Origin of the sequence: Streptacidiphilus alkalitolerans (assembly GCF_042511045.1) — a bacterium.
GTDB lineage: Bacteria > Actinomycetota > Actinomycetes > Streptomycetales > Streptomycetaceae > Streptacidiphilus > Streptacidiphilus alkalitolerans.
This window is the reverse complement of record NZ_JBHEZX010000013.1, coordinates 170833-224853: the sequence shown is the minus strand read 5'-3', so window position 1 is coordinate 224853 and position 54021 is coordinate 170833. Positions and strand designations below refer to the sequence as shown.

General features: G+C 71.3%; 56 protein-coding genes, 1 tRNA gene, 1 pseudogene and 1 riboswitch (1 of these 59 only partly in view). Of the genes and pseudogenes, 32 read left to right on the top strand and 26 right to left on the bottom strand.

Annotation, left to right across the window (positions count from 1 at the left end; translation table 11 throughout):
- The first annotated feature begins 117 nt into the window (after positions 1-117).
- The 9 genes from ACEZDG_RS27055 (at position 118) to ACEZDG_RS27015 (ending at position 9224) form a co-directional block, all read left to right on the top strand.
- Complete coding sequence (locus tag ACEZDG_RS27055) at positions 118-1056, top strand: winged helix-turn-helix domain-containing protein (RefSeq protein ID WP_380514078.1); 939 nt, start codon at positions 118-120, stop codon at positions 1054-1056.
- A gap of 27 nt (positions 1057-1083) precedes the next feature.
- Complete coding sequence (locus ACEZDG_RS27050) at positions 1084-1818, top strand: HAD family hydrolase (RefSeq protein WP_380514076.1); 735 nt, start codon at positions 1084-1086, stop codon at positions 1816-1818.
- Positions 1819-1884: 66 nt separating this feature from the next.
- Positions 1885-3087 (top strand): phosphotransferase family protein, encoded by a 1203-nt coding sequence (locus ACEZDG_RS27045; RefSeq protein ID WP_380514074.1) that lies wholly within the window; start codon positions 1885-1887, stop codon positions 3085-3087.
- A 122-nt stretch (positions 3088-3209) separates the two neighbouring features.
- Positions 3210-3361: riboswitch (cyclic di-AMP (ydaO/yuaA leader) on the top strand.
- Positions 3362-3364: 3 nt separating this feature from the next.
- A complete protein-coding gene (locus ACEZDG_RS27040; RefSeq protein WP_380514072.1) occupies positions 3365-4102 on the top strand; it encodes a transglycosylase family protein in 738 nt (245 codons plus the stop codon).
- A gap of 175 nt (positions 4103-4277) precedes the next feature.
- Positions 4278-5567, top strand: a complete 1290-nt coding sequence (gene eno / locus ACEZDG_RS27035; RefSeq protein WP_380514070.1) for a phosphopyruvate hydratase — start codon at positions 4278-4280, stop codon at positions 5565-5567.
- Positions 5568-5669: 102 nt separating this feature from the next.
- Positions 5670-6089 (top strand): FtsB family cell division protein, encoded by a 420-nt coding sequence (locus tag ACEZDG_RS27030; RefSeq protein ID WP_380514068.1) that lies wholly within the window; start codon positions 5670-5672, stop codon positions 6087-6089.
- A gap of 14 nt (positions 6090-6103) precedes the next feature.
- Complete coding sequence (locus tag ACEZDG_RS27025) at positions 6104-6667, top strand: DUF501 domain-containing protein (protein ID WP_380514066.1); 564 nt, start codon at positions 6104-6106, stop codon at positions 6665-6667.
- A gap of 2 nt (positions 6668-6669) precedes the next feature.
- Positions 6670-7602: a Ppx/GppA phosphatase family protein gene (locus tag ACEZDG_RS27020; protein WP_380514108.1), complete on the top strand. Its 933-nt coding sequence runs from the start codon at positions 6670-6672 to the stop codon at positions 7600-7602.
- Positions 7603-7850: 248 nt separating this feature from the next.
- Positions 7851-9224 (top strand): NAD(P)/FAD-dependent oxidoreductase, encoded by a 1374-nt coding sequence (locus tag ACEZDG_RS27015; RefSeq protein ID WP_380514064.1) that lies wholly within the window; start codon positions 7851-7853, stop codon positions 9222-9224.
- A 132-nt stretch (positions 9225-9356) separates the two neighbouring features.
- Here ACEZDG_RS27015 and ACEZDG_RS27010 read toward each other — a convergent pair whose 3' ends face one another.
- Together ACEZDG_RS27010 and ACEZDG_RS27005 are read right to left on the bottom strand one after the other, a co-directional pair.
- Positions 9357-11906 carry an ABC transporter permease gene (locus ACEZDG_RS27010; protein WP_380514062.1) on the bottom strand — a complete coding sequence of 850 codons (2550 nt, stop codon included), beginning with the start codon at positions 11904-11906 and terminating at the stop codon, positions 9357-9359.
- Between the two features lie 17 nt (positions 11907-11923).
- On the bottom strand, positions 11924-12679 hold the full coding sequence (locus ACEZDG_RS27005) for an ABC transporter ATP-binding protein (RefSeq protein ID WP_380514060.1): 756 nt from the start codon (positions 12677-12679) through the stop codon (positions 11924-11926).
- A 320-nt stretch (positions 12680-12999) separates the two neighbouring features.
- On the opposite strand from ACEZDG_RS27005, the gene ACEZDG_RS27000 reads away from it, so the two are divergent.
- Positions 13000-13081, top strand: a tRNA-Leu gene (locus ACEZDG_RS27000).
- Positions 13082-13091: 10 nt separating this feature from the next.
- On the opposite strand, the gene ACEZDG_RS26995 is transcribed toward ACEZDG_RS27000, so the two are convergent.
- Positions 13092-13325, bottom strand: coding sequence for a DUF4287 domain-containing protein (locus ACEZDG_RS26995; protein WP_380514058.1), 234 nt, complete (start codon positions 13323-13325; stop codon positions 13092-13094).
- Between the two features lie 93 nt (positions 13326-13418).
- Between ACEZDG_RS26995 and ACEZDG_RS26990 the strand changes: the two genes are divergently transcribed.
- Positions 13419-13808, top strand: a complete 390-nt coding sequence (locus tag ACEZDG_RS26990) for a hypothetical protein (protein ID WP_380514056.1) — start codon at positions 13419-13421, stop codon at positions 13806-13808.
- On the opposite strand, the gene ACEZDG_RS26985 is transcribed toward ACEZDG_RS26990, so the two are convergent.
- The 3 genes from ACEZDG_RS26985 to ACEZDG_RS26975 form a co-directional block, all read right to left on the bottom strand.
- Complete coding sequence (locus ACEZDG_RS26985) at positions 13772-14545, bottom strand: hypothetical protein (RefSeq protein WP_380514055.1); 774 nt, start codon at positions 14543-14545, stop codon at positions 13772-13774. The two genes, ACEZDG_RS26990 and ACEZDG_RS26985, sit on opposite strands and share 37 nt — an antisense overlap.
- Positions 14546-14816: 271 nt before the next feature.
- Positions 14817-16040, bottom strand: coding sequence for an acetyl-CoA C-acetyltransferase (locus tag ACEZDG_RS26980; RefSeq protein ID WP_380514053.1), 1224 nt, complete (start codon positions 16038-16040; stop codon positions 14817-14819).
- Between the two features lie 48 nt (positions 16041-16088).
- Positions 16089-17201 (bottom strand): SGNH/GDSL hydrolase family protein, encoded by a 1113-nt coding sequence (locus ACEZDG_RS26975; protein WP_380514052.1) that lies wholly within the window; start codon positions 17199-17201, stop codon positions 16089-16091.
- Positions 17202-17322: 121 nt separating this feature from the next.
- On the opposite strand from ACEZDG_RS26975, the gene ACEZDG_RS26970 reads away from it, so the two are divergent.
- Positions 17323-18741 carry a cystathionine beta-synthase gene (locus ACEZDG_RS26970; protein ID WP_380514050.1) on the top strand — a complete coding sequence of 473 codons (1419 nt, stop codon included), beginning with the start codon at positions 17323-17325 and terminating at the stop codon, positions 18739-18741.
- A 363-nt stretch (positions 18742-19104) separates the two neighbouring features.
- On the opposite strand, the gene ACEZDG_RS26965 is transcribed toward ACEZDG_RS26970, so the two are convergent.
- Entirely contained in the window at positions 19105-19392 is a 288-nt protein-coding gene (locus tag ACEZDG_RS26965; RefSeq protein WP_380514048.1) for an LPXTG cell wall anchor domain-containing protein, read from the bottom strand.
- 72 nt (positions 19393-19464) lie between these two features.
- Here ACEZDG_RS26965 and ACEZDG_RS26960 point away from each other — a divergent pair, with 72 nt between their 5' ends.
- The 3 genes from ACEZDG_RS26960 (at position 19465) to ACEZDG_RS26950 (ending at position 21864) form a co-directional block, all read left to right on the top strand.
- The gene (locus ACEZDG_RS26960) at positions 19465-19800 is read left to right on the top strand and encodes a hypothetical protein (protein ID WP_380514046.1); all 336 of its coding nucleotides are present in this window, start codon (positions 19465-19467) and stop codon (positions 19798-19800) included.
- 256 nt (positions 19801-20056) lie between these two features.
- Positions 20057-21238, top strand: coding sequence for a L,D-transpeptidase (locus ACEZDG_RS26955; protein WP_380514106.1), 1182 nt, complete (start codon positions 20057-20059; stop codon positions 21236-21238).
- Positions 21239-21318: 80 nt separating this feature from the next.
- Positions 21319-21864: an FHA domain-containing protein gene (locus ACEZDG_RS26950; RefSeq protein ID WP_380514045.1), complete on the top strand. Its 546-nt coding sequence runs from the start codon at positions 21319-21321 to the stop codon at positions 21862-21864.
- 48 nt (positions 21865-21912) lie between these two features.
- On the opposite strand, the gene ACEZDG_RS26945 is transcribed toward ACEZDG_RS26950, so the two are convergent.
- The 3 genes from ACEZDG_RS26945 to msrA form a co-directional block, all read right to left on the bottom strand.
- On the bottom strand, positions 21913-22314 hold the full coding sequence (locus tag ACEZDG_RS26945) for a hypothetical protein (protein WP_380514043.1): 402 nt from the start codon (positions 22312-22314) through the stop codon (positions 21913-21915).
- Between the two features lie 96 nt (positions 22315-22410).
- Positions 22411-23001: a DUF3885 domain-containing protein gene (locus ACEZDG_RS26940; RefSeq protein WP_380514041.1), complete on the bottom strand. Its 591-nt coding sequence runs from the start codon at positions 22999-23001 to the stop codon at positions 22411-22413.
- Positions 23001-23660, bottom strand: coding sequence for a peptide-methionine (S)-S-oxide reductase MsrA (gene msrA / locus ACEZDG_RS26935; protein ID WP_380514039.1), 660 nt, complete (start codon positions 23658-23660; stop codon positions 23001-23003). Before msrA ends, ACEZDG_RS26940 begins: the two co-directional genes overlap by 1 nt.
- 184 nt (positions 23661-23844) lie before the next feature.
- Between msrA and ACEZDG_RS26930 the strand changes: the two genes are divergently transcribed.
- On the top strand, positions 23845-25008 hold the full coding sequence (locus tag ACEZDG_RS26930) for a cystathionine gamma-synthase (protein ID WP_380514037.1): 1164 nt from the start codon (positions 23845-23847) through the stop codon (positions 25006-25008).
- 20 nt (positions 25009-25028) lie between these two features.
- Here the strand turns inward: ACEZDG_RS26930 and ACEZDG_RS26925 are convergent, their stop codons facing one another.
- Complete coding sequence (locus ACEZDG_RS26925) at positions 25029-25592, bottom strand: MarR family winged helix-turn-helix transcriptional regulator (RefSeq protein ID WP_380514035.1); 564 nt, start codon at positions 25590-25592, stop codon at positions 25029-25031.
- A 69-nt stretch (positions 25593-25661) separates the two neighbouring features.
- On the opposite strand from ACEZDG_RS26925, the gene ilvA reads away from it, so the two are divergent.
- The 3 genes from ilvA to ACEZDG_RS26910 all read left to right on the top strand — a co-directional run bounded on the left by ilvA (position 25662) and on the right by ACEZDG_RS26910 (position 28807).
- Positions 25662-26879, top strand: a complete 1218-nt coding sequence (gene ilvA, locus ACEZDG_RS26920) for a threonine ammonia-lyase (RefSeq protein ID WP_380514033.1) — start codon at positions 25662-25664, stop codon at positions 26877-26879.
- 63 nt (positions 26880-26942) lie between these two features.
- Positions 26943-27947, top strand: a complete 1005-nt coding sequence (locus ACEZDG_RS26915; protein ID WP_380514031.1) for an ATP-binding cassette domain-containing protein — start codon at positions 26943-26945, stop codon at positions 27945-27947.
- Positions 27947-28807 (top strand): ABC transporter permease, encoded by an 861-nt coding sequence (locus tag ACEZDG_RS26910; protein WP_380514029.1) that lies wholly within the window; start codon positions 27947-27949, stop codon positions 28805-28807. Before ACEZDG_RS26915 ends, ACEZDG_RS26910 begins: the two co-directional genes overlap by 1 nt.
- Before the next feature lie 33 nt (positions 28808-28840).
- Here ACEZDG_RS26910 and greA read toward each other — a convergent pair whose 3' ends face one another.
- Together greA and ACEZDG_RS26900 are read right to left on the bottom strand one after the other, a co-directional pair.
- Positions 28841-29338 carry a transcription elongation factor GreA gene (gene greA, locus ACEZDG_RS26905; RefSeq protein ID WP_380514027.1) on the bottom strand — a complete coding sequence of 166 codons (498 nt, stop codon included), beginning with the start codon at positions 29336-29338 and terminating at the stop codon, positions 28841-28843.
- A 134-nt stretch (positions 29339-29472) separates the two neighbouring features.
- Complete coding sequence (locus ACEZDG_RS26900; protein ID WP_380514026.1) at positions 29473-29865, bottom strand: DUF4307 domain-containing protein; 393 nt, start codon at positions 29863-29865, stop codon at positions 29473-29475.
- 108 nt (positions 29866-29973) lie between these two features.
- Here ACEZDG_RS26900 and mca point away from each other — a divergent pair, with 108 nt between their 5' ends.
- The 3 genes from mca (at position 29974) to ACEZDG_RS26885 (ending at position 32351) form a co-directional block, all read left to right on the top strand.
- Entirely contained in the window at positions 29974-30858 is an 885-nt protein-coding gene (mca, locus tag ACEZDG_RS26895) for a mycothiol conjugate amidase Mca (protein WP_380514024.1), read from the top strand.
- Between the two features lie 69 nt (positions 30859-30927).
- Positions 30928-31155: a hypothetical protein gene (locus ACEZDG_RS26890; protein WP_380514022.1), complete on the top strand. Its 228-nt coding sequence runs from the start codon at positions 30928-30930 to the stop codon at positions 31153-31155.
- A 101-nt stretch (positions 31156-31256) separates the two neighbouring features.
- A complete protein-coding gene (locus ACEZDG_RS26885; RefSeq protein WP_380514020.1) occupies positions 31257-32351 on the top strand; it encodes a HoxN/HupN/NixA family nickel/cobalt transporter in 1095 nt (364 codons plus the stop codon).
- A gap of 45 nt (positions 32352-32396) precedes the next feature.
- Here the strand turns inward: ACEZDG_RS26885 and ACEZDG_RS26880 are convergent, their stop codons facing one another.
- The 4 genes from ACEZDG_RS26880 to ACEZDG_RS26865 all read right to left on the bottom strand — a co-directional run bounded on the left by ACEZDG_RS26880 (position 32397) and on the right by ACEZDG_RS26865 (position 37204).
- Entirely contained in the window at positions 32397-33107 is a 711-nt protein-coding gene (locus ACEZDG_RS26880; protein ID WP_380514018.1) for a PspA/IM30 family protein, read from the bottom strand.
- Positions 33108-33156: 49 nt separating this feature from the next.
- Complete coding sequence (locus ACEZDG_RS26875) at positions 33157-35214, bottom strand: TPM domain-containing protein (protein ID WP_380514016.1); 2058 nt, start codon at positions 35212-35214, stop codon at positions 33157-33159.
- 116 nt (positions 35215-35330) lie between these two features.
- Positions 35331-36026, bottom strand: coding sequence for a response regulator (locus ACEZDG_RS26870; protein WP_380514014.1), 696 nt, complete (start codon positions 36024-36026; stop codon positions 35331-35333).
- Positions 36023-37204 (bottom strand): sensor histidine kinase, encoded by a 1182-nt coding sequence (locus tag ACEZDG_RS26865; protein WP_380514012.1) that lies wholly within the window; start codon positions 37202-37204, stop codon positions 36023-36025. Before ACEZDG_RS26865 ends, ACEZDG_RS26870 begins: the two co-directional genes overlap by 4 nt.
- Before the next feature lie 168 nt (positions 37205-37372).
- Here ACEZDG_RS26865 and ACEZDG_RS26860 point away from each other — a divergent pair, with 168 nt between their 5' ends.
- The 3 genes from ACEZDG_RS26860 to ACEZDG_RS26850 are packed head-to-tail and all read left to right on the top strand — an operon-like array spanning position 37373 to position 40631.
- Positions 37373-38317, top strand: a complete 945-nt coding sequence (locus ACEZDG_RS26860; RefSeq protein WP_380514010.1) for an ATP-binding cassette domain-containing protein — start codon at positions 37373-37375, stop codon at positions 38315-38317.
- Positions 38314-39843, top strand: coding sequence for an ABC transporter permease subunit (locus ACEZDG_RS26855; protein ID WP_380514008.1), 1530 nt, complete (start codon positions 38314-38316; stop codon positions 39841-39843). Before ACEZDG_RS26860 ends, ACEZDG_RS26855 begins: the two co-directional genes overlap by 4 nt.
- On the top strand, positions 39840-40631 hold the full coding sequence (locus ACEZDG_RS26850; RefSeq protein ID WP_380514006.1) for an ABC transporter permease: 792 nt from the start codon (positions 39840-39842) through the stop codon (positions 40629-40631). The genes ACEZDG_RS26855 and ACEZDG_RS26850 overlap by 4 nt, the downstream gene beginning before the upstream one ends.
- Before the next feature lie 31 nt (positions 40632-40662).
- Here ACEZDG_RS26850 and ACEZDG_RS26845 read toward each other — a convergent pair whose 3' ends face one another.
- Both ACEZDG_RS26845 and ACEZDG_RS26840 read right to left on the bottom strand, forming a co-directional pair.
- The gene (locus ACEZDG_RS26845) at positions 40663-41940 is read right to left on the bottom strand and encodes an RNA polymerase sigma factor (RefSeq protein WP_380514004.1); all 1278 of its coding nucleotides are present in this window, start codon (positions 41938-41940) and stop codon (positions 40663-40665) included.
- Between the two features lie 73 nt (positions 41941-42013).
- On the bottom strand, positions 42014-42364 hold the full coding sequence (locus ACEZDG_RS26840; RefSeq protein ID WP_380514002.1) for a YciI family protein: 351 nt from the start codon (positions 42362-42364) through the stop codon (positions 42014-42016).
- A gap of 166 nt (positions 42365-42530) precedes the next feature.
- On the opposite strand from ACEZDG_RS26840, the gene ACEZDG_RS26835 reads away from it, so the two are divergent.
- Genes ACEZDG_RS26835 through ACEZDG_RS26820 form a run of 4 tightly spaced genes read left to right on the top strand, consistent with a single transcriptional unit; the run spans position 42531 to position 45467 of the window.
- Complete coding sequence (locus ACEZDG_RS26835) at positions 42531-43481, top strand: ABC transporter ATP-binding protein (protein WP_380514000.1); 951 nt, start codon at positions 42531-42533, stop codon at positions 43479-43481.
- Positions 43481-44272 carry an ABC transporter permease subunit gene (locus ACEZDG_RS26830; RefSeq protein ID WP_380513998.1) on the top strand — a complete coding sequence of 264 codons (792 nt, stop codon included), beginning with the start codon at positions 43481-43483 and terminating at the stop codon, positions 44270-44272. The genes ACEZDG_RS26835 and ACEZDG_RS26830 overlap by 1 nt, the downstream gene beginning before the upstream one ends.
- 10 nt (positions 44273-44282) lie before the next feature.
- Positions 44283-45176, top strand: a complete 894-nt coding sequence (locus ACEZDG_RS26825; protein WP_380513996.1) for an SPFH domain-containing protein — start codon at positions 44283-44285, stop codon at positions 45174-45176.
- A 9-nt stretch (positions 45177-45185) separates the two neighbouring features.
- Positions 45186-45467, top strand: a complete 282-nt coding sequence (locus ACEZDG_RS26820; protein WP_380513995.1) for a hypothetical protein — start codon at positions 45186-45188, stop codon at positions 45465-45467.
- A gap of 28 nt (positions 45468-45495) precedes the next feature.
- Here the strand turns inward: ACEZDG_RS26820 and ACEZDG_RS26815 are convergent, their stop codons facing one another.
- From ACEZDG_RS26815 to ACEZDG_RS26805, 3 genes and pseudogenes are all read right to left on the bottom strand, one after another.
- Positions 45496-45957 (bottom strand): hemerythrin domain-containing protein, encoded by a 462-nt coding sequence (locus ACEZDG_RS26815; RefSeq protein ID WP_380513993.1) that lies wholly within the window; start codon positions 45955-45957, stop codon positions 45496-45498.
- An 87-nt stretch (positions 45958-46044) separates the two neighbouring features.
- On the bottom strand, positions 46045-46962 hold the full coding sequence (locus ACEZDG_RS26810; protein WP_380513991.1) for a geranyl diphosphate 2-C-methyltransferase: 918 nt from the start codon (positions 46960-46962) through the stop codon (positions 46045-46047).
- Positions 46963-46981: 19 nt separating this feature from the next.
- Positions 46982-48073, bottom strand: a pseudogene (locus ACEZDG_RS26805) (family 2 encapsulin nanocompartment cargo protein terpene cyclase); the annotation flags it as partial.
- Positions 48074-48352: 279 nt separating this feature from the next.
- Here ACEZDG_RS26805 and ACEZDG_RS26800 point away from each other — a divergent pair.
- Entirely contained in the window at positions 48353-49735 is a 1383-nt protein-coding gene (locus ACEZDG_RS26800; protein WP_380513989.1) for a family 2B encapsulin nanocompartment shell protein, read from the top strand.
- Positions 49736-49787: 52 nt separating this feature from the next.
- Here the strand turns inward: ACEZDG_RS26800 and ACEZDG_RS26795 are convergent, their stop codons facing one another.
- A complete protein-coding gene (locus ACEZDG_RS26795; RefSeq protein ID WP_380513987.1) occupies positions 49788-50354 on the bottom strand; it encodes a Uma2 family endonuclease in 567 nt (188 codons plus the stop codon).
- A 143-nt stretch (positions 50355-50497) separates the two neighbouring features.
- Here ACEZDG_RS26795 and ACEZDG_RS26790 point away from each other — a divergent pair, with 143 nt between their 5' ends.
- Positions 50498-51433 carry a hypothetical protein gene (locus ACEZDG_RS26790; protein WP_380513985.1) on the top strand — a complete coding sequence of 312 codons (936 nt, stop codon included), beginning with the start codon at positions 50498-50500 and terminating at the stop codon, positions 51431-51433.
- A gap of 8 nt (positions 51434-51441) precedes the next feature.
- On the opposite strand, the gene ACEZDG_RS26785 is transcribed toward ACEZDG_RS26790, so the two are convergent.
- Positions 51442-52107 (bottom strand): nuclear transport factor 2 family protein, encoded by a 666-nt coding sequence (locus ACEZDG_RS26785; RefSeq protein ID WP_380513983.1) that lies wholly within the window; start codon positions 52105-52107, stop codon positions 51442-51444.
- A gap of 169 nt (positions 52108-52276) precedes the next feature.
- On the opposite strand from ACEZDG_RS26785, the gene ACEZDG_RS26780 reads away from it, so the two are divergent.
- Positions 52277-52906, top strand: coding sequence for a TetR/AcrR family transcriptional regulator (locus ACEZDG_RS26780; RefSeq protein ID WP_380513981.1), 630 nt, complete (start codon positions 52277-52279; stop codon positions 52904-52906).
- 42 nt (positions 52907-52948) lie between these two features.
- On the opposite strand, the gene ACEZDG_RS26775 is transcribed toward ACEZDG_RS26780, so the two are convergent.
- Positions 52949-53455, bottom strand: coding sequence for a GNAT family N-acetyltransferase (locus ACEZDG_RS26775; protein WP_380513979.1), 507 nt, complete (start codon positions 53453-53455; stop codon positions 52949-52951).
- Positions 53456-53561: 106 nt separating this feature from the next.
- Positions 53562-54021, bottom strand: partial view of a hemerythrin domain-containing protein gene (locus ACEZDG_RS26770; protein WP_380513977.1) — the 3' portion only. 191 nt of this gene lie beyond the right edge of the window; only the last 460 of its 651 coding nucleotides appear in the window; its start codon lies beyond the right edge, outside the window; it ends in the stop codon at positions 53562-53564.

Below are 54021 nucleotides of genomic sequence, written 5' to 3'. Positions count from 1 at the left end.
GCGGTGGCTGCCCGAGAGGCCGAGTTCTCCGGTTGACTGGTTCGCCAGCTGGTAAGTAATCAATTGTCCCAGGACTGACCAGTCATGTCCGAAAGTTGTAGGCTCGAAGGGGAGGTCATGGAGGCAGTTGTGAACAGTGCGCCGCGCTCGTCACCGCAGAAGCTTCAGCATGTCTACGACAGGCTTCGCGAGGAGATCGCACGCCTGGGCCCCAAGGCCAGACTGCCGTCGCAGAACGAGCTGGTGAAGCAGCTCAATGTCTCCCGCGACACGGTGCAGCGGGCACTGAAGTGGCTGCAGGAGGAGGGGCTCGTCCACTCGGTCCAGGGCCGGGGGACCTTCGTGGCGGAGCTGACGGCGGTTGGGGCCGATGCCGTGGAGGGGGGCGGCCCTGTGGCCGAAAGAGCCGACAGGCTGAAACCGGCCTTCAAGGGTCTGGGCGACTACCTGAAGGGGGCGTTCAAGGAGAAGGACGTCACCATCGACTTCTTCGGCTTCACGGCGGAGACCCTCTCCATGGTCCTCAAGGAGCGTCTCTTCGAACTGCGTCTCGCCGACAGCGGCAGCCAACCCGCGTCGCTCACCATTCGGCTGCTCCTGCCGGCGATGGGCACTCACCTCGCCCTGCCGCGATCGATCGAGGACCCGGCCGACGAGCGCCCGTTGGACCGGCTCCGGGAGTTGACTGCCCGACTCGTCGGAGACCTCAGGGTCTCCCTGCGCGACGCTGCCGGCCGTCAGCTGATCGAGAAGGCCGACCTTCAGGTGCGCACCGTGCGGATGACCCCGCAGGTGAAGCTGTACATCATCAACAGGACTGTGGCGTTGATGAGTTGGTACGAGATCCAGCGGAACACGGTGGATGTTCCGGCATCGGACGACAGTGGTGCGGTCGAGCACCTGCCCATCCACGACCTGATGGGAGTCGACGCTCTCCTCATCCCGCAGCTGCCGGCCGCCGTGCCCCTGGCCCAGCAGTGGTTCGACTCCCAGTGGGACGCCTCGCCGGATGATTCGGCGCCGGACGGCGCCGGCGGCGGGGACGCACTGGCCTGAAGCCGGAGTTGCGCGGACACTCGTGAGGTGACTCCCGGCCCTGCTTCCGAGCTGTTCCAAGGCGCGACCCATGTGCTGTTCGACTTCGACGGTCCCTTGGTGGACCTCTTCGCCGGGCACGGGGCCCCTGGAATAGCCGCCACCCTGCTTGAGAAGATCAGGGCCGAGGTGGAGCTCGCGGGGACGGAGTTCCCCGATGCCACCGACCCCCATCGCATCGTGGCCGAGTTGCACGGCGTTCTGACCCGTTGCCTCCTGCTCTCCGACGAGCAGGCGTCGCGACTTGTCGACATCGCCCAGCGCGCACTCGTCGCGGAGGAGCGGATCGCCGCCAAGTCCGCCGCGGTCACCGCGGGCGCGGCGGCTCTGGTCGACGAACTCCGGCGGCTCGGCTGCGGCCTGGCCATTACCAGCAACAACTCCGCCGAAGCCATCCATGACTTTCTGGCGGGGCGGTCCGGAGACGGATTCAGAGAGGCATTCGGACGTCATGTCTACGGGCGAGCCCCCGAGCCGTACCTCATGAAGCCGCATCCGTCCTGCGTGCGCCTCGCGCTGGCGGGTCTGGGCTGCACGGCAGAGAGCCGGATTCTGATGATCGGCGACTCGGCGTCCGACTTCAAGGCGGCCACAGCGGCGGAGTTGGGCATTCAGTTTGTCGGCTATGCCCCCAATCGCCGAAAAATAGATCTGCTGCGCGCCTCCGGAGTCGACCATCTGGTCGAAAGCCTGCATGACTTGCTGCGGGGTAGGAGTTTCTGAGAGAGGCGACTTTTTCGGATAAAGGAACCGTGACCATGTGTCACCGCCCGGCGTTTCCCCACTAGTGTGTTTTCAAACCTGGTCGGAGCCGCGCAGGGGAGAAACGGTCGTCCACATGCCTCGGGAGTCGCCATCAACAGGACGAGTGAATCCGCCCAGCCGGTAGCTGCCGCATATCAGCAGCTGGTCGACTCCGTGCGCTTCCGGGTCGTCTCCACAGGCGGTTTCCACAACGACAACTACCGTGTGCACCTGACCGAACAGCAGGCGCGACCGCTCGGACTCGATGCCGACACCACCCTCCTGGTGCGGGTCAGGCGCCGGAAGCCGGAGCTGGTTCGGCGGTTCTGGCCGGACGAGGCCGTGCTGCTCCGGCAGCTGGCCGCGGTGCGGGACGATCCGACGGACCAGCGCGAGATCGACGGGCCGGAGGTGCTGCACAGCAGTGAGGACGGCGCGTCCGTGCACCTCTACGTCAACGGTGCGGAGTTGGCGCAGGGCTGTCCCGACGGCGAAGCCGTCCCTGAGCACTATGTGGAGCAGATCGCCCGGTTCTTCGGCCGTCTTGTGCGCTTCGGGGAGAAGGACCTCCCGCGCCTGCCCAAGGGGTGTCCGGACAACGGGGACTCCACCGGATTCCTGCGGAGCCTGGTGGCGTTCGCCCAGGAGGAGCTCTGCGAGGGCAACCAGAAGGAGTTCGGCGAGCTGTTCAGCGCGTTGGGGGTGCCGGACGATGCCATGGCCGGCTTCGGACGCGGTCTGCCGCCGCTGGTGAGTCGGCCGTTCGCGCTGCTGCACACCGATGTCCACCGGCGGAACATCATCGTCGACGAGCACGACCAGTTGCGGTTCGTGGACTGGGAGCTGGCGGCCTTCGGTGATCCACTGCTCGATCTCAGCACGCACCTGCGCCGGATGCGCTACCCCGCCTGGCAGGAGGCGCAGGTGGTCGACGCCTGGCGGCGGGCGGTCGGCGAGGTGTCCCCCGCCCATACCGCCGGCCTCGCCCACGACCTGCCGATCTATCTGGCGTACGAGCGGGCGCAGTCCGTCTACCCCGATGTGATCCGCGCGGCGCTCAGTCTCGGCGCGCTGGCGGAGGAGCCGGCGCTGGACCGGGCCGTGTCCCGTACCCGGGCCGCGCTGCTGGCGGCGGCGGGTCCGCTCGGCCTGGCGGAGGTTCCGGACGCGGAGGGGATCCGGGGACCGCTGCTCAAATGGCACCACTCCCGCTGGTTCGAGCGTTCACTGGAACGCCGGGCCCGCTGACCGGCCTTCAGCGACCGGAGGGACTTGTGGTCATGGAGTGCCTGTGTCTAGCCTGCCGGGAACGTCCGCACGCGCGGGCGACCGCCTCGCGGGACGCCGAGTCCTGTCCAACCGGGGGGCGGAACCCACACTCGTCAGTTGGGCAGGAGCGGGGGACCCAGGTAAGTCGCCGCAGCTCACAAGGCCGCGGCTTGGGGTGAAGACGCATCAGCGTCCGGGCTACCTACCGGCCCGAACCCGACAGCTCACCTCGCAGGCGTCGGAGAGGGAAGCTGCCATGCTCTTCACCACTGCTGTCGCCGGCCGCCATCGCAAGCCGCGTACCAGCAATACCGCCCGGATCGTGGCGACCGCGGGCCTCGGCACCGCCGGGATAGCACTGCCGCTGATAGGCGCGACCAGCGCCTCCGCCGCGTCCGTGTCCACCTGGGACAAGGTCGCCAGTTGCGAGAGCGGGGGCGACTGGTCCATCAACACCGGCAACGGCTACTACGGCGGACTGCAGTTCTCCGCCTCCACCTGGGCCGGCTACGGCGGCACCTCGTACGCGTCCACCGCCGACCAGGCCAGCAAGGGCCAGCAGATCACCATCGCCGAGAAGGTGCTGGCCTCGCAGGGCCCCGGCGCCTGGCCGGTCTGCGGGCCGAGGGCGGGACTGTCCCAGGGCGGCGCGCCGGCGTCCGTCGACACCACGTCGTCCAGCAAGCCGACGGCCGCGGCCACGGCCAAGCCGAAGCACAGCAGCGGCAGCAGCACGACCACCGCGCACACCGCGAAGAAGAAGACCGCCTCCGCGCCGAAGCACGCCGCGCCCGCACCCGCGGTGCGGCAGGCGGCGGCCACGCACAAGATCGGCCACGGCGACTACACGGTCAAGCCGGGCGACACCCTGTCCGGCATCGCCGCCTCCGCGCACCTCAGCGGCGGCTGGACGGCGCTGTACCGGGAGAACAGGACCACCGTCGGCGCCAACCCGGACCTGATCTTCCCGGGTCAGCGGCTCGAAGTCGGCTGACCTGAATCCGGTCTCGGACCGCGGCCCCTGCTCGCCGGGTGAACTACTGGTGAGTAGGGGCTCCGTCAGGTGAGACAGCCGCGAGGTGCGCGCGGCCCGGCCGCCCGCTGCGGCTAGGCTCTTGGGGTAAGCACCCCGCGCGTGAGAAGTTCACCGCCTCCCCAAGGAGATGCCTGTGCCGTCCATCGACGTCGTCGTAGCCCGGGAGATCCTCGACTCACGAGGGAACCCCACGGTCGAGGTCGAGGTCGGCCTCGACGACGGCAGCACCGGGCGTGCCGCCGTTCCGTCCGGCGCCTCGACCGGTGCCTTCGAGGCCCTCGAGCTGCGTGACGGTGACAAGTCCCGTTACTTCGGCAAGGGCGTCGAGAAGGCCGTCCTCGCCGTGATCGAGCAGATCGGCCCGGAGCTGATCGGCTACGACGCGACCGAGCAGCGCCTGATCGACCAGGCCATGCTCGACCTGGACGCGACCCCGGACAAGTCCTCGCTCGGCGCCAACGCCATCCTCGGTGTCTCGCTCGCGGTGGCGCACGCCGCCTCCGAGGCCAGCGACCTGCCGCTGTTCCGCTACCTGGGCGGCCCGAACGCGCACGTCCTGCCGGTCCCGATGATGAACATCCTCAACGGCGGCTCGCACGCGGACTCCAACGTCGACATCCAGGAGTTCATGATCGCTCCGATCGGCGCGGCCTCCTTCACCGAGGCCGTCCGCTGGGGCGTCGAGGTCTACCACACCCTGAAGGGTGTGCTGAAGGAGCGCGGCCTCTCCACCGGCCTGGGCGACGAGGGCGGCTTCGCCCCGAACCTGGACAGCAACCGCGAGGCGCTCGACCTCATCGTCGAGGCCATCAAGAAGGCCGGCTACACCCCCGGCAAGGACGTCGCGCTGGCGCTGGACGTCGCCGCGTCCGAGTTCTACAAGGACGGCGCGTACGAGTTCGAGGGCAAGTCGGTCTCCGCCGCCGAGCTCACCGACTACTACGCCGAGCTGGTCGCCGCGTACCCGCTGGTCTCCATCGAGGACCCGCTGTTCGAGGACGACTGGGAGGGCTGGAAGGCGCTCACCGCCAAGCTGGGCGACAAGGTGCAGATCGTCGGTGACGACCTGTTCGTCACCAACCCGGTCCGCCTCGCCCGCGGCATCAAGGAGGGCGCGGCCAACGCGCTGCTGGTGAAGGTCAACCAGATCGGCTCGCTGACCGAGACCCTGGACGCGGTCGAGCTGGCCCAGCGCAACGGCTTCCGCTGCATGATGTCGCACCGTTCCGGTGAGACCGAGGACGTCACCATCGCCGACCTCGCCGTGGCCACCAACTGCGGCCAGATCAAGACCGGCGCCCCGGCCCGCTCCGAGCGCGTGGCCAAGTACAACCAGCTGCTGCGCATCGAGGAGATCCTCGACGAGGCCGCCGAGTACGCCGGCCGCGGCGCGTTCCCGCGCTTCCAGCCCGCCGCCGACTGACGACGCGTCGTGCTGCACCGGTGCCCCGCTGCGAACACCCTCTAGGGTGGGGCGGCGGGGCACCGGCACATCCGACCCGGCACATCAACGGGAGGCGAGTACGTGAGCAAGGCAAGCGGCAGTCGCAGGCCGCGCTTCACCGGCCGCGCCGCGGTGCTCGCGCTGGTGCTCTGCTCGCTGATCGCCGCGCTGGCGTACCCCACCCGGCAGTTCATCGCCCAGCGGGCCCAGATCGCCCAGCAGCGCGCCGCGGCGGAGCAGGCCCAGGCCCAGGTGGACGAGCTGCGCCGGGAGCGGGCCCGCTGGCAGGACCCGGCGTATGTGACGGCCCAGGCCCGCGAGCGGCTGCACTACGGCTTCCCCGGCGAGACCCCGTTCACCTCGGTGGACCCCAGCCCGAGCGTCTCCGCCTCCGCCTCGGCGCAGTCGAAGGGCCAGGCCCAGGCAGGCGCGGCGAGCCAGCCCTGGTACGACAACCTGTTCGAGTCGCTGGACGCCTCGGACGCCGCCCCCACGCACTGAAGAAAGCCCAGGACATGACCTCGCACAACTCGGCCTCCGGCGTGTCCGACGCCGACAAGGCCGCCATCGCGGCCCAGCTCGGCCGGATGCCGCGCGGCCTGCGGGCCGTCGCCCACCGCTGTCCCTGCGGCCTCCCCGACGTGGTGGAGACCTCGCCGCGACTGGAGGACGGCTCGCCGTTCCCGACGCTGTACTACCTGACCTGCCCGCGGGCCGCGTCCGCGATCGGCACGCTGGAGGCCGACGGGCTGATGAAGGAGCAGACGGCGCGGCTCGCCGAGGATCCCGAGCTGGCCGCCGGGTACCGGCGCGCCCACGAGGACTACATCGCCAAGCGGGACGCCATCGAGGTGCTGGAGGGCTTCCCCAGCGCCGGCGGCATGCCGGACCGGGTGAAGTGCCTGCACGTCCTGGTGGGCCACTCGCTGGCCGCGGGGCCCGGGGTGAACCCGCTGGGCGACGAGGCCCTGGCGAAGCTGCCGGAGTGGTGGCGCAAGGGCCCCTGCGTCTGCGCGGGCACCGAAGCCACCGCCACCGCCGACACCGACATCGACGAGGACAAGGACGACGACCAGTGAGCCTGCAGCGCGTCGCCGCGATCGACTGCGGCACCAACTCGATCCGCCTCCTGGTCGCCGACCTCGACCCGGAGACCGGTGAACTGCACGACCTGGACCGGCGGATGACCATCGTCCGGCTCGGCCAGGGCGTGGACCGGACCGGGCGGCTCGCGCCCGAGGCGCTGGAGCGCACCTTCGCCGCCTGCCGCGAGTACGCCGCCGTCATCGCCGGGCACGGCGGCGCGGAGCACGTCCGCTTCGTCGCCACCAGCGCCTCCCGGGACGCCGAGAACCGGGACGAGTTCACGGCCGGGGTCCGCGAGATCCTGGGCGTCGAGCCCGAGGTGATCAGCGGCGACGAGGAGGCCCAACTGTCCTTCACCGGGGCCACCAAGGAGCTGGGCGCGGCCGACGGCCTGACTCCTCCCTACCTGGTGTTCGACCTCGGCGGCGGCTCCACCGAGTTCGTCCTCGGCGCGGACCGGGTCGAGGCGGCGCGCTCGGTGGACATCGGCTGCGTCCGGTTGACGGAGCGTCACGGCGAGGACACCCTCTCCATGCGCGCCGACATCAAGGAGGCGCTGGACCTGGCCGCGGAGACGGTCCCGCTGACCACCGCGGCCACCCTGGTCGGCCTGGCCGGCACGGTCACCACCGTGGCGGCCGTCGCGCTGGAGCTGCCCGCCTACGACCCGGTGGCGATCCACCACTCCAGGATCCCGCTGGCCCGGGTCCGCGAGGTCACCGAGCTGCTGCTCGGCAGCACCGCGGAAGAGCGCGCGGCCATCCCGGTGATGCACCCAGGACGGGTGGACGTGATCGGCGCGGGGGCCCTGGTGCTGCTTGCGATCATGGAGCGCAGCGGTGCCCAGGAGCTGGTCGTGAGCGAGCACGACATCCTCGACGGCATCGCCTGGAGCGCCGCGCGGGACCGCCGTTCGGAAAGTTTGTGAATTTCTTCACGTGAGGTTCCCGGATCTTCTGCCGTCCTTGTGGAGGGTTCGTCCGGATTTCGGGACCGGCTGCCCTGTCCGGCTCCTGGCGCGGTGCCACGGGTGCGGCGGCGAGCTGCGGTTATGCCCGTCGAGGGGCGGGCGTGGGCCGGGGGCGACACGTGGGCGCGCAGTGTAGCAGGGGCTGTCCAGTGCCTGGCGAGTAGGCCCGCTACATGTGGTCCCCAGGGTGCTGGATACTTTCGGATATGAGCACCACGGAGCGTCCTCGCATTCTTATCGTCGGCGGTGGATACGTCGGCCTGTATGCCGCGATGCGCATCCTCAAGAAGATGCGCTATGGGGAGGCGACCGTCACGGTCGTCGACCCGCGGTCGTACATGACCTATCTGCCCTTCCTCCCCGAGGCGGCGGCCGGCAACGTCGCGCCTCGCAACCTCGTCGCCCCCCTGCGCAGCATCCTGAAGACCGCGGAGGTCCTCACGGGCCACGTCACCTCCGTGGACCAGGCGCGCAAGGTGGCCACCATCCACCCGGCCGCAGGCGACCCCTACGAGCTGCCCTTCGACTACATGGTCGTGGCGATGGGCTCGGTCTCCCGCACCTTCCCGATCCCCGGCCTGGCCGAGCACGGCATCGGGATGAAGTCGGTCGAGGAGGCCATCAGCCTCCGGAACCACGTCATCGCCCAGCTCGACAAGGCGGAGTCCACCACCGACGAGAAGGTGCGCAAGCAGGCGCTCACCTTCGTCGTCGTCGGCGGCGGCTTCGCCGGTGTGGAGACCATCGCCGAGGTCGAGGACATGGCCCGGGACGCGGCGAAGCTCTACCACAACGTCAAGCGGGAGGACATGCGCTTCCTGCTGGTCGAGGCGGCCAACCGGATCCTCCCCGAGATGGGCCCGGACCTCGGTCTGTGGACCAAGGAGAAGCTGGAAGAGCGCGGCATCGAGATCTACATCGAGACCTCGATGGACTCCTGCCTCGACAAGCACGTGGTGCTGAAGAACGGCGTCGAGGTCGACGCCTCCACCATCGTCTGGACGGCCGGCGTCAAGCCGAACCCGGCGCTGGCGAACTTCGGCCTGCCGCTCGGCCCGCGCGGCCACGTCGACACCGCCCCGACCCTCCAGGTCCAGGGCTTCGACAACGTCTGGTCCGCCGGCGACAACGCCCAGGTCCCCGACCTGGCCGTGGGCGAGGGCGCCTGGTGCCCCCCGAACGCCCAGCACGCGGTGCGCCAGGCGATCGTCCTCGGCGACAACGTCATCTCCGGGATGCGGGGCTTCCCGCAGGCCGAGTACAAGCACAAGAACCTCGGCGCGGTCGCCGGGCTGGGCCTCCACAAGGGCGTGGCGATCCTCTTCGGCAAGTACAAGCTGAAGGGCCGTCCGGCCTGGTGGTTCCACCGCCTGTACCACGGCAGCCGGGTCCCCACGATGAACCGCAAGGTCCGCGTGTTCGCCGACTGGACCCTGGCCGTGTTCCTGAAGCGCGAGACGGTCTCCCTGGTGGAGATGGAGCGTCCCCGTGAGACCTTCGTCGAGGCGGCGGCCCCCGCCCCGAAGCCGGTCGCGGCAGCACCCGCTGCCGACAAGGCATCCGAGAAGGTCCCCGCGTAGCACGTAGTGCGCTGTACCCCTCATGCCCGGCAGCGTCGCCGGACCACACCCGTGGTGCTCATACCGGCACCGCTGCCGTAAGTGCCCCGGTCCTGTTCCTCAGGACCGGGGCACTGGCGCGTTCCGGGGCTGTCAGCTGGTCTTGATGCTGCCCAGGATGTCGAGCTTCGACGCCCGCCGGGCCGGCCACATCGCGGCCAGCAGGCCGATCAGCGCCGCACCGAGGACATAGCCGCCGAGCTGCCCGTACGGGGGCGCGGTGGTCAGGCCGACCAGGCTGCTCTTCAGCAGCTGCACCGCCGACCAGGCCAGGAAGCAGCCGATGGCCACGCCCATCACCGCGCCGAAGGCGGCGATCACCACCGACTCCAGCCGGACCATCCGCTTCACCGCGTAGCGGTCCAGGCCGATCGCCCGCAGCATCCCGATCTCGCGCTTGCGCTCGAACACCGACATCGCCAGGGTGTTGATCACCCCGAGGATGGCGATCACCACGGCCATGCCGAGCAGCCCGTACATGATGTTCAGCATGGTGCTGATCAGCGAGTTGAACTGGTCCCTGATCTCCTGCTGGGTCTTCACGGTGACCAGCGGGTTGCGGCCGGTGGAGTCCTTCAGCGCCTGCTGCAGCGTCGCTGACGCCCCGTTCGTCCCCTTGACCAGCACATCGCTGTAGTACGGCGCGGTGGTGTGCGGGGCGAGCACCGACTCGCTCATCAGCACCGGGCCGAGCATGTCGCTGACCTGGTAGATGCCGCCGATCCTGACCGTGCCCGCCTTGCTGTCCGGGTAGGTCACCGGCACGGCGGAGCCGACCGTCCAGCCGTGCGACGCGGCCACCTCGCGGTCCACCAGCATCGCGCCCTGTTGCAGCGAGGAGGTCGCGCCGGAGAGCATCACCGGGGCGATCAGCTGGTCGAAGGACGCCGCGTCCACGCCGCTGACCGAGTGGCTCCGGCCGCCGAAGCCGACGTACTGGGAGTCGATCACGCTGGAGGCGGCCACCCCGGGGGTCGCGGCGATCTTCGGCACCAGGGCGGGGGAGACCGGCTGACCCAGCATCACCGAGACGTCGTAGTCCGCCTTCATGTTCTGGGTGACCTGCTTGTCCACCGCCTGGCTGACCGAGGCGCCGATCACCGTCAGCGCGCTGATCAGGGTGAGCCCGATGGTCAGCGCGGAGGCCGTGGCGGCGGTGCGGCGCGGGTTGCGCACCGCGTTCTGCTGGGCCAGCTTGCCGGGGGTGCCGAACAGCCGCCGCAGCAGCGGGCCGACCAGGGCGATCACCGGCCGGGACAGCAGCGGGGTCAGCACGAACACGCCGATCAGGATCAGCCCCGCGCCCAGCCCCACCGGCAGCCGCCCGGAGGAGCCGCCCAGCGAGGCGCCGTAGAGCACCGAGGCCAGGCCCAGGCCGAAGAAGGCGGCGCCGATCGAGTTGCGGACCACCAGGCTCTTCTGGGTGGCCGGCTGGTCGTTGCTGCTCATCGCCGTCACCGGGGCGACCCGGGAGGCCCGCAGACTGGGCAGCAGGGCGGCCAGCACGGTCACCACGACGCCGGTCAGCAGGGTGGCCACCACCGTGGTCCCGGAGAGCACGAGGCCGCCCTGGGGGACGCCGCTGCCGCTCATCAGGCTCTTCAGCAGCGCCCCGATGCCGATGCCCGCGGCGAGCCCGCCGACCGAGGCCACCACGCCCACGAACAGCGCCTCCAGCAGCACCGAGTTGGTGATCTGACGGCGGCTCGCCCCGAGGGCGCGCATCAGCGCCAGCTCCCGGGTGCGCTGGGCGATCAGCATGGTGAAGGTGTTGGTGATCAGGAAGATGCCGACGAACAGGGCGATCGCGGCGAAGGCCAGCAGCGCGGTACGCAGCCCCGACATCGACGAGGTGACCTGGGCGGTCTCGTCGGCGGTGAGCTGGACGCCGGTCTTGACCACGACGTTGCCGCTGTGCGGCACCAGCGGGAGGACCTGGTCCCGCAGCTGCGCCTGGCTGACCCCCGGCTTGGCCTGCACCTCGATCGAGTTGTACTGGCCGGGCTTGAGGTAGGTCCGCTGGGCGGTGGCGTTGTCGAAGAGGACCAGGGAGCCGCCGGCCTTGACCTGCGGGTCGTCGGTGCCGAAGATCCCGGTGACCTTGACCTGCATCACCGGTCCGTTGACCGCGAGCCGGACCGTGTCGCCGACCTTGAAGCCGTTGTCCGCGGCCGTCTTCCGGTCGACGGCGATGCCCTGGGCGTCGGTCGGCCCGGCGCCCTGGAGCATCGGGTAGCGCGCGTCCTGGCCGTCGTCGCCGGGCTGCCAGTTGCTGCCGTGGGTGTCGCCCTGGCTGCCGATCAGGTTCCCGCCCGGGTCGGAGAGTCCGGCGAAGCCGGTGACGGTGCCCGCGGCGGCGGCGGTGCCGGGCAGCGCGGCGATCCGCTGCCGCAGCTGCTCGGTGAGCGGCTTCTCCTTGCTGGTGTTGCCCGCGGCGCTGCCGTAGAGCCCGCTGCCGTCGTCCCTGACCTCGACCGAGACCTTGGCGTAGTCGCTGGAGACGCTGTCCTTGAAGGCCTGGCCGACCGAGTCGGAGAAGACCATGGTCCCGGCCACGAAGGCGGTGCCGAGCAGCACGGCCAGCATGGTCATCAGCAGTCGGCCCTTGTGGGCTATGACATTGCGAAGTGCGGTGCGGTACATAATTCGCTGACCCCCTTTCAGCTGGTCCGGCCGGCGCCGTCGAAACGGCGCATCCGGTCCAGGACGCCGTCGGCGGTCGGGTTCTGCATCTCGTCGACGATCCGGCCGTCGGCCAGGAACACCACCCGGTCCGCGTAGGAGGCGGCGACCGGGTCGTGGGTGACCATCACCACGGTCTGGCCCAGCTCGCGGACGGAGTTGCGCAGGAAGCCGAGGATCTCCGCGCCGGAACGGGAGTCCAGGTTGCCGGTCGGCTCGTCCGCGAAGATGATCTCCGGACGGGAGGCCAGCGCGCGGGCGCAGGCCACCCGCTGCTGCTGGCCGCCGGACAGCTGGGACGGCCGGTGCCCGAGCCGGTCGGCCAGGCCGACGGTCCGCACCACCTGCTGCAGCCAGGCCTGGTCCGGCTTCCGGCCGGCGATGTCCATCGGCAGGGTGATGTTCTCCAGCGCGGTCAGCGTCGGCAGCAGGTTGAACGACTGGAACACAAAGCCGATCTGGTCCCGGCGCAGCTTGGTGAGCTGCTTGTCCTTGAGGCCGACCAGCTCGGTGTCGCCGATCCTGGCCGAGCCGGAGCTGACCGTGTCGAGCCCGGCCATGCAGTGCATCAGGGTCGACTTCCCGGAGCCCGAAGGGCCCATGATCGCGGTGTACTGGCCGCGCAGGAAGTCGACGGAGACGTTGTCCAGCGCGGTGACGCGGGTGTCGCCTTCGCCGTAGACCTTGCTGAGGCCGACGGCACGGGCCGCGGCGGTGAGCAGGGTGGTCGTCACGGGGCAACTCCAGGGAGTGAGGTGATGGGAGGCTCCCATCCTCTCCCGTTGATCACACCCTGTAGTCGCTCGCCGGAACGGTTGCTCCCACCGCCTCGCGTCGTACGGGTCGTCCCGGACTCTCCTCCGATGGGATGACCCGTCCCCTAGGCTCCGCGCGGGCGCCCCTCGGTTCAGTCGTTCGAGGGCCCGCAAGAAATACCGGACGGAATGTGAGAACTGCGCCGACGAAGCGTCAAGTCGCAGTTAAATGAGACAACTTCCTATCAACCGGGCAGCAAGCAGGGGCAGCCTGCGGCTAGGCTCGGGAGTGCGGAAGGGCCCGGATGGTGGAACGCAGACACGGCGAGCTTAAACCTCGCTGGCCTCCAGGCCGTGCCGGTTCAAATCCGGCTCCGGGCACCTCTCGCAGCTACTTTGACATGCGCGCGGCGGCGCGGCGCAGGTCGTACTCGTGCACCAGTGCCTTGGCGTAACCATAGGAGAGGCCGTACTCGCGGCGCAGCCAGTCGATCTTCTCCTGGCAGCGGATCAGGCCGGGGCCGTCGTCGACGGCCTTGAGCCAGTCGTCCAGCGGGCGGCCGGTCACGGCCGGGATCCGGGAGAGCAGGTTCTGGTGGGTTTCCTCGGAGAACATGAGGGACACGCGGCGCCTCCAGAGACAGACAGAACGGGTCCTTGTCGACTCTGCCTGAGCCCGTACCCCTTGGCAATGCTGCTCGGGGATACGCTTCGATCCATGTCCGATCCCAGCGCCCTCCTCGCCGCCGCCGACCGGCTCGCGGACCGTTTCCGGTCGATGCCGCAGAGCAGGCTGACCGAGCTGGCCCCCGGCGGTCTGGCGCTGGCACGGCAGCTGGCGCGGCGGGCGGAGCAACTGGAGGGCGGGGTGCGGCGGCCCGAGCTGCCGGAGGCCGGGATCTTCGTGGTGGGGGACCAGATCGCGCTGGCCGCCCACGACCTGGCGGCGGCCCTGACCGAAGGGGCGCGCGCCGGGGGCCCCGGAGGGCCGGGAGAGGCCGTGGGAGCGGACGAGCCGGACGAGGAGCCAGGCCGGCTCCTCGCCGAGTCGCTGGCCGAGCTGGAGGCCGCCTACAGGCTGGCCACCACCCGGTCCGCGAGGATGTAGACGGTCTCCTCGTCACTGCCCAGCGCGAAGGTCAGCGCATGGGCGCCGGACAGCCGCGAGTTGCCCAGCAGTCGGACCTCGGTGCCGCCGTCCACGGCCGCGCGCAGCTTGGCGCCGGCCGCCGGGTCGCCGGGGGCGATGCAGAGCGTGGTCTCGTCCTCGAACACATAGACGTCCAGGGTGCCCATCGGGCCCGGGCGCACGTCGCGGAGCAGCACGCCGACGTCGACCAGCTCGTTCAGCCGCAGGTCGGTCCACTCCGGGGTGGGCGTGGGCTGCGGGATGAAGCCGACCACGGACGGGTGCGCGGGGGGCGTGCCGGGGGCCGCCGGAGCGGCGGGGGCGGCCGGCGCGGGGTGTCCGGCCGCGCCGGTGCCCTCGGAGATCATCTCCTCCAGCACCGAGCGCAGTGCGTCGGCGAACTCCGGGTCCATGTCGCCCTCGTCGTCGACATAGCCGCGCGGCGCGGGCAACAGCACCAGGTTCTCGCTGTCGAAGACCGATTCGCCCTCGAACGCGTCCTCGGCGGCACGGGCCTCCTGCTCCGCCCAGAAGGCGCGGGCCTCGACCATCTCCCGCTCGCGGTCCTCGGCGAGGGCGGCGACGACCGCTTCCCGCACGGCGGCGTCGAAGCGCCGGGTGAGGGCCCGCAGCGAGAGCAGCGTGACGACGGCCACGGCGGCGGTGACGGTCAGGGCGACGGTGAGCAGGATCAGGACGGTGGTGACGACGGTCATGGGAGGCACCCCTAGCGAAGGGTCGAACAGGCGGTCAACCCCACAGTGCCCCACGGCGACGGCCGATGGGAGTGCGTCATGGTCTTCTCATGTGTGACGTTCGGCGGGGCCGGGACGACAAAGGGCCCGATTGTCAACGCGGTGCGGTCGCCGAATCACGTTCCGTCGATATTTCGCGTCCTTCAATCACCGAAAAAGGCCCGGATCGCACCAGAGTGTGATCCGGGCCTTACCCACCTGGCGCAGGGCCAAACGGGTTATTGTGAAGATTCTATGAGAGCCGCTCGATGACCATGGCCATGCCCTGGCCGCCGCCGACGCACATGGTCTCCAGGCCGAACTGCTTGTCGTGCCACTGGAGCGAATTGATCAGCGTGGTGGTGATCCGGGCGCCGGTCATCCCGAACGGGTGGCCGACCGCGATGCCGCCGCCGTTGACGTTCAGCCGGTCCAGGTCCACCCCCAGGTCCCGGTAGGACGGGATGACCTGGGCGGCGAAGGCCTCGTTGATCTCGACCAGGTCGATGTCGCCGATGCCGAGCCCGGCCCGCTTCAGCGCCTGCTTGGACGCCTCGACCGGCCCGTAGCCCATGATCTCGGGGGAGAGGCCGGAGACGCCGGTGGAGACGATCCGGGCCAGCGGGGTCAGGCCCAGCTCCCGGGCCTTGGTGTCGGACATGATCACCAGGGCCGCCGCGCCGTCGTTCAGCGGGCAGCAGTTGCCGGCGTTGACGGTGCCGTCCGGGCGGAACACCGGTTTCAGACCGGCGACCGCCTCCAGGGTGACGCCGGCGCGGGGGCCGTCGTCGGCGCTCACCACGGTGCCGTCGGGGGTGGTCACCGGGGTGATCTCGCGGGCCCAGAAGCCGTCCGCGATGGCTTTTTCAGCCAGATTCTGTGAGCGCACGCCGAACTCGTCCTGCTCCTGCCGGGAGATGCCCTTGAGCTTGGCGAGGTTCTCCGCGGTCTGGCCCATGGCGATGTAGACGTCCGGCACCAGGCCGTCGCCGCGGGGGTCCTCCCAGACCGGGGCGCCGGTCTGCTGCGCGGTGGCCAGGGTGCGTGCCTCGGCGTCGGCGAACAGCGGGTTCTTGGTGTCCGGCAGGCCGTCCGAGGAGCCCTTCACGCTGCGTGACACGGTCTCCACGCCGGCCGAGATGAAGACGTCGCCCTCGCCCGCCTTGATCGCGTGCAGCGCCATCCGGCTGGTCTGCAGCGAGGAGGAGCAGTAGCGGGTGACCGTACAGCCGGGCAGGTGGTCCATGCCCAGCTGGACCGCGACCACGCGGCCCAGGTTGTAGCCCTGCTCGCCGCCGGGCAGGCCGCAGCCCAGCATCAGGTCGTCGATGTCGCGCGGGTCGAGGCCGGGGACCTTGGCCAGCGCGGCCTGGATGACGTGCGCGGTCAGGTCGTCCGGGCGGACGTCCTTGAGCGAGCCCTTGAACGCCCGGCCGATCGGCGAGCGGGCGGTGCTGACGATGACGGCTTCGGGCATGGGGGTCTCCAGGGGTGGACTGGGCAGCAGCGACAGTTCCGGCTCAAGTTACTCTCTGGTACAAGCGGAGTCAGCGCCGACGGCGTGTGAATTACCTGACCTTGCGCCGCCGCGGCCCCCGCCGTCGCTTTCGCCGCCGTTGTCGACGTCGCCGTCGGCCTCGGCGACCAGCTGGTCCGGCAGCACCCGGCGGCGGCGGTGCATGAGCTGCGCCCAGCGGCCCCTGGGGCCGGACTCGGCGCCCAGCACGGCCGCCGCGGCCACCTCGGTGCCGCCGCGTCCGGCCGCCTCGGCCGCCGCCTGGGCGACCGGGAGCACACCCTCGCCGCGGAAGGCGTCCGGGCGCTCCTCGGCCTCCCCGCCGGGCCACAGGTCCAGCACCGCGCACATCGACGGCAGCAGCGCCATCGCCGCGGTGGCGTAGCCCCGGGCGGACGGGTGGTAGCGGTCGGAGGCGAACATCTCCGGACGGCCGCGGAACTCGGGCCCGAGCAGGTCGCCCAGCGACACGCTGCGCCCCCCGGCCTCGACCACGGCGATGGTCTGCGCGGCGGCGAGTTGGCGGCTGGCCCGCCGGGCCAGCCAGCGCAGCGGCGGCCGTACCGGCTCGATGGTGCCCAGGTCCGGGCAGGTGCCGACGACCACCCGGATCCCGGCGGACTCCATCCGCCGGACCGCGTCGCCGAGCATCCGCACCGCGTGGGTCACCCTGACCCGCCGGGTGACGTCATTGGCGCCGATCATCACCAGCACCACGTCCGGCCGCTCCGGCAGGATCAGGCCGACCTGGCGTTCCAGGTCCTCCGAGGTGGCGCCGTTGACGGCGGCCACCGACAGCCGCACCGGTCGCTCGGCCACCGAGGCGACCCCGCCCGCGAGCAGCGCCCCCAGCGTCTCCCGGCCGCGGTCGACCCCGAACCCGGCGGCGGTGGAGTCACCGACCACGCCGAGCACCAGCGGCACCGCGTCCCCCTCGGCGACGTCCCTGCCGTAGACGCCGTCGGCCCGCGGCGGCTCGCCCTGAAGTGTGTTCAGCGTGTGTTCGGCCAACTTCGCCTCGGTCAGCAGCACCCCGGCGAATCCCACACCGACGAGACCGAGCCCGCCGCCGCCGTAGGCCGCGGCGGCCGCGATCCGCCGCGCCACCCGAGCTCTGGACATGGGCGACCCCCAGCTCCTTCTGCACCGTCCTTACTCAGGCAGTCTGCCCCACTACGCTGATCCCAACAGGGCGACAATCCGTGCGTCCAGGAGAATTCAGACGAACCGCGGAGGAGATCCCGTGCGGTACCACGAATCGATCATCGACCTGGTCGGTAACACCCCCCTGGTCCGGCTCAACCGGGTCGCCGAGGGGATCAGTGCCACCGTCCTGGCCAAGGTCGAGTACTTCAACCCGGGCGGGTCGGTGAAGGACCGCATCGCGATGCGGATGATCGAGGCCGCGGAGGCGTCGGGCGCGCTCAAGCCGGGCGGCACCATCGTCGAGCCGACCTCGGGCAACACCGGTGTGGGCCTGGCCATCGTGGCGCAGCAGAAGGGCTACCACTGCATCTTCGTCTGCCCCGACAAGGTCTCCAGCGACAAGATCAACGTACTGCGCGCCTACGGGGCCGAGGTCGTGGTCTGCCCCACCGCCGTCGCCCCCGAGCACCCGGACTCGTACTACAACGTCAGCGACCGCCTGGTCCGGGAGACCCCCGGCGCGTGGAAGCCGGACCAGTACTCCAACCCGGAGAACCCGGCCAGCCACTACCACTCCACCGGGCCCGAGCTGTGGGCCCAGACCGAGGGCCGGATCACCCACTTCGTGGCCGGCGTGGGCACCGGCGGGACGATCTCCGGCACCGGCCGCTACCTCAAGGACGCCTCGGACGGCGCGGTGCGGGTCATCGGCGCGGACCCGGAGGGCTCGGTGTACTCCGGCGGCAGCGGCCGCCCCTACCTGGTCGAGGGCGTCGGCGAGGACTTCTGGCCGACCGCCTACGACCGCTCGGTCGCGGACGAGATCGTCGCGGTCTCCGACAAGGACTCGTTCCAGATGACCCGCCGGCTCGCCAAGGAGGAGGGCCTGCTGGTCGGCGGCTCCTGCGGGATGGCGGTGGTGGCGGCGCTGCGGGTGGCCGAGCGGCTCGGCCCGGACGACGTGGTGGTGGTGCTGCTGCCGGACTCCGGCCGCGGCTACCTCTCCAAGATCTTCAACGACGACTGGATGCAGGACTACGGCTTCCTGGACGAGGGCGGTCCGGAAGCGGTCGCGGCCGACGTCCTCGCCCGCAAGGACGCGCTGGAGCACGGCGGCATTCCCCAGTTCGTGCACATTCACCCGAACGAGTCGGTGGGTGAGGCCGTGCACATTCTGCGTGAGTACGGGGTCTCGCAGATGCCGGTGGTCTCGCCCGGCGCGGGCCACCCGGACGTGATGGCGGGCGAGGTGATCGGCTCCATCGTGGAGCGCGATCTCCTTGACGGTCTGTTTGCCAAGCGGTTCCAGCTGGACGAGCCGATCGGCAGTCACATGTCCTCCCCGCTGCCGGTGGTGGGCTCGGGCGAATCGGTGACCCGCCTGATGGGAGTGCTGGAGAAGGCGGACGCCGCGGTCGTCCTGGTCGACGGCAAGCCGCAGGGCATCGTCACCCGTCAGGACCTGCTCGCCTTTATGACCGCCCACGCCGTCCACGGCGGGCACGCCGCACACTGACCTTCACTGAAATCCACCCGGACTGGTACACCGGCGACATGTACCGGCAGCACGCGGTTAACAACGGTCGTGCATCGTTGTCATCACGGCAAGAAGCCGAGCGTGGTGGCAGCGAAGGTCCGGAGCGGCTCCCGGACCCGCAGTCACCTCAGGACGCGTCGGACGGCCCTGACCCGGCCGGCCGCGTCCCGCCCGCGGGGACCGCCGTCGTCCCGCCCCTGTCGGTCCCGACCGATCAACAGGGTGCGGCGGTCCCTGCGGCACCAGGCTCCGCGTTCCCGGGTGGGGGACACAGCGGAGACAGTAGGGCCGGTCCTTCGCGGACCGGCCCTTACTGGTGCGCCCGAGGCGCGTGACGCGCCGTCAGTGCGCGAAGCGTCGGCTCGCGAAGACCATGCCGACCCCGGCGACCAGGAATCCGGCTCCGCCCAGGGCGTACGGCATGGTGTCCACGCCGGTGTCCGCGAGCGCCAGGGACTGGTCCTTGCCGCTGTCCGTCTGCGACGCCGGGACCGAGGCCGCGACGGGGTGCACATCGCGCTGCCCCGCCTGCGTGGTGGCGGCGGATGCGATCGGGCCCAGTGCCAGCGCGGCGACCGTGCCGAGGCCTGCGGCGATCGCGGTGGTGGTGAGTGGGCGGAGGGTGCTCAATGTCGCTCCCCATTGCGGTGTGTGGTCCGGACGATGCTAATGAGCCGGAGCTCTCTTGGATAGGGTCAATCCATGACAAGTGAAACCAGCGGGACCCAGAGCGCCGAGACCGAGTCTCGCTATGTCCGCCTGCAGATCGAGCTCATCGTCGAGATCGTGGACGAGAAGGCGCTGCAGGTGGCGGCTCTGGAGCAGGTCCGCCAGGACGAGTTCCTGGAGGACGAGGAGCGGGCCGAGGCCGTCGCCGCGATCGAGATCGACCCGGCCGGCGCCATCGCCCACTTCGTGGATCCGGTGGCCCTGCTGGGGGACGTCCCCGGGGTGGAACTGGCGGAGGCCACCTGGGAGTCGCAGCCGGTGGACTACGACCCCGAGAACGAGGACTGGGATCTCTACGACACGGAGTAGCAGTCCCGGTGGGACCTGGATCGCCGGGCAGGCGTCCCCGTGGGTCACGGGGGCTCCTGCCCTTCTTTGTGGATTCTTTGGATTGGATTAACCCACTTGTCTGGGTTTAGGTTCATATCACCACCAGTGCGAGAGGAAGCGTGCCGACGTGACAGGACCGGACCAGCAGACTCCAGGCCGGCAGGGCAGCAGCGGTGACAACCACGGCAGCGCCGGTGGCGCCGGTGGCGGCGGTCGGGCCTGGGGGCGCCGCTCGGTGGTGGCCGGGCTGGCGGCGGCCCCGGTGCTGGTGGTGGCCGCCTGCAGCGGGTCTGGCTCGGGGTCAGGATCCGGCTCCGACTCGGGCTCGGGGACGCCGAAGACCTCCAAGGCGGTGGTCACCGTCACCCCGGCGAACGGCGCGAAGCGGGTCGACTTCACCGTCCCGGTCAAGGTCGCCGTCAGCGGCGGCACGCTCAGCGAGGTCGCCCTCACCGGCGCCGACGGCAAGCCGGTGGCCGGGACCCTGTCCGCGGACAGACTCAGTTGGACCAGCACCGGCCCGCTCAGCTCCGGCACCGGCTACCGGCTCACCGCCACCGCCGCCGACTCCGACAAGGTCACGGTGGTCAAGCAGAGCGCCTTCGCCACCATGACCCCCGCCAAGACCTTCATAGGGGTCTTCACCCCCGACGACGGCACCACCGTGGGTGTCGGGATGCCGGTCTCGATCAACTTCAACAAGCCGGTCAGCGACCGGGCGACGGTCCTGAAGGGCATCACCGTCACCGCCTCGCCCGCGGTGGAGGTGGTCGGCCACTGGTTCAGCGACACCCGGCTGGACTTCCGCCCCGAGGCCTACTGGGCGCCCGGCACCAAGGTCACCCTCAGCCTGCGGCTCAAGGACGTCCAGGGGTCGCCCGGCGTCTACGGCACCCAGTCCAAGGACGTCCGCTTCACGATCGGACGCAGCCAGACGAGTGTCGCCGACCTGGCGGCCAAGAGGATGACCGTCACCAGGGACGGCGTGGTGACCCAGACCTGGCCGATATCCGGCGGCAGCCCGGAGCACACCACCTGGGCCGGGAAGATGGTGATCTCCGAGAAGCTGCTGCAGACCCGGATGAACTCGCAGACCGTGAACCTCGGCGGGGAGTACGACATCGCCGACGTCCCGCACGCCCAGCGGCTCACCACCTCGGGGACCTTCGTCCACGGCAACTACTGGTCCGACAGCGCCATCTTCGGCAGCGTCAACAACAGCCACGGCTGCGTCGGCATGCACGACGTCCAGGGCGCGGGCGACCCCGGTACACCGGCCGCCAAGTTCTACAACAGCTCCATCACCGGGGACGTGGTCGAGGTGGTCAACTCGGGTGACAGGACCGTCGATCCGGCCAACGGGCTGAACGGCTGGAACATGGACTGGGCCAGCTGGAAGGCCGGCGGCACCGCCTGACGGACAGTCAGGCACGGGGTCCTGACCAGCTGCCGGGAACGCCTCTGGACGTGTCCGAAGCGAAGCCCGACAATCACAGCATGACGACTCCCGAGCCCCTGACGCACGTGTTGCGGCTCTCGGACGCCGAGCGCGACCAGGCGATCGAGGTGCTGCGCGACCACGCGGCGCAGGGCCGGCTGTCGCCCGACACCTTTATGCGCCGGATCGAGATCGCCCTCACCGCACGGGAGCGCGGCGAACTGGACGAACTCACCGCGGACCTGCCGGCCCGCGGCCGGTTCTCCCAGCTGGCGGTGCGGATGGTCGGCACGGTCTCGTCCCTCGGCGTACGGCTGCGCGACGCCTGGCGCAACCCGTGGCTCCCGGCCCTGGTGCTGCCCGCCGCCGGCAGCCCAACCCTGCGGATCGGCCGGCTGCCGGGCTCCGACCTCAAGCTCACCCATGACTCGGTCTCCCGCGCCCACGCCGAACTCCGCCGCGACGGAGCCGCCTGGACCCTGCTAGACCTGGGCTCCACCAACGGCACCCACGTCAACGGCTCCCGCATCATCGGCGCCGTCACCGTCCGCCCCGGCGACCGCGTCGCCTTCGGTCACACCGTCTTCCGCCTCAGCGCCCGCTGACGGCGAACCGGGGCAGGTCGGCGCGAACTCCCCCGCCCCCGTGCGTTCTCACTCGGACCGGGCCGAGTGTTCGGCGATGGCGGGCAGCGAGCGTCCGAACGAGGCGAGGCTCTTGAAGTCCTCGCCGTTCAGGACCCGGTGGGCGATGCCGAACGGGAACCCGGTCAGCCCCAGCACGGACACGGCAGGCGCGCCCGGAGCCGAGTCATGGGTGATCCACTGCCCTCCGTACACCCGGACGACCACCTCTCCGGTGTACGCCCCGATCAGCTTCCACCACAGATTCAAACGCGCCTCGCCGAGAGGGCCGTCGGCCAGCAACTCCCCGCAGACCGCGTCGAGTTCCGCCAGGCTCTCGACGCTCCAGTCCAAGTGGCGGTCGAACTCGGTCGCGACCAGTGCGACGCATTCGGCGGCAATGAATTCCAGGCTGACGGATTCGGGGCTCATGGCACAGATCGTCCCCCCGCGAAGTCGGCCGCGGCCAGTGGTTTTCACCGCACCCCCAGTCCCGGATCAGCCGTCAGTCGACGCGGTCTCCGTCGGTCAGAGCCCTGACGGGTGCGTGGACAGCCAGTCGCGGTGGCGCTCCCGGAGGGCGTCCCGGTCAGTAGTGCTGGCGAGGAGGGCGTCAGCGCCGCCGTCGTAGGGGTGGTAGAGCTGCTTCAGGGCGGTGTCCGCGATGATGACCCCCGCTGACTCGTAGTCTGCGACTGAACGCAGCAGCGGGTCCAATGAGCCGATCCGCCATGGGGTGCGGCGTACTCGCAGGTGTGTGTAGACGCGGAACTCCGGATCAGGGTCGTCGGCCGTGAGGATGGTCGTCCAGGGTTCGCTTCCCGGGCTCAGCCGCCGGCTGAGTTCGCCTTCGGGGTTCGGCGTGTCCGTCTCGGACCAGTCGGCTGTGAACACGTAGACGTCCTCGCCGGCGAAGAGTTCGTTGATCACGGTGTTGTGGCGGTCCAGGAGCGTGGCGTACTCCGCGTCGTCCTCCGCGTAGCGCTTCGACCCGGGGAGGCTGTGAAAGCGTACCCACCGGTCGGGGTGGATGACATGGAGCTCGTGCCCGATCGGCGGACAGGGCGACCATTGCGCGGCCCAGCGGTGCAGGAGACCGCTGGGCCCTTCGGGCGGCATCAGCCGTTGGTCTTGGCCACGCCGACCGGGCAGGACTGCCCGGTGCCGCCGAGGCCGCAGTAGCCGTCCGGGTTCTTGTCCAGGTACTGCTGGTGGTAGGGCTCGGCCGGGTAGAAGGGGCCGGCCGGGAGGATCTCGGTGGTGATCGGCGGATAGCCGACACGGCTGAGGACGGACTGGAAGGAGTCCCGGGTCGCGGTGGCCGCAGCGAGCTGCGCGGGGGAGTGGGTGTAGACGGCGGAGCGGTACTGGCTGCCGCGGTCATTGCCCTGGGCGAAGCCCTGGGTGGGGTCGTGCGCCTCCCAGAAGACCTTCAGCAGGTCCTCGTAGCTGAGCAGCGCCGGGTCGAAGACCACGCGGACGGCCTCGGTGTGGCCGGTCCGCCCGCTGCAGACCTCCTCGTACGTCGGGTTGGGGGTGTGGCCGCCCTGGTAGCCGACCAGGGTGGTCCACACGCCCGGCACCGTCCAGAAGGCGCGCTCGGCGCCCCAGAAGCAGCCCAGCCCGAAGTCCGCGACCTCCAGGTCGGCCGGGTAGGGCCCGCTGAGCGGCTTGCCCAGGACGGTGTGCTGCAGCGGCAGGCTGAAGGCGGGCGCGACGCGGCCCTGCAGGGCTTCTTCCGCGGTGGGGAGTCGGTTCTTGAAGCTCTGGAACATCATGTCCGGACAAACGCACGGGGGCGGGCGGGAATTCCTCCGGGACCCCGCCCGCAGCCGGTCCGGGCGGTCAGGACGGTCCGGGCGGCGGCCAGGTCGGCGTGGGCGGCGAACAGCGCCGCGGGGCCGGATCGCATCGGTCGGCCCTCCACGCCCGACAGGAGGTTTCGGACTACGCTCGGGGCTCATGAGCACTGAGCACCCTCACGAGCACGACTACGCCTTCGAGACCCTGGCCATCCACGCCGGACAGGAGGCCGACCCGCAGACCGGGGCAGTGGTCACCCCGATCTACCAGGTCTCCACCTACAAGCAGGACGGCGTCGGCGGCCTCCGCGGCGGCTACGAGTACAGCCGCTCCGCGAACCCGACCAGGACCGCGCTGGAGCAGAACCTGGCCGCGCTGGACGGCGGACGCCGCGGCCTGGCCTTCGCCTCCGGCCTCGCCGCCGAGGACTGCCTGCTGCGCACGGTCACCAAGCCGGGCGACCACATCGTCATCCCCAACGACGCCTACGGCGGCACCTTCCGGCTGTTCGACAAGGTGCTGTCGCGCTGGGGCGTGGAGTGGTCGGTCGCCGACACCCACCACCCGGAGTCGGTCCGGGCCGCGATCCGTCCGAACACCAAGGTGATCTGGGTCGAGACGCCCAGCAACCCGCTGCTCGGCATCACCGACATCGCCGCGGTCGCGCACATCGCGCAGGAGGCCGGCGCCACCTTCGTGGTCGACAACACCTTCGCCAGCCCCTACCTGCAGCAGCCGTTGGCGCTGGGCGCGGACGTGGTCGTCTACTCCACCACCAAGTACATGGGCGGCCACTCGGACGTGGTCGGCGGCGCGCTGGTGACCGACGACGCGGCGCTGGGCGACGAACTGGCGTACCACCAGAACGCGATGGGTGCGATCGCCGGACCCTTCGACGCCTGGCTGGTGCTGCGCGGGATCAAGACCCTGGGCGTGCGGATGGACCGGCACAGCGAGAACGCCGCCCGGGTGGCCGCGTTCCTGGCCGAGCACCCCAAGGTGTCCCAGGTGCTCTACCCGGGGCTGCCCTCGCACGCGGGCCACGACATCGCGGTCAAGCAGATGAAGGCGTTCGGCGGCATGGTGTCGTTCCGGCACCGGGACGGCGAGGAGGCGGCGGTCGAGGTCTGCAACCGGGCCGCCCTGTTCACCCTGGGCGAGTCGCTCGGCGGCGTGGAGTCGCTGATCGAGCACCCGGGGCGGATGACCCACGCCTCGGTGGCGGGCTCCGCGCTGGAGGTCCCGGCCGACCTGGTCCGGCTGTCGGTGGGCATCGAGTCCGCGGACGACCTGCTCGCCGACCTGTCCGACGCCCTCCGCTAGCGGCCGGCGGCCACCGGCGGTCAGCTGCCGCTGCCGCCGCAGTCGCCGCTCGGCGCGGCGTCGATCGGGCGGTAGGTCTGCATCGCCTCGTTGAACCGGGTCAGCAGCGCGCAGAACTGCTCCTGGTCCGGCTGCGGCCAGTCGGCGACCAGCCTGCGCATCAGCAGCTGCCGGGAGGCACGTACCTCCTCGAGCCGTACCCGTCCGCGCGGGGACAGTTCGAGGAGCACCGCCCGTCCGTCGTCCGGGTTGGGCACCCGGTCCACCAGGCCGGTCTCCACCAGCGGCGCCACCTGCCTGGTGACCGTGGACGAGTCGATGCCCATCGCCGTGGCCAGCGCCTTCACCCCCACCGCGCCGGTGCGGTCGAGCCGGTGCAGCAGCAGGAAGGCGGCCCGGTCCATCGAGTTCCGCTGGTCGCCCACCCCGCCGATGCGCACCTGCTCCACCCGGCGCGCCAGGATCGCGACCTGGTACTGGAGCCGGTCGAACAGCACGGCTCCGTCGTCCTCGGTCGCGCGGTCGGTCGCACGGTCGGACGCACCGGCGGGCGCACGGTCGGGCGTGGTCTCAGATGTGGTCATCGTCGTCGCGATCTGTCGTCGTGCTGAGCGGTTTCCGAGACTATCGGTGCAACGCCCTAGGCTGAACCCATGAACACCTGGCCGATCACGCTCGACGACATCCGCGGGGCCCACAAGATGCTCTCGGGGGTGGCCCGGGTGACCCCGATGGAGGGCAGCCGCCACCTCACCGCGCTGATCGGCTCCCCGGTCCACCTCAAGTGCGAGAACCTGCAGCGCACCGGTTCGTTCAAGCTGCGCGGCGCGTACGTGCGGATCGCCGGACTGAACCCGGTCGAGCGCGCGGCCGGGGTGGTCGCCGCCAGCGCCGGGAACCACGCCCAGGGCGTCGCCCTCGCCGCCACCACCCTCGGCGTCCGCTCCACCGTGTTCATGCCGGTCGCGGCCCCGCTGCCCAAGGTCGCCGCCACCCGGGACTACGGCGCCCAGGTCCGGCTGCACGGGGAGAACTTCGACGCCACCCTGGCCGCCGCGCTGGAGTACGCGGACACCACCGGGGCCGTGGTCATCCACCCCTTCGACCACCAGGACGTGGTGGCCGGGCAGGGCACGGTCGGCCTGGAGATCCTGGAGCAGTGCCCGGAGGTCCGCACCATCCTGGTCGGCGTCGGCGGCGGCGGCCTGCTGGCCGGGATCGCCACCGCGGTCAAGCAGCTGCGGCCGGACGTGCGGGTGATCGGGGTGCAGGCGGCGGGCGCGGCGGCGTACCCGCCCTCGCTGCGGGCCGGCCACCCGGTCACCCTGGACGGCTTCTCCACCATGGCCGACGGCATCCAGGTGGGCCGTCCCGGCGACATCCCGTTCGAGATCATCAACAAGCTCGCCGACGGGGTGCTGACGGTCAGTGAGGACGCCCTGGCCCGGGCCCTGCTGATCTGCCTGGAGCGCTGCAAGCTGGTGGTCGAACCGGCCGGCGCCAGCACCGTGGCCGCCCTGCTGGAGCACGGTGACGAGCTGGAGGGCCCGGTGGTCGCGGTGCTCTCCGGCGGCAACGTCGACCCGCTGCTGATGCAGCGGGTGCTGCGGCACGGCATGGTCGCCGCCGGGCGCTACCTCTCGCTGCGGCTGCGCATCACCGACCGCCCCGGCGCGCTGGCCTCGCTGCTGGGCGCGCTCACCCGGGTGGACGCCAATGTGGTGGACGTCGCGCACGTCAGGACCGATCCCAAACTGGACCTGGGCGAGGCCGAAGTCGATCTGCACCTGGAAACCAAGGGCCCCGAGCACTGCGACGCCGTAGTGTCTGAGCTTCGAGAAGCGGGTTACACCATCCTCCAGCAGAGCTGACGCCGGGTCGCGGACCGCCGTGATCCCGTCCAGGCTGGTGGGAGTGGCTACGGGAGGAGCAGCATGGCGGGAGCCATCGAGGCCGAGGGCCTGGTGAAGACCTTCGGGGACGTCCGCGCCCTGGACGGGGTGAGTCTGGACGTCCCCGAAGGTACGGTGCTGGGGCTGCTCGGCCCCAACGGGGCCGGGAAGACCACCACCGTCCGGGTGCTGACCACGCTGCTGAAGCCCGACGCGGGCCGGGCCGTCGTCGCCGGGGTGGACGTGCTCAAGCACCCCAACAAGGTGCGCAGCCTGATCGGCCTCTCCGGCCAGTACGCGGCCGTGGACGAGTACCTGACCGGCCGTGAGAACCTGCAGATGGTCGGCGAGCTTTACCAGATGAGCGCCCGCGACGCCAAGGCCAGGGCGCTGGAGCTGCTGGAGTGGTTCAACCTCTCCGAGGCCGCCAACCGCACCGCCAAGACCTACTCAGGCGGTATGCGCCGCCGGCTCGACCTCGCCGCCGCGCTGGTGGTCCGGCCGCCGGTGATGTTCCTGGACGAGCCCACCACCGGTCTCGACCCGCGGAACCGGATGGCGCTGTGGGAGGTCATCGAGACCCTGGTGGAGCAGGGCACCACGCTGCTGCTCACCACCCAGTACCTGGAGGAGGCGGACCGGCTGGCGCACGACATCGCCGTGGTCGACCACGGCAAGGTCATCGCCCGCGGCACCGCCGACCAGCTCAAGGCCCAGATCGGCGGCGAGCGGATCGAGGTGGTGCTGCAGGACGCGGTGGCCCTCCCCGAGGCGCTGGCCGCACTCGCCCCCTACGCCAAGGGCGAGCCTGCCGTGGAGCAGCACACCCGCCGGATCACCGTGCCGGTCAGCGGCGGCGCCAGGGTGCTGGCCGACGTGATCAGGGAGCTGGACGGGCGGGACATCGTGATCAACGACATCGGACTGCGCCGCCCCACCCTGGACGACGTGTTCCTCTCGCTCACCGGCCACGCGACCCTGGGCGACGACGACGAGAACGGTGCGGACACCGGCACCGAGAAGACCGAGAAGAAGGGGGAGGTCTGATGGCGACTCTGACCGGAGGCGCGATCGGCGGTTCGGTGCCGGTCCAGCGCGGCGGCGCGGTGCAGACCCTGCGCGACTCCTGGGTCGTCGCCAAGCGCAATCTGCGGCGGATGACCCGGATCCCCGAGATCGTCGTGTTCGGGATGCTGCAGCCGGTGATGTTCGTGCTGCTGTTCACCTATGTGATGGGCGGCGCGATCTCCGTCCCCGGCACCCAGGGCGATCCCAACGCCTACAAGCAGTACCTGATGGCCGGCATCTTCGCGCAGACGGTGACCTTCGCGGTGGCCGGCGCGTCGGCCGGTATCGCCGAGGACATGAACAAGGGCCTGGTGGACCGGTTCCGGTCGCTGCCGATGGCCCGCTCCGCGGTGCTGGTCGGCCGGACCCTGGCCGACCTGGTGCAGACCGCGCTGACGCTGGTGGTGCTCGCCCTGGTGGCGTTCCTGATCGGCTGGCGGATCCACAAGGGGGTGCTGGAGGCGCTGGGCGGGTTCGGGCTGCTGCTCCTGCTGGGCTACGCCTTCTCCTGGATCGGCGCGCTGATCGGCCTGTCGGTGCGCAGCCCGGAGGCGGCGACCTCGGCCGGGCTGGTCTGGCTGTTCCCGCTGACCTTCGTCTCCAACGCCTTCGTCCCGGTCAGCAGCATGCCGGGCTGGCTGCAGGCGGTGGCCTACTGGAACCCGTTCAGCGCGACCGTCCAGGCGGCCCGCGACCTGTTCGGCAACCTCCCGCCCGGGCCCGGCCCGAGCGAGTGGCCGATGCGGCACGCGATCGGGGTGTCCATCGGCTGGTCGGTGCTGATCGCGGTGCTGTTCTCCTGGCTCTCGGTACGCAAGTACCGCTCCGCCGTCGGCTGATCCGGCCGACGGGGGAGCGGTACCGGGCGGGCGTCAGCCCTGGTGCGGCTTGGCCGAGACGATCTTGACGGTGGTCTTGCGGCCGTTGGGCAGCTCGTAGGTGGAGTTCTCGCCGACCTTGCGCCCGTCGATGGCACGGCCGAGCGGGGACTGCGGCGAGTAGGTCTCCAGGTCGTCCGAGGAGGCCTCGCGCGAGCCGAGCAGGAAGGTGGTGATGTCGTCCTCGTCGCCGTCCCAGGCGACCGAGACGACCATGCCAGGGCCGACCACGCCGTTGTCGGCCGGGGCGGCCCCGACCTGCGCGCGCTCGAGCAGCTGGGTCAGCTGGCGGATGCGGAGCTCCATCTTGCCCTGCTCCTCGCGTGCGGCGTGGTAGCCGGCGTTCTCCTTGAGATCGCCTTCCTCGCTGGCCGCGGCGATCTTCTGGGTGATCTCGGCGCGCGCAGGGCCCGACAGGTACTCCAGCTCGGCACGAAGCTGGTCGTGCGCCTCCTGCGTCAGCCAGGTGACGTTTTCGCTGGTCTGGGCCACGGATGCTCCTCGTAGGTACATGGGGTAGATGCGGAATGCAGAAAAGGGCGAAACCAGCACCCTAACAATTTCCGCCGCATTCCGGGAGCTATCGCGCACGTACGCCAGTGCGATCACGGGCCCGACGGGCCGGCTCAGCCGCAGCTGACCAGCTCGCCGGTGGTGCCGAGGCCGGAGGTGCGCAGGGTGACCACGGTGTCGTAGCTGCTGGGCTGCTTCGGCAGCGGGACGGTGAGCCGGCCGACCTCGTTGCCGTTGACGTCCCGCGAGCGCACGGTGCAGCTGCCGGCCTTGCCGCCGGGCTTGTCGACCTGGAGCCGGATCTGCACCTGGGCGGCGGAGAGCACCTTGAAGGAGACCACCTCGCCGTTGAAGGACGGCTTCAGCAGGTAGTGCGCGCCCACCGCGGCCACGATCACCAGCACCACCGTGATCGCGGCCAGGTAGACCCGGCGCACCCGGCGCTCGGTCTCGGCCGGATCCGTGCCGTAGCGGCCCGCGGGCACGGCGGCCCTGGTAGCGCTCATCGGTCTCGCCGCCTCTCTTTCGCATCAAGACTTCATGATCGCGGAATGCCCGCGCGTCCCAGTCCGTCACTATAGAAGGAGGCAATACCGACGAAGGGCTTTGGGGCGTTGACTGAGCAGCTGCGACTGATGGCGGTACACGCGCACCCGGACGACGAGTCCAGCAAGGGTGCGGCCACCATGGCCTCGTACGTGGCGCGGGGCGTCGACGTACTGGTGGCCACGTGTACGGGGGGAGAGCGCGGGTCGATCCTCAACCCCAAGCTCCAGGGCGACCCCTGGATCGAGGAGAACATCCACGAGGTGCGGGCCAAGGAGATGGAAGCGGCCCGCGAGATCCTCGGGGTGAAGCAGTCCTGGCTGGGCTTCGTCGACTCCGGGCTGCCCGAGGGCGACCCGCTGCCGCCGCTGCCGGAGGGCTGCTTCGCGTTGCAGCCGCTGGAGACGGCGGTGGAGCCGCTGGTGCGGCTGATCCGCGAGTTCCGTCCGCATGTGATGACCACGTACGACGAGAACGGCGGCTACCCGCACCCGGACCACATCATGACCCACACCATCTCCATGGCGGCCTTCGAGGCGGCCGGCGACCCGGACGCCTACCCGGGCACCGGCGACCCCTGGCAGCCGCTGAAGCTCTACTACAACCAGGGCATCTCGCTGGAGCGGATCAAGGCGCTGGACGCGGCCATGAAGGAGCGCGGCCTGGAGTCCCCCTACGCCGAGTGGATCGCCCGCTGGGACGAGAGCGACCGCAAGCCCCGGGAGATCACCACCAAGGTGCCCTGCGGCGAGTACTTCGAGCTGCGGGACCGGGCGCTGCTGGCGCACGCCACCCAGATCGACCCGGACGGCCCCTGGTTCCGGATCCCGCTGGAGATCCAGCGGTCGGTCTGGCCGACCGAGGACTACGAGCTGGCCCGCTCGCTGGTGGACACCTCGCTGCCCGAGGACGACCTGTTCGCGGGCATCACCGCCGACGTGGTGCACGTCTGACCGGTCCGGCGACCCGTCCGGACCGACCCCGGTCCCTCCGCCGCCGCGCGGTGGGGGGACCATAGGGGTATGAGTTCCCTCGCAACCGCGCATTTTGGCGCCACCACCCTGCTGGCCGTGGACAACACCAAGGTCACGCCGGGCATCCTCGGTTTTGTGGTCTTCGCCGCGCTCGGCATCGGCACCTGGTGGATCCTCAAGGCGATGAACCGCTCGCTGAAGAAGGTCGACTTCGCCGAGGAGCCCGAAGCCCCCGCCCCGCTCCCGGAGCAGCAGAAGCAGGAGCAGCACCGGTAGCACCACCTGTAGCAGCGTCTTCGCTATTGCGTACTATTTGCAACTGCACATCCCCAGCCCCTAACGTGGGCAGGTCTTCACTGACCTGGGAGGGGTGTGCCATGGCAGGTACGGTCGCACGGATCCGCGGTGCGCTGACGGGCCGCGAATGGGCCCGGATGGGCGGCATGGCCGCGTTCATCGCCGCGCTGCACATCGTCGGCTGGTTCACCCTGCTCGCGATCATCGCCCCGGCGCACTACACCATCGGCACCCAGCTCTTCGGCGCCGGCACCGGCGTGCTCGCCTACACCCTGGGCATGCGGCACGCCTTCGACGCCGACCACATCGCCGCGATCGACAACACCACCCGCAAGCTGATGTCCGACGGGCAGCGCCCGCTCTCGGTGGGCTTCTGGTTCTCGCTCGGCCACTCCTCGGTGGTCTTCGGGCTGTGCGCGCTGCTGTCGGTCGGCATCAAGAGCCTGGCCGGCCAGGTCGAGAACGACTCCAGCAGCCTGCAGACCTGGACCAGCCTGATCGGCACCGCGGTCTCCGGCACCTTCCTGATGATCATCGCGGTGCTCAACACCATCGTGCTGCTGGGGATCGTCAGGGTCTTCCGGCAGATGCGCACCGGCGCCTTCAGCGAGGTCGAGCTGGAGGAGCACCTGGCCAAGCGCGGCCTGATGAACCGGATCCTCGGCCCGGTGATGCGGCTGGTCACCAAGCCCTGGCAGATGTACCTGGTCGGCCTGCTGTTCGGCCTGGGCTTCGACACCGCGACCGAGGTCTCGCTGCTGGTGCTGGCCGGGGGCGCGTCCGCGTTCGCGCTGCCCTGGTACGCGATCCTGGTGCTGCCGATCCTGTTCGCCGCCGGTATGTCGCTGCTGGACACCATCGACGGCTCGTTCATGAACTTCGCCTACGAGTGGGCCTTCTCCCAGCCGGTCCGCAAGGTCTACTACAACATGACCATCACCGGGCTGAGCGTCGCGGTCGCGGTGCTGATCGGCGGCATCGAGATGGTCCAGCTGGTCTCCACCCAGTTCGACATCACCGGCGGCCCGATCGGCTGGATCGCGGGCCTGGACCTCAACTACGTGGGCTTCGCCATCGTCGGCCTGTTCGCGGTCACCTGGACCGCCGCGCTGCTGGTCTGGCGCTACGGCCGGGTCGAGGAGAAGTGGACCGAGGGGCTGCGGGACGCCGGCTGACCCGCAGCCGCACCCTCGGGCTCCGCTCTCCGGACCGCCCGCGGGTCAGCCGGCCTTGAGGGCGGCCAGCCGGGCGTCCACCTCGGCGCTGTCGCCGAGCGAGTCCAGGCTCTCGAACTGGGCGTCGAGGGAGGAGGCGGCGAGCTCCTCCTTGCCCTTGGCCCTGGCCTCCTCGCGGCGGACCTTCTGCTCGAAGCGGCCGATCTCGCTGCTGGGGTCGAGCACATTGATGCTCTTGACCGCGTCCAGCATGGTGTTCTGGGCCTGCGCCGACTTGGACCTGGCCACCAGCGAGTCGCGCTTCGCCTGCAGTTCGCCCAGCTTGGCCTTCATCTGGTCCAGGCCGGTCTTCAGCTTGCCGACGATCTCGGACTGGCTCGCGATCACCGGCTCCGCGCCGGTGGCCTCCTTCTCGGACTGGAGCTGCCGCCCGAGCGCCACCTTGGCCAGGCTGTCGAAGCGGTCGGCCTCGGCGCCGTTGCCGGCCGTGCGCAGCTCGTCGGCCTTGCGGCTGGCGGCCAGCGCCTTGCCGCCCCACTCCTTCGCGGCCGAGACGTCCTCGGCGTGGTCCTGCTCCATCAGCCGGAGGTTGCCGATGGTGGCGGCCACCGCGTCCTCGGCCTCGGCGATGTTGTTGCTGTAGTCGCGGATCAGCTGGTCGAGCATCTTCTGCGGATCCTCGGCCTGGTCGATCAGGGCGTTGATGTTGGCCTTCGCGAGCTGGGTGACCCGGCCGAGGATGGTCTGCTTGGACATGCGGGTGTTTCCTTTCGAAGGAGAGTGCTGCTGGATCCGGCGGCCGGTGTCAGAACCTTCCGCCGCCGCCCATCCGGCCGCGGGTGCCGCCGCCGCCGAAACTGCCCGGGCCCGGGCCGCCCATGCCCCCGCCGAAGCCGCCGCCCATGCCCCCGCCACGGCCGCCGCCGAGCATCCCGCCGAGGATGATGCCGCCGAGCACCGCGCCGCCCATCCCGCCGCCGCCCCGCCCCCGACCCCCGCCGCCGTAGCCGCCGCCCCCGTACGGGTCGAAGCCGCCGACGTCCTGCTGGGCCAGCCGCTGGGCCTCCCGGGCCAGCGCGTCGGCCTGCTGGGCCTGGGCGAGTGCGGCCACCGCGTCGCCGGGGCCGGCCGCCCGGGCCTGCTGCAGCCGCCGTTCGGCCTCGGCCAGCCGGGTGCGGGCCTGGCTGCCGACCGCGCCGCGGTGGGTGGCGATGACGTCCTGGGCCGCCGCCACCTCGCTTCCGGCGGTCAGCAGCGCCTGGTCGAGCAGCGCCCGGGCCCGCTGGTCGCCGGCGGTGCGCTCACGGGCGCCGGTCAGCGCCTCGTCGAGGACGCCGTCGGCCTCCTCCAGCCGGCGCAGCGCGGAGATCGGGTCGAACCTGCCCGCCGCCTGCTCCCGCCGGACGTCGGCGAGCACCTGCTCCACCCGGGCGGTGCGGCCGGGCAGATCGCCGTTCTGGGCTCCGGGCGGGGCCGCCTCGATCATGCCGCGGGCCTCGGCCAGGTCCGCCTCGGTCTCGGCGATCGACTCCAGCAGCCTGGCCGCCGACTGCTCCAGCTCCTGCTCCCGCCGTGACACCGCGTCAACCAGCGTCCCGGCCTGGTCCAGCGCGCCCTCGGCGGCCCGGACGAAGACCGCGGCGCCGGAGGAGTCGCCGCCGGTCAGCGCCTGCCGGGCCTGGGTGAGCGAGCCCCGGGCGAAGTCCAGCCGCTGGCCGGCCTCCCCGGGATAGCTGTGCACCGGGTCCACCGCCGTGTCCGGGTACTGCCGCAGCAGCGCCTGCACGGTCTGCTCGGCCGCGCCGGTCCGCGCCGCCAGCGCGCCGATGGCGGTCTCGGCCTGCTCCACCGCCTGCGGGGCGTTGGCCTCCAGGGCGCGGAGCCGGTCGAAGGCGTCGGCCTCGGTGTCCAGCCGGGCATTGGCGGCGGCGCAGCGGGTCAGGATCTCGTCCAGCATCCGGCGCCGGGTGGCCTCGTCCTCGGGGAAGGCGTCGTCGAGCTGCTGCCGCAGCCGGAACGCGGCGGTCAGCTCGCCCTTGGCGAAGTCCAGGGCCTCGGTGAAGGGTTGGGCCGCCTCGTCGCCGAACTGGGCCGAGGCGAACCCCAGTTCCTCCTGGCTGGTGCGGACGGCGTCGTCGGTCTGCACCAGGGAGTGCCGGGCCTGCGCGTCCAGCTCGGTCAGCGGGACCTGCGGCGGGGCGAGCGGCTGCCCGCCCGCGGCCGGGGGCCCGGCGGCGGCAGCGGCGCGCCTGCGGCGGGAGAAGAGCATCACTCCGGCGACCGCGGCGGCGCCCACCGCGGCGACCGGCACCCACAGTGCCGAGGTGCCCGAGGTCGTGCCGCCGGGATCGGCCGGGCCCGGGACGATCACCGGGGTGCGGACCGGCTGGCCGCTCAGCACCGCCTGGTAGCCATTGGCGGCGCCGATCGCCGCGCCGGCCCAGTCGTTCCGCCGCAGCGCCGGCTCGATCGCGACCGTGTTCACCTCGTTGAGCTGGCTCTGGGTGAAGCCGACGCTCTGGTCCGCCGACACGGCGTACTGGCGGTCGTGGGTGGCCACCGCGAGCAGCACGTCGTTCTGGCCCAGGCCGTTGCGCTGCGCCGTGGTGTGGGCCCAGTCCTCCGGGTTCTGGCCGGAGAAGCCGTTCACATAGGCCACGAACAGCTGGATCCGCTTGCTCGCGTCCAGTTTCGCCAGGGCGGCGGCGACCTCGGGCTGCCTGCTGCCCAGCGCGCCCACCTTGTCGGTGATCTGGCCGGTGCGGTTCAGCGTGATCGGGCTGTCGGCCCGGGCGCCGCCCGGCCCCAGCAGCAGCAACGCGCACACGCCCAGCACCGTTGCCACCGCACCCAGCCGCCGCATGCCCACCGACTCTCAGAACTCTGTGGCCCTTGGACTCCTGAGCGGCAGCGTATGCGTGGAATGTCCGGTTCGCACCCGGGGTGCGGCGGGCGGAGGAGGCCGGTTCCCGAGCCCGTTCAGCTCTCGCGGGAGCCCGGCACGACCAGGCCCGACTCATAGGCGGTGACCACGGCTTGGGTCCGGTCGCGCAGCCCGAGCTTGCTCAGCACCCGGCTCACATGGGTCTTCACGGTCTCCTCGGTCACCACCAGGCGGGTGGCGATCTCCGGGTTGGACAGCCCCTCGGCGACCAGCCGCAGCACCTGGGTCTCCCGCGGCGTGAGCGCCGCCAGCGCGGGCGCGGACGGGCCGCCCGGCACCGGCCGCTGCCGGGCGAACTCGCTGATCAGCCGGCGGGTGACGGACGGCGCCAGCAGGGCCTCACCGGCCGCGACCACCCGCACCGCGTCGAACAGCCGCTCGGCGGTGACGTCCTTGAGCAGGAAGCCGCTGGCCCCGGCGCACAGCGCGTCGTAGACGTACTCGTCCAGGTCGAAGGTGGTGAGGATCAGCACGCGCGGGCTGCCCGAGTCGGGGCCGGAGCTGGCCAGCTGCCGGGTGGCCTCGATGCCGTCCAGGACCGGCATCCGGACGTCCATCAGCACCACGTCCGGGGTCAGCTCGCGGCAGACCCGCACCGCCTCGGCCCCGTCCCTGGCGGTGCCGAGGACGGTGAAGTCCGGCTGGGTGTCGAGCAGTGCGGCGAAGCCGGCCCGAACCACCTCGTGGTCGTCGGCGACGACGATCCGTACCGGCGGGGACGCGTCGTTCATCCGGGCTCCTCGGCCTTGGCGGGCAGGACGGCCTCGACAAGGTAGCCGGTGCCGGCCGCCGAGCCGGTGCGCAGCGTGCCGCCGACGGCCGCGGCGCGCTCGCTCATCCCGAGCAGCCCGTGCCCGCCGAACTCCGCGGCGTCGGACGCGCCGGGCCCGTTGTCGCGGATGCGCAGCCGCAGCGAGTCCTCGGCGTAGTGCAGTTCCACGTCCACGGCGGCTCCCGGGGCGTGGCGTCTGGCGTTGGTCAGCGCCTCCTGCACGATCCGGAAGGCGGCCAGCTCGACGCCCGGGTCGAGGGCCACCGGCGGGCCGCGGAGGATCAGCCGGGCGCCGGTCCCGGACGCGTCCCTGGCCGTGTCGAGCAGGTCGGCGAGCTGGCCCAGGCCGGGCTGGGGCTGCCGTTCCACCGGCTCGGTCCCGGCGTCCTCGCGCAGCACCCCGAGCAGCCGCCGCATCTCGGTCAGCGCGGCCCGCGCGGTGTCGCCGATCGCCGACAGCCGCTGCGCCCCGGCGGCGGGCATCCCCGGGGTGGTCAGCCGGGCGGTCTCGGCCTGCACCGCGACCATGGAGATGTGATGGGCCACCACATCGTGCAGTTCCCGGGCGATCCGGGCCCGTTCGGCCCGTGCGGTGTGCTCCAGCAGGCTGCCCGCGACGGCCTGCCGCGCGGCGCTGTGCAGGGCGGCCTCGCCGCGGGCCCGCCCGGCGATCCCGGCCCAGGCCGCGGCCGGGGCCAGCGCGGCCAGCAGCACGGTCAGGAAGGCCGCCTCGGAGGCCGTCGGCCGGGGACCGGCCAGGGCCAGGGCCAGGAACGGCACGGACAGGACGACGGCCAGGAGTCGGGCCCGGCGGTGGTCCGCGTGGTCAAGCCCGAGCCGGTACAGCGCCAGCAGCTGGCTCAGCAGTCCGGCCGCCGTCAGCGTGTCGAAGAACCCGAGCGACAGCACGCAGACCAGGGTGACCGCGACGGCGGCCCCGGTCGGCCGTAGAAAGGCCGGCGGCAGCGTGCTGGACAGCGCCAGCAGGCAGAGCACCAGCGCCAACTGCGGGCCGTCCCCGGTGAGCACTCCGCGCAGGGCCGACTCGGTCAGCGCCGCCAGCCCCAGCAGCCCCAGCCACAGCCCCGGCAGCCCCAGCAGGACCCGGCTGCCGCGCCCGTCCTCCGCTCGGCTCATGGTCACCATTCTGGCCCCTGCGCGGCGTCCGGTCGTCCCGCAGGCCAGGGAGGCCGCCGTCCCCCGCAGGGGGGATGCCCGGCGGCGGGCGTCCCCCGCGGCAGCGATGCCGAAGATGGCTGCCCGGCGTGACGCCCGGGCCCATGGTCGCTCCCTAGCCTTCCTGGCATGGAAGCAACCATTGAAGTCACCGGCCTGCGCAAGCGCTTCGGCACGGCTCTCGCCCTGGACGGGATGACGTTCACGGTCCGGCCCGGCAGCGTCACCGGCTTCGTCGGCCCCAACGGCGCCGGGAAGAGCACCACGATGCGGGTGATCCTGGGCCTGGACCAGGTCGACGAGGGCACCGCGCTGATCGGTGGCCGGCCCTACCGCAGCCTGCGGACCCCGCTCGGCCAGGTCGGCTCGCTGCTGGACGCAGCCGCGCTGCAGCCCGGGCGGACCGCCCGGAACCACCTGCTGTGGCTGGCCCACTCCCAGGGCCTCGGCGCCCGGCGGGTGGACGAGGTGGTGGCGCAGGCGGGCCTGGAGGCGGTGGTCCGCCGCAAGGCGGGCGGCTTCTCGCTCGGCATGCGGCAGCGGCTCGGCATCGCGGCGGCGCTGCTCGGCGACCCGCCGGTGCTGCTGCTGGACGAGCCGTTCAACGGCCTCGACCCGGAGGGCATCGTCTGGATCCGCGGCTTCCTGCGGGCCCTGGCGGCCGAGGGGCGGGCGGTGCTGGTGTCCAGCCATCTGATGAGCGAACTGCAGGACACCGCGGGCCAGGTGGTGGTGGTCGGACGCGGCCGGGTGCTGGCCGACACCAGCGTGGCGGACCTGATCGAGGCCGCGGCCGGCGGCCGGGTCACCCTGCGGACCGCCGAGCGCTCGGCGGCGATGACGGCGCTGGCCCGGGCCGGCGCCACCGTGGCGGCCACCGCGCCGGACACCGTCACCGTGTCAGGACTGGCCCCGGAGCGGGTGGTTGCCCTGCTCGGCGCGAGCGCGGTGCCGTTCTCCGAGGTGTCGGCGCACCGGGCCACGCTGGAGGAGGCCTATATGGAGCTGACCCGGGACGCGGTCGAGTTCCGCGCCGCGGACGCCTCCGTCGGGGCGGGGGAGGGGGCGCGATGAGCGGGACCGTCACGCCGTACCGCTCGGCGCGGCAGGCCGGGCGCGACGGCTTCGCGCGGCTGCTGCGGGCCGAGTGGACCAAGTTCAGGACGGTACCCGGCTGGATGCTCGGCCTGGCCGTCGCGGTGCTGGCCACGGTGCTGGTCTCGCTGCTCGGTGTGCTGGGCGGCCACGCGTCCTGCGGCGGCGGGCCGGGCGGCGGCACCTGCACCGGCCCGGTGGGACCCGGCGGCGAGGCGGTGACCGACAGCTTCACCTTTGTGAACCGGCCGCTCACCGGGGACGGCGGCATCACCGTCCGGCTGGCCTCGCTGACCGGGGCACGCTCCGGGGTCGAGCCGTGGGCCAAGGCCGGGATCATCGTCAAGGACGGCGACAGCCAGGGCTCGGCCTACGCGGCGGTCATGGCCACCGGCGCCCACGGGGTGCGGATGCAGGACGACTTCACCCACGACACCGCCGGGCCGCCGGGCGCGGTCTCCGCGGAGTCCCCGCGCTGGCTCCGGCTGACCCGCTCCGGCGACACCCTCACCGGCTTCGCCTCGGCCGACGGCACCCACTGGAGCACGGTCGGCACGGCCCACCTCACGGGCCTGCCGACGACCGTGCGGGCCGGACTGTTCGTCACCTCGCCCGACCACCTCGACGTCACCGACCGCATCGGCGGCGCCGCCGCGACCGGCGGGCCGACCCGGGCCACCGGGGTCTTCGACCAGGTCGGGCTCAGCGGCAACTGGCCGCAGGCCGCCTGGAGCGGCACCAGCGTGGGCGACCGCGGACCGATGACCGCGTCCCTGGGCGGGTTCACCCAGTCCGGCGGCAGCTTCACCGTCAACGGGTCGGGCGACATCGCACCGGCCGTGGACAGCGGCGGCGGCCAGACCCTGGAGCGGCGGCTCATCGGCACCTTCGCCGGGCTGATCGTGGTGATCGTGGTGGCGACGCTGTTCATCACCGCCGAGTACCGGCGCGGCCTGATCCGGACCACCCTCACCGCGTCCCCGCGCCGGGTCCGGGTGCTGGCGGCGAAGGCCGTGGTGATCGGCTCGGTGACGTTTGTCGCCGGGCTGGTGGCCGCCGTCGCCGCGGTGCTGATCGGGGGCCAGGTCCTGCGCTCCGACGGCGTCTACGTCTACCCGGTCAGCACGCTCACCGAGCTGCGGGTGGTGGTCGGCACCGCCGGCCTGCTCGCGGTCACCGCGGTCCTGGCGTTGGCGCTGGGCACCGTGCTGCGGCGCAGCGCCGGGGCGGTCACCGCCGTGGTCGTCGCGATCGTGCTGCCGTACATCCTGGCGATGGCCTCGGTGCTGCCCACCGGGCCCGCGGACTGGCTGCTCCGGGTCACCCCGGCCGCCGCCTTCGCCGTCCAGCAGAGCCTTCCGCAGTACGCGCAGGTCAGCAATCCCTACACCCCGCCGAACGGCTACTTCCCGCTGGCGCCCTGGGCCGGCTTCGGGGTGCTCTGCGGCTACGCCGTGCTCGCCCTGGCCCTGGCCGCCCACCTGCTCCGCCGGAGGGACGTATGAAGGAGATGTCCATGACGGCGGCGGTGCACGCGGAGTGGACCAAGCTGCGCACCCTGCCGGGCACGGCCTGGCTGCTGCTGGCCGCGGTCGCGCTGACCGCGGGCCTGGGCGCGGCGGTGTCCGCCGCCGTCAGCTGCCCGTCCGCGGGCTGCGGGCAGGACGCCGCCAGGCTCAGCCTCACCGGGATCCAGTTCGGCCAGGCGGTGGTCGCGGTCCTGGCGGTGCTGGTGATCAGCGGCGAGTACAGCACCGGCATGATCCGGACCAGTCTCACCGCGGTGCCGCGCCGGACCGTGCTGCTGGCCGCCAAGGCGGCCGTCCTCACCGCGGCGGTGCTGGCCACCGCGACCGTCGCGGTGCTCGACTCGGTGCTGGCCGGGCGGCTGATCCTGCCCGGCAGCGGCTTCACCGCAGCGCACGGGTACCCGCCGCTGTCGCTGGCCGACGGGCCGACCCTGCGGGCCGCCGCCGGCTCGGTCCTCTACCTGGCCCTGATCGCCCTGCTCAGCCTGGGCGTGGCCACCGCGGTACGGGACTCCGCGGCGGCCGTCGCGATCGTGCTGGCCCTGCTGTACCTGTTCCCGGTGGTGTCCCAGGTGGTCACCGACCCGCACTGGCACCGGCATCTGCAGCAGATCGCCCCGATGACGGCCGGGCTCGCCGTGCAGACCACCACCGGTCTGCGCGGCCTGCCGATCGGGCCCTGGGCCGGGCTCGGCGTGCTCGCGGCCTGGGCCGCCGGGGCGCTGCTGCTCGGCGGGACGCTGCTGCGGGCGCGGGACGCGTGACGGGGTCCCGGGGGTCCTGCGGGTCCAGGGGTCAGCGGTTCTCCGACGCTTCGTCACCACCGCAGGCGGCGGCCCGTTCCAGCAGCAGGGCGCGTTCCGCCTGATTGCGGGTCAGCGCGGCGGCCTGCTCGAACTCCTGACGCGCCTCGGCCGACCGGCCGAGCTGGTCGAGCAGGTCGCCGCGCACGCTAGGCAGCAGGTGGTAGCCCTTCAGCGCGTCGGTCGCGGCCAGCGCGTCGACCAGTAGCAGCCCGGCCAGCGGACCGTGCGCCTTGGCGACGGCGACCGCCCGGTTCAGCTCGACCACCGGGGACGGCGCCCGGACGGCCAGTGCCCCGTAGAGCTCGGCGATGCGGTGCCAGTCGGTCTCGTCCGCGGTGAGCGCCCGGGCGTGGCAGGCCGCGATGGCCGCCTGCAGGGCGTAGGGGCCGGGAGCGGCGCCGAGCGCCTCGGCCCGGGCCAGGGCGGCGAAACCGCGGCGGATCAGCAGCTGGTCCCAGCGCGAGCGGTCCTGGTCCAGCAGCAGCACCGGGGCCCCGGTCGGGCCGGTCCTGGCGCCGGCCCGTGAGCTCTGGATCTCCAGCAGCGCCACCAGCCCGTGCACCTCGGGCTCGTCCGGCATCAGCTGGGCCAGCACCCGCCCGAGCCGCAGGGCGTCCTCGCACAGGGCGGGCCGCATCCAGTCGTCCCCCGCGGTGGCCGAGTAGCCCTCGTTGAAGACCAGGTAGACCACTTCGAGCACGGACGCCAGCCGCTCCGCGAGCCCGGGGCCGTACGGGACCTCGAACGGGATCCCCTCCCGGGCCAGGGTGCGCTTGGCCCTGACGATCCGCTGGGCCACGGTGGACTCCGGCACCAGGAACGCGCGGGCGATCTCCTCGGTGGTGAGCCCGCCGAGCAGACGCAGCGTCAGCGCGACCCGGGCCTCCCGGGACAGCACCGGGTGGCAGGCGGTGAAGACCATCCGCAGCAGGTCGTCCTGGATGTCCTCGTCCTGGTCGACCGGGTCGGCGGCGGCATCGGTCTCCGCCTCGCGGCCCAGCAGTTCGAGCTTGCGGGCGAACCGCTCCTTGCGGCGCAGCAGGTCGATGGCGCGGTGCTTGGCGGTCGTCATCAGCCAGGCGCCCGGGTTCCTCGGGACACCCGACTGCGGCCACTGCTCCAGCGCCGCGACCAGGGCGTCCTGGGCGAGCTCCTCGGCGGTGTCTATGTCGCGGACGATTCGGGTCAGCCCGGCGACGAGCCGGGGGAACTCGAGCCGCCACACGGCATCGACGCTGCGCCGGGTCTGGTCGTCGTCGGCGGTCACGACGACCCATCAGAGCAGCCGGGGGTGCCCGCGGGCAAGGCGGACACCCCCGGCGCTGCTCCTCCGGCGCGCTCTAGGGTTCTTCCACCTGGCGGATCTCCGCCTCCAGCTCCCAGCCGTCGCCGTGGATCGCCAGGAACCGCGAGGCCCACCCGGCGGCCTCGTCCTTGGACTTCGCCTGGACCAGCACATAACCGCCGATGACCTCCTTGGCCTCGGCGAACGGCCCGTCCAGGACGGTCTGCCTGCCCCCGGACAGGCGGATCCTGGTGCTCTCCTCCAGCGGCCGGAAGCCACCGGTGTCGAGCAGGACGCCCGCCCTGGTCATCTCCTCGATCAGCTTGCCCATCTCGTCCATCAGCTCGGTGCTGGGGCCCTCGGGCGCCTGGCTCGGGTCCAGCCTCAGCAGCATCATGAATCGCATGGCGGTGTCCTCTCTCGGTACGGGCTGAGACCAGCCCTCACCCATGCGTCGAACAAACCCCCGCCGGATCGACACCCTCGCCGGAATTCATCCGGACGGGTGCGAGCGGCTCAGAAAAGTGATATCACTAGGATATAAGGTGGTGTGGCGGCGAGGGGGTGTCCTGGTGGGTGCGGCGGTGGAGGTCGGCGGGCTGACCAAGAGGTTCGGGGAGCGGACCGCGGTCGCGGACGTGTCGTTCAGCGTGGCCCGCGGCGAGGTGTTCGGGTTCCTGGGGCCCAATGGGGCGGGCAAGACCACGACCGTGCGGATCCTGGGCACGCTGATCGCCCCGACCTCCGGGTCGGTGGTTGTGGCCGGGATTCCGCTGAGCCGGGCCAACGAGGGTGAGATCCGCCGGCGGATCTCGATCATGCCCGAGGCCCCGGGGCTGTACCGGCGGCTGACGGTGGCCGAGAACCTGCAGTTCTTCGCCCGCCTGTACGGCCTGCCCGGCCGCGAGGCCCGGATCGGGCGGGCCCTGGACGCGGTCCGGCTCCGGGACCGGGCGGACGACGCCTGCGGCAGCCTGTCCAAGGGCCTGCGCCAGCGGGTCGCCCTGGCCCGCGCGCTGCTCAGCGACCCCGAGGTGATGTTCCTGGACGAGCCCACCTCCGGTCTTGACCCGGTGGCCGCGCACGAGGTGCACGGCCTGATCCGGACGCTGCGCGAGCGCGGCGTCACCGTGTTCCTGACCACCCATCGGCTGGACGAGGCGGAACGCCTGTGCGACCGGATCGCCATCATGAACACCAGCCTGCAGACCGTCGGCCGCCCCGACGAACTGCGCCGCACCCTCTTCAGCCGGTCGCTGGAGGTCACCACCGCCGCGCCGCTGGCCGATCCCGGCCGGGTCTTCACGGCCCTTCCAGCGGTGGAGAGTTGGCGGAGCAATGGCCCTGCGGCCGAGGCGTCGGCCGGCTATCTGCTGGCGGTGACCGATCCGGTCCTGGCGGCGCCCGGGGTGACCCGGGCCCTGGTCATGGCGGGGGCCGACGTGCTGTCGGTCACCGAGTCGCGGCACACGCTTGAGGACGTCTACCTCGAACTGGTCGAGGACCGGGAGGGCGAATCGTGATGAGCTCACCCACGAGGGCGGGCGCCGCCCGCGTCGGCGCGGTCGTCCGCAAGGAGCTCACCGAGTTCCGGCGGAACCGCTTCATCCTGTCCACGATGGCGCTGTTCCCCGTCGTCTTCCTGATCTCACCGACCATCACCATCCTGGCGAGCAGGGCCGCCGCGGACAGCCCGCAGCTGGACCGCCAGGTCGGCGTGTCGCTGATGTTCCTGATGCTGATCCCGGTCTTCGTGCCCACCACCATCGCCGCGAGCTCGGTGGTCGGCGAGCGGGAGCAGGGAACCCTGGAGCCGGTGCTGACCACGCCGATCCGCCGCGAGGAACTGCTGATCGGCAAGGCGCTGGCGATCCTGGCGCCCGCCGTGGGGCTCTCGTACCTGGTCTTCGGGGTCTTCCTGGGGATCGTCGGCCTCGGCGCGGATCCGGTGATCGCCACGGCGGTGTGGCACGCCCCGCAGCTGGTGGCGGAGGTGTTCTACATCCCGCTGCTGGCGGCCTGGGCGATCTGGGTCGGCCTGGCGGTCTCCACCAAGGCCGGCGACACCCGCGTCGCCCAGCAGTTGAGCACGCTGGCGAGCCTGCCGCCGATCGCGCTGATCGCCCTGATGTCGTTCCAGGTGGTCAGGCCGACCCTGGCCGTCGCCCTGCTGTTCGCAGGTCTGCTGCTGGTGGTGGACTGCGCCGCCTACCTGGTCGTCGCCCGGCTGTTCGACCGTGAGCGCCTGGTCACCGGCGCCAGGACCCGCACCGACGCGCCTCACCAACGAGTCGCGTCCTTCCGAAGGAGCTAGTCGCATGGTTATGGATGAACCAGAGGCCATTCAGGCCCGGATGCCGCAGTCGCCGGTGAACGAGCACGTCGCGCGGGTCTGGTCCGGGTGGCTGGGGCTCACCGCGGGGCTGGCACTGATCGTCGGCGGGGTGGTGCTGGCCGCGAACACCTCGGGCGGCGCGGGCGTGGCGGTGCTGATCGTGGCCGGGGTGCTGACCCTGGCCGGGCTGACCGCCGTGGCCCCGGGCCAGGCCCGGGTGGTCTCCCTGTTCGGCCGCTACAGCGGGACCGTGCGCGACACCGGCCTGCGCTGGGTCAACCCGTTCACCCGGCGCCGCCGGATCTCCACCCGGATCCGCAACCACGAGACCGCGGTGCTGAAGGTCAACGACGCCGACGGCAACCCGATCGAGATGGCCGCGGTGGTGGTCTGGCAGGTCGACGACACCGCCAAGGCCGTGTACGCGGTCGACGACTTCGTCCAGTTCGTCGCGATCCAGACCGAGACCGCGGTCCGGCACATCGCCGGGAACTACCCCTACGACGCGCGCGGGGAGGAGCAGTTGTCGCTGCGTCAGAACGCCGAGGAGATCACCTCGCGGCTCTCCGCGGAGATCACCGCCCGGGTGGTCTCGGCCGGCGTCCATGTGATCGAGTCACGGATCACCCGGCTCTCCTACGCGGCCGAGATCGCCCAGGCGATGCTGCGCCGGCAGCAGGCCGACGCGGTGGTCGCCGCGCGCTCGCGGCTGGTGGAGGGAGCGGTGGGTATGGTGCGTATGGCGCTGGACGACCTCGCCGAGCAGGGGATCGTCGACCTCGACGAGGAGCGCAAGGCCGCCATGGTCAGCAACCTGCTGGTGGTGCTGTGCAGCGACCATGCCACCCAGCCGGTGGTGAACACCGGAACCCTCTACCAGTAAGCGCGACAGGTGACCGAACGCAAGAAGATCCTGCTGCGCCTGGACCCCGCGGTCCATGACGCGCTGGCCCGCTGGGCCGGCGACGAACTGCGCAGCACCACCGCCCAGATCGAGTACCTGCTGCGCCAGTCCCTGGCCCAGGCCGGACGGCTGCCGGGGAACGTGGGCGCGATGCCCCGGCGCGGCCGACCGCCCAAGGACGTCCCCGTCCAGGCCCACCCCCCGCCCGAGGCCCATCCCCCGCCCGAGGCCGACGCCGACGGCGACGGCGGCCGGGAGGACGCGCCCTGAGCCCTGAGCTGCGGCCACAGCTCAGGGCTCAGGGCTCCGCGCCCGGGTGCACCGCCTGCCAGGCGGCGATGGCGGCGTTCCACTGGTCCGCGTCCAGAGCGGTGAGCGACGCGGGGAAGAGGCCGTCCTCCTCCTTGGCGATGTGGAGGACGAGTTCGGCCAGCGCCGCGCGGACCGCGCCCCGGGTGTCGGCGTCGGCCAGGTCCGCGGTGGCCAGCAGCCGGTCCAGCTCGCGGTGCTCGGCCACCAGGGCCGCGATGTAGTCGCGGTACTCCGGATCGGGGGACATGACCGCGAACAGCCCCCGCTCCTCGCCGTCCCAGTGGCTCCGCAACTCGGCTGCCATCAGCTCGAGTCGCTGCTGCGCCCGGACGACGTCCCCGGCGTCGAGCGCGCGCAGCAGCTCGCCCGCGTGCGCGCTCACCGCCTCGTGCTCGGCGATGAAGGCGCGGATCAGCGGGATCTCCCGGCAGCCGCAGTACCAGCACATACCCGGAGTTCCCCTTCGCCGCGGCCGACGGGCCAGTCCGGGGTTCAACGACCGCCGGGGCGCGAGGTTGCTGTGGCCGGCAGCCGGTCAGACCCGGTCGGCGGCGATCAGCAGGTACTGGAACGAGCCGTCCTTGTAGGAGGAGAGGAACGCCTCCTCGATACCCGTGACCAGTGAGGAGGTGGCCCGCAGCTCCCAGTAGGGCAGGGTCGCCGGGGTGAGGTCGACGACGGCCTGCGGCACCAGGCGGTTGTCGGCCATGGCCCGCAGGTACTCCCGGCGGGAGTGGATGTTGCACTCGAAGTGCGCGTTGATCTGGGAGACCCACTTCGACGGCTGCCCGTAGGCGGGGTTCCAGCAGCCGGTGATGGTCACATACCGGCCGCCCACGGCGAGGATCCGGGCATGCTCGGCGAACAGGTCCTGCAGGTCCACGTACATGCTGGACTCGTTGTTCCAGGAGCCCGCCGCCTGCCCGGTCTCGAAGGGCATGTCCAGCATGTTGCAGACCCGGGCGCGGACGAACTGGTCCACGCCGGTCCGGTGGGCCCGCTGGTTGGCGAACTCGGCCTGCTTCGCGGAGAGGGTGAGGCCCTCGACCCGGCAGCCGAACCGCTGATGGGCCATCATCATCGAGCCGCCGCGACCGCAGCCGGCGTCCACCAGCGTGGCGTCGCGCGGGACATGGCCGAGATGGTCGAGCAGCAGGTCGGCCTGCGCGGACTCCAGCCGGTGCAGCTCGGCGACCACCTGCTTCTCGCGGTCCGCACCCTCGGGCGCGGTGATCGCGCCGTGGTCGACGTCGCCGATGCCGTAGTGGTGGTGGTACAGGCCGTCCACGTCGCCCAGCCGCAGGTTGACGGGCCGGGCCTCCTGGTCCCAGTAGCGGGCGATGTCGTCCTGGTAGGGCGTCGCGGGCCCGGGGACGAAGGCGGTGGCGGTGTTCGTGCCGGGGGTGCTCGCGCCGGGGTTGCTCGGGCCGGGGTTGAGATCAGTTGCGGTCACTGGTCGGTCAGCTCCTTGGCTACCAGAAGTCGGGCAGGCTGTAGCGGTACGTGTTGGTGCAGTGCCAGTGGTGGTTGCCGTCGATCCAGGCGGCCACGCCGCGCAGGAACCGCAGCAGCGAGGGCACGGGGTGGGCGGTGGCCGCGGCGGTCGCGGCCGCCTCGAAGGCGTGCATCAGCTCGTTGTGGACCTCGACCGCCTTGAGGTACCCCTCGCGGTCGCTGAGCCCCTCGCGCTCCGCGATCACCACCGGCAGGTTCAGGTGCCGGCCGGGCGCGGCGAGCTCCTTGGTGTACGAGTAGAGGTCGTTGACGATGGTGGTGGCGTTGGAGCCGAGCGCGATGACGCGCTGGACGGCGGGCAGGGCGTGCAGGTCGGCGGGGAGCTCGTAGCCGTCCACGGTGTCGGTGATGGTGGGACAGGGGCGGAAGTTGTTGAACTGGCGCATGGCCAGGTACTCCCACACCTCGGGCAGGTAGTCGGTCTCGGCCCAGGCGGCCTCGGCCAGGTAGCCCAGGTGGAGCCGGGCCATGTCGTGCCGGTAGCGGTCCGCCTGGGAGGGTGTGGCCGCCTGGGTGAAGTACCGCATGGCGGAGCTGTAGGCACGCCGGGGGGCGTCCGCGCGCAGCGACGCCTCCCAGTCCGGCTGGTACTCCTGCGTGGTGTACAGCGGGTCGAGGGCGGTGTGCGCCAGCAGCAGCCGTCCGCCGAGGCCGACGGGCGAGCCGCCGTGGTCCTCGCAGTAGCAGTCGTCCAGCGCGTTCTCGGCCGCCATCAGCCGGGTGGCGATCATCAGGTGGTCGACGGTGGGGGCGACGGGGTGGCAGGCGACCAGGTAGCGGCCGAGGTCGAAGCCGTCGAACTGGTCCTCCCACTCCGGCGGGAACAGCTGGACCTCGTCCACCGCCCACCGTTTGACCCGTTGGCTCACCTCGGCCACCCGCTCGGGGTCGGGATCGGGCACCTGGTGGTAGTACAGGCCCGGGATGGGCACGGCCGTCCGTGGTGAACCCTCCTCTTCCTGGGTGCCGGGCGGTGGCTCGGACCGGGCCGGGTACAGGCCCGATGTGCCGAGACCGCTCGGGCCGCGCAGAATCCGCTCCATGGCGGTGACGGACATGATTCGGTTCCCCCTTCGCCGACGGTTTGTGGACTCGCCGAAATCAAATATGCGCAGTGAAATGCCGATGGCACAATCACTCGATGGAGTGAGGGCGGTCGCGGCCTTTCGCATGCCATACTCTCATCGTCCATCGCCGAAGATCGACCACGAATGGTGCTTCGAACTCCCTTGCGGGAGAGTCGAATGCGCCACAGTAAACCTTTTCTTTCGGGTTTATTCGCGCCATCGCACAGATAGTGATCACGTCTTTCAGGGGAGTTCAGCGAAATGGCCCAGGAACAGACAGCACTGACCACCGCCGCGGCAAAGAACCTGGCCACCACGACCAAGACCGCCCCGCAGATGCAGGGCATCAGTTCCCGATGGCTGCTCAGGATGCTGCCGTGGGTGGAGGTCTCCGGCGGCACCTACCGCGTCAACCGGCGACTCACCTACAGCACCGGACGGGGCCGGCTCGGCTTCGTCCAGACCGGCGCCCAGGTCCGGATCATCCCGCCCACGCTCACCGAACTCCCGCTGCTGCGCGGCTTCGAGGGCCAGGAACTGCTCACCGAATTGGCCGGCCGCTTCACCCAGCGGGACTTCGAAGCGGGGGAGGTCCTGGTCGAGCGGGGCACGCCGGTCGACCATGTGATGGTCGTCGCCCACGGACGGATCCGCACCCTCGGCGAGGGCAAGTTCGGCGACACCCCCGCCGTCCTCGGCATCCTCGCCGACGGCGACCACTTCGGCGAGGAGACCCTCGTCGAGGACGGTCTGACCTGGGACTACACCGCCAAGGCGGCCACCTCGGGCTCCCTGCTGGCACTGCCCCGCGCGGCCTTCACCGACCTCGTCGCCCGCTCCGAGGCGCTGCGGGCGCAGGTCGACTTCTACAGCGTCACCGTCGACCTCGACCAGGACTCCCACGGCCAGGCCGAGATCTCCCTGGCCGCCGGGCACGAGGGTGAGGAGGAACTGCCCGGCACCTACGTGGACTACGAACTCGCGCCGCGCGAGTACGAGTTGAGCGTCGCGCAGACCGTGCTGAAGATCCACAGCCGGGTCGCCGACCTGTACAACCAGCCGATGAACCAGACCGAGGAGCAACTGAAGCTCACCATCCAGGCGCTCCGGGAGCGCCAGGAGTACGAACTCGTCAACAACCCCGAGTTCGGGCTGCTCGCCAACGCCGACCACGGCCAGCGGATCCACACCCACGGCGGCCCGCCCACCCCCGACGACCTGGACGAACTCCTGTCCCGCAGGCGCGGATCACGGTTCTTCCTGGCCCACCCGCGCGCCATCGCCGCGTTCTTCCGCGAGTGCAACAAGCGCGGCCTCTACCCCGACCCGGTGGACGTCGGCGGCCACAGCGTCCCGTCTTGGCGCGGGGTGCCGATCTTCCCCTGCGGCAAGATCCCGGTGGACGGCGGCCACACCACCTCGATCCTGGTGCTGCGCACCGGCGAGGAGGACCAGGGCGTGGTCGGCCTGCGCCAGACCGGCCTGCCGGACGAGTACGAACCCGGGCTCTCGGTCCGCTTCATGGGCATCAACGACAAGGCCGTGATCCAGTACCTGGTCAGCACCTACTACTCAGCCGCCGTCCTGGTCCCCGACGCACTCGGCGTCCTGGAGAACGTCGACATCGCCCACCCCCGCGACTGACCGCAGGGGGCCGGCCGGCACGGGCGCCCGAGGCCCGGCGCGTCCGTGCCCCTCAGACGACGCCGAGGTCGACCGCGACGGAGAAGGGCGCGGCTGCCTTGACCATGCCGGTGAACACCTCGCCGTCCCGGTAGGCCCTGCTGGCGGGGTCGAGAACGTAGGTGTAGACGAGCGGGACGCCGGTGGCTGCCTGCTCGACTCGCCAGTAGAACGGGATGCCCGCCTTGGCGTACTGGTCCACCTTCACGACCCGGTCGGTGGTCTCGGAACCCGGTGACACGACCTCGACCACCAGCAGCACGTGCTCGGGCCGAGTCGGCGTGAGGTCGATGGTCTCGGCCCGGTAGACGACGACGTCCGGGCGCCGGTTGGTGAGCGGCACGTCCTGCAGGCGGACGTCGAAGTCCGTGTCGGCGTTCCAGTCCGGGCCTGCGGCGGTGTCCAGGGCATTGGCCAGGATCCGGGCCAGCCGGTTGTGCCGCTTCGACGCGCTCGGACGCAGGACGACCATCCCGTCCACGATCTCAACGCCGACGCAGTGCTCCTCGGACCAGGAGTCGTACTGTTCCGCGCTGATCTGCGTATGCATCCACGCGGGCACCACCAACTCAGGGGTCATGGCGTGCCCCCTTCGGTGCTGCTCGACAGTTCTGGGCTGCTCAGTCCCAGCTTACTGTCCCGTGCTGTTGGGGCCCTGATCTTGCCTCGGCCATGGCGCGCTGCGACAGTGGCTGGGCAGGGACGCCACGGGGAGGCAGTGTCGTGCGGTATCGGTACCGGCTTGAGGCGAACCCCGGGGTCCGGCAGTGGTTGCGTGAACTCTGCGCCGCCGATCCACGGGCCGCGGGCTCCGTCGGCGCAGCGGTGACCGCGCTGCTCGCGGCCGGGACCGGGCTCGGCGAACCGCTGGTCGTCCCCATGGCGTCGATGCTGCCGGCAGATGATCCGGAGTCGTTGCTCGACCACGCCTACCAGGACCAACTCCAGCTGCTGCAGCAGGTTCGCCGCGGCATCGCCGACATCTCCACGGGCCGCGCCGGCCCACCGGAGGCGGAGCAGCGGCTCACCCGGCTCAGCCAACGGCTCCAGCAGGAGGTGGACCGGCTGCGGACGTCCAAGGAGGTCGCAAAAGCGGTGTACAACGTCGGGCGGCTCACGGTGGAGCTCGACGCGTATCTCACGAGCCGTGGCGCGACCGGCCTGATCGACCCGGTCGAGCCGGTCGACCCGGATTCGGCTTCGAGAATTGCCGCTGCACGAGCGGGAATTGACGATCTGTTGGCTACTGTCCAGATGATGGAACGGGAAGTCCGTACTGATCCGTTCCTGGCGGATCGGCTGTCGCCGGCGTCACCCGCACTGGATCCGACGCAGAGCGAGAACCTGCATGTGCTGAGGCCGGGAGGAGGCGACGGCGGCGACGAGATCCGGATCGTCTTCGCGGTCGCACCCGTCCGGACCGTCGTGCTGCTCACGGCCGAGCAGGGGCAGGACGACCTGTGGCTGTGGCACCAGCAGGCCCTCCAGGCCGCCGAGGCCTGGTGGTCGGGACGACGAACCCGCGCCGGTGGCAGCGGACGGTCGTTCCTGCGGGAGTTCTTCCCCGGCCGGACCCGGGAGATACGGGCCGACGCCGCTCGCCTGCTCATCCGAATCCGGTGGGACAGGCGGCATTTGCTGCACCGCCCTCCTGGCTGATCTGTGGCTCAGCCCTTGGCTACCGCTGAGGCCCAGTCGAAGTTCACGCCCATCTGGGCGTACATGGTCGAGTACCCGACGTAGCAGTTGAACTGCTCGACCTTGCCGTTGTGCAGGTACCAGAAGTCGGCGGTCGGCACGTCGATCCTCGCGCCGTTCGGCTTGACGGTGCCCGCCGGCGACTGCAGCGGTCCCTCGAACGTGCCCTGGATCGACAGCTCGATGCTGATCACGTCGCCGCTGACGGTGATGCGCTTGAGTTCACGGTGCACATCGGGGAAGAGGTTGGCCATGTAGGGCAGAACGTCGCCGAGCGCCTTCCCCCGGTAGGCCTGGCCGGGGACCATGTCGTTGAAGACGCCGTCCTTGGCGAAGCTGTTGACGAACGTGTTGACGTCCAGGCTCTTGCCCTCCGCCACGTGGTAGTCGCGCAGGACGACGGCGAGGTTGGCTGTCTCGTGCGCGGTCAGGTGGCGGTTCGTGAGCGGCAGCGCCGCCAACTGCCGTGGACTCAGGGCCGCGTGGGCCTGCTGCGAGTTGCTGGCGGTGGTGTGGACCTGCCTGGCACCCGCGCCGGGGCTCGCGGCCTGGGACGGCACGGCGGTCAGGGCGAGACCGCTCAGGCTTGCGACCGCGGCCGTGGTGACGAGCGTCTTCCATCCGAGCGACTTCATGTCCTGCTCCTTCGAAGAGGGTGCGCGCCTGGCGGGGCGGCATCAATTCAAACGCTTGCTTGACTTGACTGTATGAGCGCCCTCCGAAAGTTGTCAAGCAAGCGTTTGAGTGACTTCATGCTCGCGGCCGGCTTGACAGAAAATTCAATCAACTGTTTGAGTAGGGCCCATGGCGACAGAACGGGCAGATCAACGCCGCGAGGCCGGACAGCGGACGCGGGACAGCCTGCTGGCCGCCACGGTGGAGTTGCTCGCGCAGCGCGGCCAGGAGGGGGTGACCCTCCGTGAGATCACCGACCATGCCGGGGCCAACGTCTCCGCGGTGAGCTACCACTTCGGGTCGTTGAAGACGCTGTGCGACTCGGCGATCGAGCACGCGCTGGAGCAGTATCTGGACGCCCAGATCAACGCAGTCGCTTCGCTCGACACCACGTCGGGCATCGAGGATCTGGCCGCGGCGTTCACCAGGCCGATGATGCGCGCACTGATGGCCGGCGGCTCGGATCTGGCGGTCATGCGGACGGTGGCGCGAGTCGGCATCGACCCGCCCGACGGCTGGGGCCGGCTGACGGCGAAGTTCCAGCAGTCCCGGCGGGACGTTGCCGGGAGGCTCTCGGCGAACCTCCCCGGAGTCGGCGAACAGGAGCTGGAATTCCGCATCCGGTGCGCGGCCGGCCTGCTGAACTGGCTCGCCTTGGCGCCCATCGGCGCCGAACTGGCCGCCGAGCCCCCCGAACAGATCGAGCGTTGGCTGGTATCCGTCCTGGCCGGTGCGTTCCGCGGCTCCCCGCCCCGATAGCGGTCGACGGACCAGCGATGTCCTCCCTCACCCGACCCCGGGTCAGGGCAACGAGCGGGTGAGCCACACGACCTCACCGCTGTCCTCCGTGGAGACGTGATCCCGCTCGAACCCGAGCTTCTCAAGGACACGGAGCGACGGCGCGTTCCAAGCACCGACGGTCGACCAGAGCCGTTTCCGCCCGGTCGCGGCAGCCGCTTCGAGCACCGCGCCGGCCGCTTCGGTGGCATAGCCGCGTCCATGTACGCGCTGGAACAGCTCGTACGCAATTTCAGGCTCCTCCAGGGTGGAGCGGCCGATGATCAACCCGCAGTAGCCGATGAAGTCGCCCTCGTCCCGGCGCTGGATGGGCAGCAGGGCGATCCCCGTCGTCTCCGTCTCGCCGAGCAGCTTCGCGATGGACACGCGGGGGTGCTCGACCGAGGACGGTGCCCCGTTGCCGCGTTCGGAGAGGAGCGCGCGGAACTCAGCGGCGTCCGACTCGGCCCACGGCCGCAGTGTCAACCGCTCGGTCTCCAGGTGGAACGACATGGTCCGGTACGTGGACATGGGTCCTACTCTGCCCCACGGCCACCCGACACCCCGGCCCGACGCCGGGGCCCGACACCGCGGCCCGGGCGAGGGCCCGGGCCGCGGCGTCGGGCCCCGAGGCGGGTCAGCCGCGGATCGTGGTGGTTTCGCGGGTGAACTGGCGGTGGCCGATCAGCTTGTAGGCCAAACGAGCCGGGGCCGGCACAACCTGCAAGAACCTCTGCCGTTCCGCGTCATCGGTCTCCTCGGTGATGTGGCCGAGGATGACCAGCCGCCGCGTGAGCGGAATCGCGCTCATGCCGTGCTTGCCGAGCGCGTCCCATTCGCTCTGCGTCAGCGTGACCGAGACGATCGGGAGTATCTTCTGCTCCTCCTCGGTCAGGTGATCGATCAGTGTCGGCATCGTGGCCTCGACGAGGGCCGCCATCCGCTCGCCGGCGGCGGCGTCCGCGCTCGCCGTCCACGCCGGCAGCTCCGCGCCGAGAGCCGTGACGGTGTCGTCGACCCGCGCGTGCTGCGCGTCCATCCGGTCCATCAGCTCCGGGTCGAGCACGGCTCGCTCGCGCAGCAGGGGAAAGAGCAGT

Bases quoted from the DNA above. Each gene is read 5' to 3' on its own strand.
- ACEZDG_RS27055 (WP_380514078.1), top strand. From the start codon at position 118: ATGGAGGCAGTTGTGAACAGTGCGCCGCGCTCGTCACCGCAGAAGCTT.
- ACEZDG_RS27040 (WP_380514072.1), top strand. From the start codon at position 3,365: ATGCTCTTCACCACTGCTGTCGCCGGCCGCCATCGCAAGCCGCGTACC.
- ACEZDG_RS27025 (WP_380514066.1), top strand. From the start codon at position 6,104: ATGACCTCGCACAACTCGGCCTCCGGCGTGTCCGACGCCGACAAGGCC.
- ACEZDG_RS27015 (WP_380514064.1), top strand. From the start codon at position 7,851: ATGAGCACCACGGAGCGTCCTCGCATTCTTATCGTCGGCGGTGGATAC.
- ACEZDG_RS27010 (WP_380514062.1), bottom strand. From the start codon at position 11,906: ATGTACCGCACCGCACTTCGCAATGTCATAGCCCACAAGGGCCGACTG.
- ACEZDG_RS26990 (WP_380514056.1), top strand. From the start codon at position 13,419: ATGTCCGATCCCAGCGCCCTCCTCGCCGCCGCCGACCGGCTCGCGGAC.
- ACEZDG_RS26985 (WP_380514055.1), bottom strand. From the start codon at position 14,545: ATGACCGTCGTCACCACCGTCCTGATCCTGCTCACCGTCGCCCTGACC.
- ACEZDG_RS26980 (WP_380514053.1), bottom strand. From the start codon at position 16,040: ATGCCCGAAGCCGTCATCGTCAGCACCGCCCGCTCGCCGATCGGCCGG.
- ACEZDG_RS26975 (WP_380514052.1), bottom strand. From the start codon at position 17,201: ATGTCCAGAGCTCGGGTGGCGCGGCGGATCGCGGCCGCCGCGGCCTAC.
- ACEZDG_RS26960 (WP_380514046.1), top strand. From the start codon at position 19,465: ATGACAAGTGAAACCAGCGGGACCCAGAGCGCCGAGACCGAGTCTCGC.
- ACEZDG_RS26950 (WP_380514045.1), top strand. From the start codon at position 21,319: ATGACGACTCCCGAGCCCCTGACGCACGTGTTGCGGCTCTCGGACGCC.
- ACEZDG_RS26945 (WP_380514043.1), bottom strand. From the start codon at position 22,314: ATGAGCCCCGAATCCGTCAGCCTGGAATTCATTGCCGCCGAATGCGTC.
- ACEZDG_RS26940 (WP_380514041.1), bottom strand. From the start codon at position 23,001: ATGCCGCCCGAAGGGCCCAGCGGTCTCCTGCACCGCTGGGCCGCGCAA.
- msrA (WP_380514039.1), bottom strand. From the start codon at position 23,660: ATGATGTTCCAGAGCTTCAAGAACCGACTCCCCACCGCGGAAGAAGCC.
- ACEZDG_RS26930 (WP_380514037.1), top strand. From the start codon at position 23,845: ATGAGCACTGAGCACCCTCACGAGCACGACTACGCCTTCGAGACCCTG.
- ACEZDG_RS26925 (WP_380514035.1), bottom strand. From the start codon at position 25,592: ATGACCACATCTGAGACCACGCCCGACCGTGCGCCCGCCGGTGCGTCC.
- ilvA (WP_380514033.1), top strand. From the start codon at position 25,662: ATGAACACCTGGCCGATCACGCTCGACGACATCCGCGGGGCCCACAAG.
- ACEZDG_RS26915 (WP_380514031.1), top strand. From the start codon at position 26,943: ATGGCGGGAGCCATCGAGGCCGAGGGCCTGGTGAAGACCTTCGGGGAC.
- ACEZDG_RS26910 (WP_380514029.1), top strand. From the start codon at position 27,947: ATGGCGACTCTGACCGGAGGCGCGATCGGCGGTTCGGTGCCGGTCCAG.
- ACEZDG_RS26900 (WP_380514026.1), bottom strand. From the start codon at position 29,865: ATGAGCGCTACCAGGGCCGCCGTGCCCGCGGGCCGCTACGGCACGGAT.
- ACEZDG_RS26890 (WP_380514022.1), top strand. From the start codon at position 30,928: ATGAGTTCCCTCGCAACCGCGCATTTTGGCGCCACCACCCTGCTGGCC.
- ACEZDG_RS26885 (WP_380514020.1), top strand. From the start codon at position 31,257: ATGGCAGGTACGGTCGCACGGATCCGCGGTGCGCTGACGGGCCGCGAA.
- ACEZDG_RS26880 (WP_380514018.1), bottom strand. From the start codon at position 33,107: ATGTCCAAGCAGACCATCCTCGGCCGGGTCACCCAGCTCGCGAAGGCC.
- ACEZDG_RS26875 (WP_380514016.1), bottom strand. From the start codon at position 35,214: ATGCGGCGGCTGGGTGCGGTGGCAACGGTGCTGGGCGTGTGCGCGTTG.
- ACEZDG_RS26870 (WP_380514014.1), bottom strand. From the start codon at position 36,026: ATGAACGACGCGTCCCCGCCGGTACGGATCGTCGTCGCCGACGACCAC.
- ACEZDG_RS26865 (WP_380514012.1), bottom strand. From the start codon at position 37,204: ATGAGCCGAGCGGAGGACGGGCGCGGCAGCCGGGTCCTGCTGGGGCTG.
- ACEZDG_RS26860 (WP_380514010.1), top strand. From the start codon at position 37,373: ATGGAAGCAACCATTGAAGTCACCGGCCTGCGCAAGCGCTTCGGCACG.
- ACEZDG_RS26855 (WP_380514008.1), top strand. From the start codon at position 38,314: ATGAGCGGGACCGTCACGCCGTACCGCTCGGCGCGGCAGGCCGGGCGC.
- ACEZDG_RS26850 (WP_380514006.1), top strand. From the start codon at position 39,840: ATGAAGGAGATGTCCATGACGGCGGCGGTGCACGCGGAGTGGACCAAG.
- ACEZDG_RS26840 (WP_380514002.1), bottom strand. From the start codon at position 42,364: ATGCGATTCATGATGCTGCTGAGGCTGGACCCGAGCCAGGCGCCCGAG.
- ACEZDG_RS26830 (WP_380513998.1), top strand. From the start codon at position 43,481: ATGAGCTCACCCACGAGGGCGGGCGCCGCCCGCGTCGGCGCGGTCGTC.
- ACEZDG_RS26825 (WP_380513996.1), top strand. From the start codon at position 44,283: ATGGATGAACCAGAGGCCATTCAGGCCCGGATGCCGCAGTCGCCGGTG.
- ACEZDG_RS26815 (WP_380513993.1), bottom strand. From the start codon at position 45,957: ATGTGCTGGTACTGCGGCTGCCGGGAGATCCCGCTGATCCGCGCCTTC.
- ACEZDG_RS26800 (WP_380513989.1), top strand. From the start codon at position 48,353: ATGGCCCAGGAACAGACAGCACTGACCACCGCCGCGGCAAAGAACCTG.
- ACEZDG_RS26795 (WP_380513987.1), bottom strand. From the start codon at position 50,354: ATGACCCCTGAGTTGGTGGTGCCCGCGTGGATGCATACGCAGATCAGC.
- ACEZDG_RS26785 (WP_380513983.1), bottom strand. From the start codon at position 52,107: ATGAAGTCGCTCGGATGGAAGACGCTCGTCACCACGGCCGCGGTCGCA.
- ACEZDG_RS26780 (WP_380513981.1), top strand. From the start codon at position 52,277: ATGGCGACAGAACGGGCAGATCAACGCCGCGAGGCCGGACAGCGGACG.
- ACEZDG_RS26775 (WP_380513979.1), bottom strand. From the start codon at position 53,455: ATGTCCACGTACCGGACCATGTCGTTCCACCTGGAGACCGAGCGGTTG.